This is a genomic window from Terribacillus saccharophilus, assembly GCF_002272745.1.
Lineage (GTDB): Bacteria > Bacillota > Bacilli > Bacillales > Amphibacillaceae > Terribacillus > Terribacillus saccharophilus_B.
This window is the reverse complement of the sequence record NZ_NPBD01000015.1, coordinates 1-55,838: the sequence shown is the minus strand read 5'-3', so window position 1 is coordinate 55,838 and position 55,838 is coordinate 1. Positions and strand designations below refer to the sequence as shown.

Annotated in this window: 58 protein-coding genes, 11 tRNA genes and 1 pseudogene (1 of these 70 running past the window's edge); 53 read left to right on the top strand and 17 right to left on the bottom strand. The window is 43.9% G+C overall.

Features of this window, described 5'->3' with window-relative positions:
* On the bottom strand, nt 1–578 hold the 5' portion of the coding sequence (locus CHH58_RS14475) for a rhodanese-related sulfurtransferase (protein ID WP_095233513.1). It extends 385 nt beyond the left edge of the window; only the first 578 of its 963 coding nucleotides appear in the window; its start codon is at nt 576–578; the stop codon falls past the left edge of the window.
* Nucleotides 579–692: 114 nt separating this feature from the next.
* A complete protein-coding gene (gene corA, locus CHH58_RS14470; RefSeq protein ID WP_095228833.1) occupies nt 693–1,661 on the bottom strand; it encodes a magnesium/cobalt transporter CorA in 969 nt (322 codons plus the stop codon).
* A gap of 462 nt (nt 1,662–2,123) precedes the next feature.
* Here corA and CHH58_RS14465 point away from each other — a divergent pair, with 462 nt between their 5' ends.
* The 4 genes from CHH58_RS14465 (at nt 2,124) to CHH58_RS14450 (ending at nt 4,207) form a co-directional block, all read left to right on the top strand.
* A complete protein-coding gene (locus CHH58_RS14465; protein ID WP_038558067.1) occupies nt 2,124–2,321 on the top strand; it encodes a cold shock domain-containing protein in 198 nt (65 codons plus the stop codon).
* Nucleotides 2,322–2,402: 81 nt separating this feature from the next.
* Entirely contained in the window at nt 2,403–2,708 is a 306-nt protein-coding gene (locus CHH58_RS14460; protein WP_095228835.1) for a hypothetical protein, read from the top strand.
* Nucleotide 2,709: 1 nt separating this feature from the next.
* Nucleotides 2,710–3,285, top strand: a complete 576-nt coding sequence (locus CHH58_RS14455) for a xanthine phosphoribosyltransferase (protein ID WP_095233514.1) — start codon at nt 2,710–2,712, stop codon at nt 3,283–3,285.
* Nucleotides 3,286–3,304: 19 nt separating this feature from the next.
* The gene (locus tag CHH58_RS14450; protein ID WP_095228839.1) at nt 3,305–4,207 is read left to right on the top strand and encodes an AEC family transporter; all 903 of its coding nucleotides are present in this window, start codon (nt 3,305–3,307) and stop codon (nt 4,205–4,207) included.
* A gap of 26 nt (nt 4,208–4,233) precedes the next feature.
* Here CHH58_RS14450 and CHH58_RS14445 read toward each other — a convergent pair whose 3' ends face one another.
* On the bottom strand, nt 4,234–5,112 hold the full coding sequence (locus CHH58_RS14445; protein WP_095261366.1) for an NAD(P)-dependent oxidoreductase: 879 nt from the start codon (nt 5,110–5,112) through the stop codon (nt 4,234–4,236).
* A gap of 481 nt (nt 5,113–5,593) precedes the next feature.
* Here CHH58_RS14445 and CHH58_RS14440 point away from each other — a divergent pair, with 481 nt between their 5' ends.
* Nucleotides 5,594–7,810 (top strand): ribonucleoside-diphosphate reductase subunit alpha, encoded by a 2,217-nt coding sequence (locus CHH58_RS14440; protein WP_095228843.1) that lies wholly within the window; start codon nt 5,594–5,596, stop codon nt 7,808–7,810.
* 19 nt (nt 7,811–7,829) lie between these two features.
* Here the strand turns inward: CHH58_RS14440 and CHH58_RS14435 are convergent, their stop codons facing one another.
* On the bottom strand, nt 7,830–8,495 hold the full coding sequence (locus CHH58_RS14435; RefSeq protein ID WP_095262722.1) for a Type 1 glutamine amidotransferase-like domain-containing protein: 666 nt from the start codon (nt 8,493–8,495) through the stop codon (nt 7,830–7,832).
* Between the two features lie 106 nt (nt 8,496–8,601).
* Between CHH58_RS14435 and CHH58_RS14430 the strand changes: the two genes are divergently transcribed.
* Both CHH58_RS14430 and CHH58_RS14425 read left to right on the top strand, forming a co-directional pair.
* The gene (locus CHH58_RS14430; protein WP_095228847.1) at nt 8,602–9,315 is read left to right on the top strand and encodes a TraR/DksA C4-type zinc finger protein; all 714 of its coding nucleotides are present in this window, start codon (nt 8,602–8,604) and stop codon (nt 9,313–9,315) included.
* A 114-nt stretch (nt 9,316–9,429) separates the two neighbouring features.
* Nucleotides 9,430–10,098: a class I SAM-dependent methyltransferase gene (locus tag CHH58_RS14425; protein ID WP_095228849.1), complete on the top strand. Its 669-nt coding sequence runs from the start codon at nt 9,430–9,432 to the stop codon at nt 10,096–10,098.
* On the opposite strand, the gene CHH58_RS14420 is transcribed toward CHH58_RS14425, so the two are convergent.
* Both CHH58_RS14420 and CHH58_RS14415 read right to left on the bottom strand, forming a co-directional pair.
* Complete coding sequence (locus CHH58_RS14420; RefSeq protein WP_095228851.1) at nt 10,064–11,614, bottom strand: glycosyltransferase; 1,551 nt, start codon at nt 11,612–11,614, stop codon at nt 10,064–10,066. The two genes, CHH58_RS14425 and CHH58_RS14420, sit on opposite strands and share 35 nt — an antisense overlap.
* A 40-nt stretch (nt 11,615–11,654) precedes the next feature.
* A complete protein-coding gene (locus CHH58_RS14415) occupies nt 11,655–12,101 on the bottom strand; it encodes an NUDIX domain-containing protein (RefSeq protein WP_095228853.1) in 447 nt (148 codons plus the stop codon).
* A 149-nt stretch (nt 12,102–12,250) separates the two neighbouring features.
* Between CHH58_RS14415 and CHH58_RS14410 the strand changes: the two genes are divergently transcribed.
* Both CHH58_RS14410 and CHH58_RS14405 read left to right on the top strand, forming a co-directional pair.
* Nucleotides 12,251–12,556 (top strand): hypothetical protein, encoded by a 306-nt coding sequence (locus CHH58_RS14410; RefSeq protein WP_095228855.1) that lies wholly within the window; start codon nt 12,251–12,253, stop codon nt 12,554–12,556.
* Nucleotides 12,557–12,760 carry a helix-turn-helix transcriptional regulator gene (locus CHH58_RS14405; RefSeq protein WP_095228857.1) on the top strand — a complete coding sequence of 68 codons (204 nt, stop codon included), beginning with the start codon at nt 12,557–12,559 and terminating at the stop codon, nt 12,758–12,760. It abuts the gene before it with no gap.
* A gap of 224 nt (nt 12,761–12,984) precedes the next feature.
* Here the strand turns inward: CHH58_RS14405 and CHH58_RS14400 are convergent, their stop codons facing one another.
* Nucleotides 12,985–14,373, bottom strand: coding sequence for a S1C family serine protease (locus CHH58_RS14400; RefSeq protein WP_095234682.1), 1,389 nt, complete (start codon nt 14,371–14,373; stop codon nt 12,985–12,987).
* A gap of 178 nt (nt 14,374–14,551) precedes the next feature.
* Between CHH58_RS14400 and CHH58_RS14395 the strand changes: the two genes are divergently transcribed.
* The 4 genes from CHH58_RS14395 (at nt 14,552) to CHH58_RS14380 (ending at nt 18,895) form a co-directional block, all read left to right on the top strand.
* Nucleotides 14,552–15,244 (top strand): response regulator transcription factor, encoded by a 693-nt coding sequence (locus tag CHH58_RS14395; RefSeq protein WP_095220108.1) that lies wholly within the window; start codon nt 14,552–14,554, stop codon nt 15,242–15,244.
* Complete coding sequence (locus tag CHH58_RS14390; protein ID WP_095261364.1) at nt 15,241–16,557, top strand: sensor histidine kinase; 1,317 nt, start codon at nt 15,241–15,243, stop codon at nt 16,555–16,557. The genes CHH58_RS14395 and CHH58_RS14390 overlap by 4 nt, the downstream gene beginning before the upstream one ends.
* A 100-nt stretch (nt 16,558–16,657) precedes the next feature.
* Nucleotides 16,658–18,484, top strand: coding sequence for a translational GTPase TypA (gene typA, locus CHH58_RS14385; RefSeq protein ID WP_095220110.1), 1,827 nt, complete (start codon nt 16,658–16,660; stop codon nt 18,482–18,484).
* 108 nt (nt 18,485–18,592) lie between these two features.
* Nucleotides 18,593–18,895 carry a YkvA family protein gene (locus tag CHH58_RS14380; RefSeq protein WP_095233522.1) on the top strand — a complete coding sequence of 101 codons (303 nt, stop codon included), beginning with the start codon at nt 18,593–18,595 and terminating at the stop codon, nt 18,893–18,895.
* Nucleotides 18,896–18,970: 75 nt separating this feature from the next.
* On the opposite strand, the gene CHH58_RS14375 is transcribed toward CHH58_RS14380, so the two are convergent.
* From CHH58_RS14375 to CHH58_RS18210, 6 genes and pseudogenes are all read right to left on the bottom strand, one after another.
* A complete protein-coding gene (locus tag CHH58_RS14375) occupies nt 18,971–20,362 on the bottom strand; it encodes a sucrose-specific PTS transporter subunit IIBC (protein WP_095262721.1) in 1,392 nt (463 codons plus the stop codon).
* 26 nt (nt 20,363–20,388) lie between these two features.
* Nucleotides 20,389–21,855, bottom strand: a complete 1,467-nt coding sequence (locus CHH58_RS14370; protein WP_095262772.1) for a glycoside hydrolase family 32 protein — start codon at nt 21,853–21,855, stop codon at nt 20,389–20,391.
* 118 nt (nt 21,856–21,973) lie between these two features.
* Nucleotides 21,974–22,954 (bottom strand): annotated as a pseudogene (locus tag CHH58_RS14365) (LacI family DNA-binding transcriptional regulator); the annotation flags it as partial.
* 72 nt (nt 22,955–23,026) lie between these two features.
* Entirely contained in the window at nt 23,027–24,343 is a 1,317-nt protein-coding gene (locus tag CHH58_RS14360; RefSeq protein WP_095262720.1) for an ABC transporter permease, read from the bottom strand.
* Nucleotides 24,340–25,038: an ABC transporter ATP-binding protein gene (locus tag CHH58_RS14355; RefSeq protein ID WP_095228865.1), complete on the bottom strand. Its 699-nt coding sequence runs from the start codon at nt 25,036–25,038 to the stop codon at nt 24,340–24,342. The genes CHH58_RS14360 and CHH58_RS14355 overlap by 4 nt, the downstream gene beginning before the upstream one ends.
* Nucleotides 25,039–25,141: 103 nt before the next feature.
* A complete protein-coding gene (locus CHH58_RS18210; protein ID WP_141235024.1) occupies nt 25,142–25,279 on the bottom strand; it encodes a YfhE family protein in 138 nt (45 codons plus the stop codon).
* Nucleotides 25,280–25,645: 366 nt separating this feature from the next.
* On the opposite strand from CHH58_RS18210, the gene argS reads away from it, so the two are divergent.
* Entirely contained in the window at nt 25,646–27,328 is a 1,683-nt protein-coding gene (gene argS / locus CHH58_RS14350) for an arginine--tRNA ligase (RefSeq protein ID WP_095262719.1), read from the top strand.
* Here argS and CHH58_RS14345 read toward each other — a convergent pair whose 3' ends face one another.
* The gene (locus CHH58_RS14345; RefSeq protein ID WP_095261361.1) at nt 27,329–27,793 is read right to left on the bottom strand and encodes a cupin domain-containing protein; all 465 of its coding nucleotides are present in this window, start codon (nt 27,791–27,793) and stop codon (nt 27,329–27,331) included.
* A 132-nt stretch (nt 27,794–27,925) separates the two neighbouring features.
* On the opposite strand from CHH58_RS14345, the gene CHH58_RS14340 reads away from it, so the two are divergent.
* From CHH58_RS14340 to abc-f, 6 genes are all read left to right on the top strand, one after another.
* Nucleotides 27,926–29,065, top strand: a complete 1,140-nt coding sequence (locus tag CHH58_RS14340; protein ID WP_095262718.1) for a CapA family protein — start codon at nt 27,926–27,928, stop codon at nt 29,063–29,065.
* Between the two features lie 65 nt (nt 29,066–29,130).
* A complete protein-coding gene (locus CHH58_RS14335) occupies nt 29,131–29,451 on the top strand; it encodes a thioredoxin family protein (RefSeq protein WP_095228873.1) in 321 nt (106 codons plus the stop codon).
* A 129-nt stretch (nt 29,452–29,580) separates the two neighbouring features.
* Nucleotides 29,581–30,921: an Nramp family divalent metal transporter gene (locus tag CHH58_RS14330; RefSeq protein ID WP_095228875.1), complete on the top strand. Its 1,341-nt coding sequence runs from the start codon at nt 29,581–29,583 to the stop codon at nt 30,919–30,921.
* Between the two features lie 82 nt (nt 30,922–31,003).
* Nucleotides 31,004–31,900, top strand: coding sequence for a YegS/Rv2252/BmrU family lipid kinase (locus CHH58_RS14325; RefSeq protein ID WP_249275145.1), 897 nt, complete (start codon nt 31,004–31,006; stop codon nt 31,898–31,900).
* Between the two features lie 63 nt (nt 31,901–31,963).
* A complete protein-coding gene (locus CHH58_RS18935; RefSeq protein WP_430980845.1) occupies nt 31,964–32,071 on the top strand; it encodes an RAxF-45 family protein in 108 nt (35 codons plus the stop codon).
* A gap of 166 nt (nt 32,072–32,237) precedes the next feature.
* Nucleotides 32,238–33,860, top strand: a complete 1,623-nt coding sequence (gene abc-f, locus CHH58_RS14320) for a ribosomal protection-like ABC-F family protein (RefSeq protein ID WP_170937641.1) — start codon at nt 32,238–32,240, stop codon at nt 33,858–33,860.
* A 32-nt stretch (nt 33,861–33,892) separates the two neighbouring features.
* Here the strand turns inward: abc-f and CHH58_RS14315 are convergent, their stop codons facing one another.
* Nucleotides 33,893–34,780 (bottom strand): SDR family oxidoreductase, encoded by an 888-nt coding sequence (locus CHH58_RS14315; RefSeq protein ID WP_095261359.1) that lies wholly within the window; start codon nt 34,778–34,780, stop codon nt 33,893–33,895.
* Between the two features lie 192 nt (nt 34,781–34,972).
* Between CHH58_RS14315 and CHH58_RS14310 the strand changes: the two genes are divergently transcribed.
* From CHH58_RS14310 to CHH58_RS14285, 6 genes are all read left to right on the top strand, one after another.
* Entirely contained in the window at nt 34,973–35,206 is a 234-nt protein-coding gene (locus CHH58_RS14310; protein WP_095233534.1) for a glutaredoxin family protein, read from the top strand.
* Nucleotides 35,207–35,351: 145 nt separating this feature from the next.
* Nucleotides 35,352–35,879 (top strand): YppG family protein, encoded by a 528-nt coding sequence (locus CHH58_RS14305; RefSeq protein ID WP_095228885.1) that lies wholly within the window; start codon nt 35,352–35,354, stop codon nt 35,877–35,879.
* Between the two features lie 26 nt (nt 35,880–35,905).
* Nucleotides 35,906–36,598 (top strand): alpha/beta hydrolase, encoded by a 693-nt coding sequence (locus CHH58_RS14300; protein ID WP_095228887.1) that lies wholly within the window; start codon nt 35,906–35,908, stop codon nt 36,596–36,598.
* Nucleotides 36,599–36,927: 329 nt separating this feature from the next.
* The gene (locus CHH58_RS14295) at nt 36,928–38,433 is read left to right on the top strand and encodes a DEAD/DEAH box helicase (RefSeq protein WP_095228889.1); all 1,506 of its coding nucleotides are present in this window, start codon (nt 36,928–36,930) and stop codon (nt 38,431–38,433) included.
* A 139-nt stretch (nt 38,434–38,572) separates the two neighbouring features.
* Entirely contained in the window at nt 38,573–39,052 is a 480-nt protein-coding gene (locus CHH58_RS14290; protein ID WP_095228891.1) for a PH domain-containing protein, read from the top strand.
* Entirely contained in the window at nt 39,045–40,487 is a 1,443-nt protein-coding gene (locus tag CHH58_RS14285; RefSeq protein WP_095262716.1) for a PH domain-containing protein, read from the top strand. Before CHH58_RS14290 ends, CHH58_RS14285 begins: the two co-directional genes overlap by 8 nt.
* Before the next feature lie 26 nt (nt 40,488–40,513).
* Here the strand turns inward: CHH58_RS14285 and CHH58_RS14280 are convergent, their stop codons facing one another.
* Nucleotides 40,514–41,284, bottom strand: a complete 771-nt coding sequence (locus CHH58_RS14280; protein WP_095262715.1) for a rhomboid family intramembrane serine protease — start codon at nt 41,282–41,284, stop codon at nt 40,514–40,516.
* A gap of 156 nt (nt 41,285–41,440) precedes the next feature.
* Between CHH58_RS14280 and acpS the strand changes: the two genes are divergently transcribed.
* The 15 genes from acpS (at nt 41,441) to CHH58_RS14205 (ending at nt 53,825) form a co-directional block, all read left to right on the top strand.
* Complete coding sequence (gene acpS, locus CHH58_RS14275) at nt 41,441–41,803, top strand: holo-ACP synthase (RefSeq protein ID WP_095233537.1); 363 nt, start codon at nt 41,441–41,443, stop codon at nt 41,801–41,803.
* A gap of 64 nt (nt 41,804–41,867) precedes the next feature.
* Complete coding sequence (locus CHH58_RS14270; RefSeq protein ID WP_095262714.1) at nt 41,868–43,379, top strand: NAD(P)H-hydrate dehydratase; 1,512 nt, start codon at nt 41,868–41,870, stop codon at nt 43,377–43,379.
* Between the two features lie 50 nt (nt 43,380–43,429).
* Nucleotides 43,430–44,446, top strand: coding sequence for a LolA family protein (locus tag CHH58_RS14265; protein WP_095233539.1), 1,017 nt, complete (start codon nt 43,430–43,432; stop codon nt 44,444–44,446).
* Nucleotides 44,447–44,530: 84 nt separating this feature from the next.
* On the top strand, nt 44,531–45,703 hold the full coding sequence (alr, locus tag CHH58_RS14260) for an alanine racemase (protein WP_373554125.1): 1,173 nt from the start codon (nt 44,531–44,533) through the stop codon (nt 45,701–45,703).
* A 156-nt stretch (nt 45,704–45,859) separates the two neighbouring features.
* The gene (locus CHH58_RS14255; RefSeq protein WP_038558136.1) at nt 45,860–46,135 is read left to right on the top strand and encodes a hypothetical protein; all 276 of its coding nucleotides are present in this window, start codon (nt 45,860–45,862) and stop codon (nt 46,133–46,135) included.
* A 4-nt stretch (nt 46,136–46,139) separates the two neighbouring features.
* Nucleotides 46,140–46,490 (top strand): type II toxin-antitoxin system PemK/MazF family toxin, encoded by a 351-nt coding sequence (locus tag CHH58_RS14250; RefSeq protein ID WP_038558138.1) that lies wholly within the window; start codon nt 46,140–46,142, stop codon nt 46,488–46,490.
* Between the two features lie 208 nt (nt 46,491–46,698).
* On the top strand, nt 46,699–47,571 hold the full coding sequence (locus CHH58_RS14245) for an STAS domain-containing protein (protein WP_095233540.1): 873 nt from the start codon (nt 46,699–46,701) through the stop codon (nt 47,569–47,571).
* Nucleotides 47,568–47,924: an STAS domain-containing protein gene (locus CHH58_RS14240; protein ID WP_038558142.1), complete on the top strand. Its 357-nt coding sequence runs from the start codon at nt 47,568–47,570 to the stop codon at nt 47,922–47,924. The genes CHH58_RS14245 and CHH58_RS14240 overlap by 4 nt, the downstream gene beginning before the upstream one ends.
* Nucleotides 47,925–47,926: 2 nt before the next feature.
* The gene (locus CHH58_RS14235; protein ID WP_038558144.1) at nt 47,927–48,328 is read left to right on the top strand and encodes an anti-sigma regulatory factor; all 402 of its coding nucleotides are present in this window, start codon (nt 47,927–47,929) and stop codon (nt 48,326–48,328) included.
* Between the two features lie 16 nt (nt 48,329–48,344).
* On the top strand, nt 48,345–49,355 hold the full coding sequence (locus CHH58_RS14230; RefSeq protein ID WP_095220144.1) for a PP2C family protein-serine/threonine phosphatase: 1,011 nt from the start codon (nt 48,345–48,347) through the stop codon (nt 49,353–49,355).
* Between the two features lie 56 nt (nt 49,356–49,411).
* Nucleotides 49,412–49,741: an anti-sigma factor antagonist gene (locus CHH58_RS14225; protein WP_095228907.1), complete on the top strand. Its 330-nt coding sequence runs from the start codon at nt 49,412–49,414 to the stop codon at nt 49,739–49,741.
* Between the two features lie 2 nt (nt 49,742–49,743).
* A complete protein-coding gene (gene rsbW / locus CHH58_RS14220) occupies nt 49,744–50,220 on the top strand; it encodes an anti-sigma B factor RsbW (protein WP_038558151.1) in 477 nt (158 codons plus the stop codon).
* On the top strand, nt 50,192–50,983 hold the full coding sequence (sigB, locus tag CHH58_RS14215; protein ID WP_095228909.1) for an RNA polymerase sigma factor SigB: 792 nt from the start codon (nt 50,192–50,194) through the stop codon (nt 50,981–50,983). Before rsbW ends, sigB begins: the two co-directional genes overlap by 29 nt.
* Nucleotides 50,976–51,572, top strand: a complete 597-nt coding sequence (locus CHH58_RS14210; RefSeq protein WP_249275144.1) for a SpoIIE family protein phosphatase — start codon at nt 50,976–50,978, stop codon at nt 51,570–51,572. The genes sigB and CHH58_RS14210 overlap by 8 nt, the downstream gene beginning before the upstream one ends.
* A 90-nt stretch (nt 51,573–51,662) precedes the next feature.
* Nucleotides 51,663–53,825 carry a Tex family protein gene (locus CHH58_RS14205; RefSeq protein WP_095262713.1) on the top strand — a complete coding sequence of 721 codons (2,163 nt, stop codon included), beginning with the start codon at nt 51,663–51,665 and terminating at the stop codon, nt 53,823–53,825.
* Between the two features lie 44 nt (nt 53,826–53,869).
* Here CHH58_RS14205 and cmpA read toward each other — a convergent pair whose 3' ends face one another.
* Entirely contained in the window at nt 53,870–53,992 is a 123-nt protein-coding gene (gene cmpA, locus CHH58_RS14200) for a cortex morphogenetic protein CmpA (RefSeq protein WP_093727607.1), read from the bottom strand.
* A gap of 87 nt (nt 53,993–54,079) precedes the next feature.
* Here cmpA and CHH58_RS14195 point away from each other — a divergent pair, with 87 nt between their 5' ends.
* The 12 genes from CHH58_RS14195 (at nt 54,080) to CHH58_RS14140 (ending at nt 55,834) form a co-directional block, all read left to right on the top strand.
* Nucleotides 54,080–54,556, top strand: a complete 477-nt coding sequence (locus CHH58_RS14195) for a SprT family protein (protein ID WP_095262712.1) — start codon at nt 54,080–54,082, stop codon at nt 54,554–54,556.
* A gap of 167 nt (nt 54,557–54,723) precedes the next feature.
* Nucleotides 54,724–54,798, top strand: a tRNA-Asn gene (locus tag CHH58_RS14190).
* Between the two features lie 2 nt (nt 54,799–54,800).
* Nucleotides 54,801–54,891: transfer RNA gene (locus CHH58_RS14185), tRNA-Ser, on the top strand.
* Nucleotides 54,892–54,899: 8 nt separating this feature from the next.
* Nucleotides 54,900–54,971, top strand: a tRNA-Glu gene (locus CHH58_RS14180).
* A gap of 30 nt (nt 54,972–55,001) precedes the next feature.
* Nucleotides 55,002–55,078: transfer RNA gene (locus tag CHH58_RS14175), tRNA-Asp, on the top strand.
* A gap of 5 nt (nt 55,079–55,083) precedes the next feature.
* Nucleotides 55,084–55,154 (top strand) — tRNA-Gln (locus CHH58_RS14170).
* Between the two features lie 16 nt (nt 55,155–55,170).
* A tRNA-Lys gene (locus CHH58_RS14165) sits at nt 55,171–55,243 on the top strand.
* Between the two features lie 77 nt (nt 55,244–55,320).
* Nucleotides 55,321–55,407 (top strand) — tRNA-Leu (locus CHH58_RS14160).
* Nucleotides 55,408–55,465: 58 nt separating this feature from the next.
* Nucleotides 55,466–55,542 (top strand) — tRNA-Arg (locus tag CHH58_RS14155).
* A 9-nt stretch (nt 55,543–55,551) separates the two neighbouring features.
* Nucleotides 55,552–55,628 (top strand) — tRNA-Pro (locus tag CHH58_RS14150).
* Nucleotides 55,629–55,663: 35 nt separating this feature from the next.
* Nucleotides 55,664–55,737: transfer RNA gene (locus CHH58_RS14145), tRNA-Gly, on the top strand.
* 20 nt (nt 55,738–55,757) lie between these two features.
* Nucleotides 55,758–55,834, top strand: a tRNA-Ile gene (locus CHH58_RS14140).
* The last annotated feature ends 4 nt before the right edge of the window (nt 55,835–55,838 follow it).

Below are 55,838 nucleotides of genomic sequence, written 5' to 3'. Positions count from 1 at the left end.
ACTAGCCAGCCGGAGAACTTCTCACAACGGATACCGCCTGTGCAGTATGTCAGAACGCGCTTGCCTTCTAAAATATCTTTGTTTTCGCGGACCCAATCTGGCAGGTCGCGGAAAGTTTCAATGTCAGGGCGGATTGCGCCGCGGAAGTGACCAAGATCAAATTCATAATCATTCCGTGCATCCAGAACTACAGTGTTCTCGTCCTGCATCGCCTCGTAAAATTCCTGCGGGGATAGGTAATTGCCAGTCATCTCGCGAGGGTCTATATCATCTTCAAGACGCAGCGTCACCAATTCAGGACGTGCGCGCACATGCATTTTTTTGAAAGCATGTTCATCCGCTTCGTCGATTTTGAAGACCATTTCTTCAAAACCTGGTTTCGCATGCATCATGTCCATATAAGCTTGTGTTTGTTCAATTGTTCCGGAGCAAGTACCATTAATACCTTCTTTTGCTACAAGGATACGGCCTTTAAGTCCGAGTTCCTTACATGCCTTTAGATGTTCTTGGGCAAAAACTTCCGGATCTTCAATATCTACATAGTTGTAATATAACAATACTCGATAATCACTCATCATCTTTTTCCACCTGTCATTTATATTTGCAAGATACAAAATTAGGCGATATGTCGTTATTTATACTCTTGCAATCAAATATTTTAACACGAAAAGAAGCCCGGTACAAATGGAATTTTAAAACAGCTTGTTCTTGAAATAATGCCACATGCCGAAAGTGATCAAAACAAGAAGGACACTTACACCAGCTGTCGTCCATGGACTATCAGCATACGGTATTGGCAGATTCATCCCGAAGAACCCTGTCACGAACGTAAGCGGAAGCATGACTGTCGAGATAATTGTCAGGACATTCAGCTTCTCCGTTGATTTGGCACTGATAATGGAATAATACGTATCCAGTGCACTGTTTACCAAATCACGGAATGTTTCGGTAGAGTCAACAATGCGTTCCAAGTGATCAATCAGATCCGTATAGAAAGGCACATTCTCCTCTTTAATATCGAATTTCCATTTGTTGTTTACATTCAGGAAAATCCGCCGCTGCGGCAGAATCACCCTTCTGATCAGAATAATCGTCCGTTTTAAGGCAAGGAATTCCTCCGTTACCTCTTTAACACCTTCACTGTACATTTCATCTTCCAGTTCTTCGATCCGGATTCCGATACGATCCAAGACAGGAAAGTATTCATCCGTAATGCCATCTGCGAGTGCATACAGAAGGAAGTCAGCTCCTTGATTCATGTATCGGGAAGAACGTGAGCAAATGGCATCCATCTGGCCGAGCCAGCGAAGCTTATGCTTATGGATAGTCACTACATAATTCGGGCCCAGGAAAACATTCAGTTCCAGTGTGGTGATTTCGTTGTCACTTTCCTCGTTGTAACGCAGGGCATGGAAGACGAAGAATTTGTATGCATCATAATCATCTACTTTAGCGCGGGGGCTGTCATGCAGACAGTCTTCGATAGCCAGCGGGTGGAAGTCAAATATCCCAGCTATTTCATGCAATTCATGAGACTGTACATCATAGGCATCAATCCACAGGAGATTGTCAGGATCCTCCAAATGACGATTGCTGTTTTTTAAAGAGATATTTGTATGCATCGTGTCAGTCTGATGATCATAGAGATACGTCTTAATCATAGTGCCACCCCTTCCGTTACGTTTATTATTTCACAATGTTCGTAAGCTATAGTCACTATAAAAAAATGGGGTAAGAACTGTCAACAGGAATATTTCTTCTTAAAAGCGGGTATGAAAAAGAAATACAGTGGTTAAACTGGAAGTGAATAAGCATGTTTGTCGAATTTCGGAGCAAAAACCGTGACTATAGTCACAGGTATATATGCGTCTCTGTGTAAGCGTATTCTGCGAGTGATAGCGTTAAAGAAAGCGTTTTTATAGGGCGTGCGACTCATTATGAACTATTTTTGGAAAAATAGTTGTAATTGACTTGCATTCTTATTCAAAAAAAGGTACTCTTAAGTAGCAAAAGGAAACGGTACGGTTGAATAATCTTTACGATCTCTTTCACAATAAGTGGTGTAAAGGTATAACGATTCAATACCTGTACTTTTGTACTTCTATTGTAAGGAGGTCATTTAAATGACTGGAAAAGTAAAATGGTTTAACGCAGACAAAGGTTTTGGTTTCATCGAAAGAGAGGACGGAGACGACGTATTCGTACACTTCTCTGCTATCCAATCTGAAGGTTTCAAAACTCTTGACGAAGGTCAAGAAGTTGAATTCGAAATCGTTGAAGGCAACCGCGGCCCACAAGCTGCTAACGTAACTCGTCTGTAATTTCATACAATGACGACAGAGGCGCATTCTGGAATTTTCCAGGATGCGTCTTTTATCATTTTTAAGGAGAGATGAGCGCTGATGAGTCAAGACGAGCTTTCAAGGAAGATCATTGAAAAATACCAAGAAGATGAACGGATGATGATCCGGATCTTTGCCCAATGGTGTACGAATCATAATCTTGATGCTGTTTCCTTATATGAACAAGCTTATCCGAACCAAGGAAAAAATGAAGCGCTTAAAGAAGCGTTGGAAGAAATCCTTCCTAAAGAAGAAGCCTCTGATATCTCAGACGAGATGGTAGTGGAGGTGCTGCAGTTCTTTGGTAATGATGATTTGGCATTCGTTGCAGCATCTGTGGCAGAGGAACGAAAGGGGAAGCGATAAGATGGAACTGCTCCAAAAAGCAATTCAAGAAAGAGGAACGATTATTGGAGATACAATCGTCAAAGTAGATAGCTTTTTGAATCATGAAATGGACACGGCCCTTTTATATGAGATAGGCCAGGAGTTCCGTCGTCGATTCCAGCACAAGCCTGTAACGAAAATCGTAACAATTGAGGCAGGTGGAATTGCACCTGCGCTTATGGCTGGTCTTGCTTTCAACGTCCCGGTTGTTTATGCGAAAAAACAAAAGTCACTAACAATGAAGGGTGATGTTTATATCGAGTCTGTCTATTCGTTCACAAAACAGGTACATTCAGATGTGACGATTTCAAAAGATAGATTATCGCCGGAAGATCACGTGCTGATTATCGATGATTTCCTTGCGAACGGGGAAGCGGCTGCTGGTTTAATTAGTATTCTTAATCAGGCGGGTGCTACTGTTGCTGGTATCGGAATTGTCATCGAGAAAAGCTTTCAAAGAGGAAGGTCGCGTCTGGAAGAACTAGGTATTGAAGTGGTATCCCTTGCTCGTATTGCGCGTATTGGTGAAGGGAAAATAGAATTCTTGAATTCATAACTTGATAGGATGATAGTTTGTGGCTTACATATTAACCTTATTGCCAATCTTCGGAATTTTTCTTCTTGGTTTTGTTGGACAGAAGCTCTTGAAATTCGACATCCGTAGCATTTCAAAAATGTCGGTTTATCTGCTGTCACCCGTATTGGCTTTCCAAACGTTCTATGAAAATCGGCTAAGTGTAGATTATATTTATTTGGCCATTTTTGTTGTCGGTATTTGTCTGGCATTGGTATTGATCTGTTATGTGATCAGTCTTCTGCGCGGCTATGATCGACAGGATACATATAGCTTAATGCTTGGCGCTTCGTTTATGAACAACGGCAATTACGGAACTCCGCTCGTTCTATTCGTATTCGGAGCAGCGGGCTTCGATTATGCGGTTATTCTGCTTGTATTGCAGCAGCTCGTAATGGTGACGATCGGTGTCTTTATAGCAGCTAAGGGTGGAGGGGCTGTGCTGTCGCCTCGTGCTACTTTCCTTTCTGTCTTAAAAATACCGATTATCTATGGAGCGATACTTGGTATTTTGTTCCAAGTCTTGTCCATTCCGCTTAGCGGGCCGATTACCGAGGCTGTCCATCTTGTTGCAGATGCAGCAATCCCTACAGTGATGATCGTGCTTGGTATGCAGCTTGCTAATATCTCGTTAAAATCCTTTGAATATGAGCGTCTTACTTATGCGCTCGTTTTGAAGTTGCTTATCTCACCGGTCATCGCTTATTTATTTACGCTGATTCTGCCGGTGGATGACATGGTCAAACAGATCATGATTCTGGTTGCTGCGATGCCTACAGCGGCGAATACAACTTTATACGCACTCGAATTTGGCGCTAAACCTGCTTATGTGTCGAGTGCAACGTTAATCAGTACGGTGCTTAGTCTTATTACCTTACCTGTCTTATTGTATATACTAATATAAAGAGGCCAGTTTCCTGACCTCTTTTTTTATGCTTTCTTAGTAAATAATTTAATCAGTGCTTGTGTCCCGAGATCTTCATCACCATTTTCGGCAAGGCGTTCATATAAGGAGAGACTCAGTTCCAGTCCTGGTGTAGTCATTCCCATTTCATTGGCTGCTTCCAAAGCAAGTTTCATGTCCTTGATGAAATGTTTCACATAGAAACCAGGATCATAATCTCCTTTGATCATCCTGGGAGCAAGGTTGCTCAGGCTGAAGCTTCCGGCAGCACCTGTCGTTATCGACTGGAGCACCTTTGATGGGTCCATGCCTGCATGCTCTGCATAAGCAATCGCTTCGCAAACACCAACCATGTTACTTGCAATGGTTACCTGATTAATCAGCTTCGTATGCTGTCCGAAACCTGCAGGTCCTTGAAGGATAATGTTTTCACCCATTGCTTCGAACACTGGAAGGACAGCTTGAAATGCATCTGCGTCACCGCCGACCATGATGGCAAGTTTTCCGTTCTGCGCACCAATATCCCCACCTGAAACAGGGGCATCTAATGCATAAATACCTTTATCTTTCGCTTCAGAATGGATTTCCTCGGCAAGCGCGGGCTTCGAGGTCGTCATATCAATTACATAGGTGCCCGGGCGTGCGTGATGAATAATACCGTTTTCACCAAAGTAGACTTCCTGAACATCGCTTGGGTAGCCGACCATCGTAATTACTGCATCCACACTGGCAGCGAGGCTCGCAGGTGTATCGTGCCAAACTGCTCCAGCATCAATCAATTCTTCTGCTTTCGCTTTCGTTCGTGTATAGACTGCCAGTTCAAAGCCTGCCTGCATTAAATTGCGGCTCATGCTTTTTCCCATAACGCCTGTACCGATGAATCCTACTTTCTTGATAGTTCCCATATAATCCCTCCTTAGCATGCACTTTTATCGTACCTTTAAGCTTCAGGAATGTCGAGTGCTGGAGATAGAATCGCCAAAAATCACAAACAATTTTTCGACAGCAAAAAACCTCGAAAGATGGCAGTTTCTTTTTTGCGATAGATTGTGAAATGCGGCCGACGAAAAAAGTAGAGATTGAAAGAGTTATGGATATATGGTAAAGTCATTTATACAACATCTTGTTAGTGAAGACATAATTTAATACTATATATAGTTTCGAAGGCGAGCAAGCCGGGTATCGACAGGTAGAAGAAGAAATCGCTTCATTTGCCTGATAGACAGTGTTCTCAGACACTTTTTATTTGTCGATTCTGATCTATGTTACTACTGTATCTAGTAGGACCGACAGAATAGACAGTTTCCTGGTAGTTGCTCACTTTGTGCGTTTAGGGGAAAGAAGTACTTACAATTACACCTGTATTTTGGAGGAGGAAGTTTCAACATGTTAGATACGACACAAACAGTCAATTGGAAAGAGCATGTGGCAGCCGTGCTCGAATCACGCTTTGCAGAAGCTGATGCAAAACATCTGATTCAATATGGTGAGCGCCTGATGGAGCAGAAGGCCTGGTCATCCGATAAAGAGTGGTTGAACCAACTTATATTGGAAGGATTGTCTCAGCTGGATGAAGAAGAGCCGCAATGGACATATATCGCTGCCAGCTTGTATCTTGAACAGCTTTATTTCCAAGCTTCACAAAACCGAGGTTACAATTTCGAAGAGAAATACGGATCATTCTACAGCTTGATTCAGCAATTGACTGAGATCGGTATCTATAATAAATTCCTTCTCGACATTTATAGTGAAGATGAAATCAATCATTTCCATAGCTTGATCGATTATAAGAAAGACGGACTGTTCACATATATTGGTCTGCGCACGCTGGCAGATCGTTATCTGGCTACTGACCATAAAGGTGGAACATATGAGCTTCCGCAGGAGAGATTCATGATCATCGCAATGACAGTCATGAGCAAGGAGCCTGAGGAAACGCGCAAAGAGCTTGTAACAGAAGCTTACTGGGCATTGAGCAATCTTTACATGACAGTCGCTACACCGACTTTGTCCAACTCCGGAAAGAGCTATGGTCAGCTTTCCAGCTGCTTTATTGATACTGTTGATGACAGTCTGCAAGGAATCTTCGACAGCAATACAGACATCGCCAACCTGTCTAAAAACGGCGGCGGTATCGGTGTGTATCTAGGTAAGATCCGCAGCCGAGGCAGTGCGATAAAAGGTTTCGAAGGTGCATCTTCTGGTGTGCTTCCTTGGATGAAACAGCTTAACAATACAGCAGTAAGTGTTGACCAGCTTGGCCAACGTAAAGGTGCAATTGCAACTTATCTTGATATTTGGCATAAAGATATTTTCCCATTCCTTGATGCGAAGCTGAATAACGGAGATGAACGTCAGCGTACACATGATTTGTTTACGGGTGTTTGCCTGCCTGATATCTTCATGGAACAAGTACAATCACGCGGCAATTGGTATCTATTCGATCCGCATGAAGTTCGTCGCGTAATGGGCTTTTCTTTGGAAGATTTCTACGATGAGACAAGAGGCGACGGTTCTTTCCGTGAGAAGTACTGGGCATGTGTAGAGAATCCAGACTTGCACAAGGAAGAGATTCCAGCTATCAATGTGATGAAGCGTATCCTGCGCAGCCAGCTTGAAACAGGCGGCCCGTTCATGTTCTACCGGGATGAAGTCAACCGTCAGAATGCCAACAAGCATGCTGGTATGATCTACTCCAGTAACCTTTGTACGGAAATCATGCAGAACCAAAGCCCGACTATCATGACAGAACAAGTCACACAAGACGGCAAAATCATTATTACAAAAGAACCAGGAGACTTCGTTGTATGTAACCTTTCCTCCATCTCTTTGGCTAAGGCAGTTACAGAAGACGTTTTGGAACGCTTGATTCCTATCCAGGTTCGTATGTTGGATAATGTTATCGATTTGAACACAATTCCTGTTTTGCAAGCTCAGATTACAAACCAGAAATACCGTGCCATTGGGCTCGGAACGTTTGGATGGCATCACTTGCTTGCATTGAAACAGATTGATTGGGAAAGTGATGAAGCTGTTGCGTATGCAGATGAACTGTATGAGAAAATCGCTTACCTGACAATTCAATCCAGCATGAAAATCGCGAAGGAAAAAGGTGTTTACCCTATTTTCGAAGGTTCTGATTGGGCAGATGGAAGCTATTTTGATAATAAAGGCTATACAACTGGCGATTCTGAGCTTGACTGGAAAGGTCTGCAAGAGCAAGTGAAAGAAAACGGTATGCGTAACGCGTACTTGATGGCGGTAGCGCCGAACTCTTCTACTGCGTTGATTGCAGGAAGTACGGCTACAACAGACCCGATCTTCAGTAAGTTCTATTCTGAAGAGAAGAAGGATTACAAGATTCCGGTCACTGCACCTGATTTGAATGAAGAAACAGATCGCTTCTATAAATCTGCTTACGAAATTGATCAGCAGTGGAGCGTGAAACAAAATGCAGCACGCCAAAAGCATATTGACCAGGCGATCTCTTTCAATATGTATGTTCCAAATTCCATCAAAGCAAAAGAATTGCTGGATCTGCATATTGCTGTTTGGGATTCCGGTATCAAGACATCTTACTATTTGCGTTCTACATCCAACTAATACAAAAGGGACCCTGTTTTTACAGGGTCCCTTTTTCTATGCGTTTGACTTGTTCGTTTCCAAAAACGGCTGTTGGCTTCTCGTTCTCTAGATATAAACAAGCATCCTCGTCTATGCCATATCCGAATGGAATATTGTGATGATGCAAGCCGGAAATGAGGTTCGGTTCATCCTGCCATTGGGAGAAATGGACACTAATCAGCTGGTTTTGGAGGATACCGAGCCCAGATCCGCTCCAAGCTTGCTGATTGTCCGTATCCTGTGGGGATAGCAGGACGGTTTCTGGCATAAGCAATGCTCCAGCGCTATTGCCTGCCAGCGGTGTACCGGCAGCATATTTTTCTCTTAATAGCTGCTTAAATGGCTCTTTGGCATATAAGCTATAGTATGTCTCCGAATGACCGCCTCCGATGAAAATTCCTGTAGCATTTGAAACAATTTCAGTTCCTTCTGCTGTATTTAATTCACCCTTTTCATTCGGTACGATGACGGTTATATTGTTCTCATGAACTCCTTGGGCGATCCAGTGACTTGTATAACGAGGCAGGAATGCTTCCCAGCCTTCCCGATATACAATCAATAAAGCGATATGGGCGTTTTGTCCGCCTGCTGCTGTGGCAAAGTGTATATTCGCTTCTTCCTGTGAGGTATTCCCTCCGAGCAGATACAGTTTTCTTGATTGCATAAAGCGTCGCCTCCATTTTCCTGATTATACAATATGCACCCTCTTAATAGAGATGCGTTTTCTGTCACATACTACTGACAGCAGGAAATGAACAGGAGGAAAGTGCATGGTTAGACAAGAGACATTGAATGCCTGTAAGGAAATGCTGGAGAATCGTTTGCAGGAATTGAAACAGGCGCTAAAAGACCATTTTGGTGTCGAGATGTCCTACACGAAGGATGCTATGGGCGAATTGAGCAACTATGATAACCATCCTGGGGATACAGCGACCGAGTTATTTGAACGGGAAAAGGATATTGCGCTGAATGATCATCTGGAGCAGGAGATGAAGGACGTTCAAGCAGCTTTAAAACGAATAGAAGATGGATCTTTCGGGATTTGTAAAAAGTCAGGAAAACCGATTCCGGAAGAGCGTCTGCTGGCAATGCCGACAGCAGAAACGCTTGTAGAGTACAAGCCGCAGCGAATGACTCTGCATGACCGCCCAGCTGAGGAAGCTGTCATCCATCCTCGACTTGAGGATTTGGAAGGGAAAGATGATGAAGAGGACACGGAGCATAATTTTTATGACGGAGAAGACACCTTGCAGGAGCTGCAAGCGTACGGGTCATCCGAAACTCCTTCCGATTTCGTCAACACAGAAAAGGATTATGATTATATGGCGGTAAATTCCGATGAAGAGACAGGCGGAGCACAAGATATTGAAAATTTCCTGCTTGCTGATATTAACGGAAAGTTTGATGGTGTAAACGAGGATCATGAAAAGTATGAGGATTATCTGGAGGATGCAGACGTTAAATCAATTCTCTACGATGAGTAAAAGAGCCGGGCATCATTGCCCGGCTCTTTTGCTGTACAGAGAAACTTGCATACATGCTTATCCTGCGGAATACGTTGTACTACACGCTACGTAATCTAAAAAAGGGGTTGAAGCATGTTGACAGAAGCATGGACTTCGAGATTTTTCAAGCATGATGATCGTAAGGAGCGCGATTTTGTGCTGAAATTACCGGATGCTTGGTGGAGCCGCAGCTATGAATATGGATGGGCGTCTTCTTTTGTGGAAGCAGATGATATTGTATTGGATGCTGCATCAGGAATCAGCCATCCGTTTAAGTTCCATTTGGCGACTTCAGCTAAAACAGTCTATGCATGTGATATAGATAGCAGGATTACAGATAATCAGGCGATTATGGAGGATGTGACCAAGGATTTTGGTCCGGAGGAAGCGGAACGTCTACCTGAAGATTTACTCCGGAATATTCATCGTGCTGAAGCGAATTTAACATCTCTGCCATATGAAGATGCTTTTTTTGATAAAGTCTTTTGTATCTCGGTGATGGAGCACTTGGATGTTAGCGTGCAAAAACGCGCTTGGGAGCAATTCAGCCGTATCTTAAAACCAGACGGTTATGTCATCATGACATTCGACTACCCAACAGTGGATATTAGCATTCTTGAAACATTGGCAGAACTGGGAGGCTTTGAATATGCCGGACCAGTTGAAACGGAAATGCCTGCAGATGCGCTATTCAATGATCAGTGGGGAAGACTATATTGTTACCGAGCTATCTTTCGAAAGAAGAAACCTCCATCCACTTGATTAAATTTGGATCAGGATCCAAGATGCTTTCATATTGTTCCTTCTGGCCGTAGATTGCTTCTGGATCCTGCTGACGATAGCGTTCGTATTTTCGGAGACGGTCCTCCGCTCTGGCCCAGCCGAAATGCTTGATACGAATGGTGCTTATACCATTCGGCAGCTGAAAGATATTTTCGGGGAAGCGGCCGCAATGAACCGGCGTTTCCCGCCATTCATACGGGAAAGCTGGCTGATAGCGCAGCAAGAACGGGCGGTAAAATGAATGTGCTTGCCAGTACTGATCTTCCCGGTAATGTTCTTCATCCCAGAAATCGAATAAGCGGAACGAATATAAATCGAGGCCAGCTTGGTTCAACAGCTGGTCTTTTTCTATGAGAAAAACGCTATCCAGTACTTCATCCGCGTCGAGATTTAGAATCCAATCAGGTTGTGTTGCTATTGTTTCCTGCCACTGCTGTTTCCGCAGTTCAACTTCGTTGCTGAATTCAGAACGAGGGTTTTCAATCAATTTCAGCGGAACATTGTATTCCTTACACAGGTTCTGGCAAATGGCTACAGTATTATCTGTACTATGATCATCAATGATGACGGCTTGATCAACGGCGGGTAGAGCGGATCTTAGCGAACGCTCCAGAAAGCGTTCGGATTCATTTTTAACAATCATAGATAGTGTGAGGGTATTCCTGGTTTCCTTCGTGCTGCGAAGGTTAACTCCTGGCCATTTATGCTCCCATCTGAATGCGGGGAGCTTTGCTAGATCAGTCTTGCGGTAAAGATGGAAGGCGGGGTAATGTGTATCAACATAAAGGGATATTCCGAGTGCTGCTGCGCGGATACAAAAGTGGCGATCTTCTCCCCAAAAGGAGAGGTTAGGTATCTCTCCGAAATGGACGCCTTTATATAAAGCTTCACTGCTGATAAGCGTACAGGCACCTAAACCACCTACTTCATATATTCCGGGTTTCTGCATCTGTTCAAGAAATTCCTGATGCCGCTCTGCGCGTTCAGCATTTGATAACGATTCGCCGCGATGATGGTTGAATTGTTCATATTCATCCCTTAACCAGACTTGAGGCAGAGCTTGCGTACCGGGCTGCCATTGGGTCCAGAAAACACAGGAGATGATATCTTTTTGACTGGCAAGCAATTGTTCCAATGTAGCAGGGTGGAGCACAATGTCGGAATCGACGAAAAAGATATAATCCATTTTCTGCTCGATTGCATAAGAGATAATTTTATTTTTCAGAGCTGCTACTTTCCAAATAAGAGCTTCCGTCCAGTAGTGGGTATGTTCATCTTTCTGGTAGGTATCGGCAGCTTCCGATGGCTGGATGACAGCATCATGTTCAGTGACAAAAGCGGATAGTAAAGAACTGGATTTAGGGTCATCATTATCATCAATGAAACAGTAGGAAATTAGATTGTCCTTTGCTTGCAGACGTTTGAGGGAATCCAAATAGGCTTCTAATATGTCAGGGTCTTGTTTCACAGTTGTGCCAATCAATACCTTATACATGCACCATGCTCCTTTATGTAGTCTGTTAATAATGTATTTCTTAAGAGCGTGGATGTGCCTGTATTATTTTCCTGACCAAATGCAGAAACTGGTCTTGTGAAGCGGCCAGTGGCGGAATAGAAGTGAAATCGTACCATGTATAACGAAAAACCAATCCGTTGTCTACTCCTTTTCCAAAGACATGATGATCCCATGTACCGGGGAGCTGCTGCTTTGTTTGAATCAAATAGAAATGCCGCAGCTGGAGCTCTTGTTTTTCTGGGTGAAGGAATGGTGCACTGGCAACCAATTCACTGGCAGACAAATCATGCAATCCAGACTCTTCAAAGACTTCCCGCTGTAATGCCACTACCAAGTCTTCCCCTGGATCGACCGTGCCCCCAGGAACCTGTAACCCTGCTTCGGGCATATCTTTGTGTTCATGGACAAGCATTTGATAGGTATTGTTACGGATAGATATGATGTAAGCTAGAACTTTTTCGACCAAATTATCCCACCTCCATTTATTATTATATAATGCTGTTTTCTAAGAGATCGAATTGCGTGATGTAAAAAGTATTTGACATTTTTAAAGCTGATGCTACAATAATTAATGTCAAATACTTTTTACATTTTTAATGAGGAGGAAACTTAAAAATGGATTGGGTTAAAATTGTGTATTCACTCATATTGTTAGTTTGCGGAATTTGGATTATTATTACAATGTTTTCTGATAAAGGAGATGAAAGAAAGAAGTTTATCAAGATGAAAGCTCAATCATATGCGTTTACCATAGTGATAGGTACGCTACTTTTACATGTTGTAGAAACGATTTATATAACTGTTCAGGGGAATACGTCTTATAATAATGGTAATGGGATTTCGCCGTTAGTTTCTCTGACATTGGCTATAATTACATATCTGGTAACGCTGCTAATTTACAGAAAAAAGTATGGTGATTAAATGAAAAATAACATTAAGGAATTACGAAAATCAGCGAAATTATCCCAGGAAGAACTGGCTAAACTCTGTAAGGTTTCCAGACAAACAATAAATGCAATTGAAAATGATAAATACGACCCCACATTACAATTAGCGTTTGAAATAGCTTCTGTATTGGACACCAGAGTAGATGAGCTTTTCATCAGTGGTTCTATTAGAAAGTGATAAATTGACCTTATAGAGAGGTCCTATTTTTTGCAAACTTAACATTTACAACAATCTATATGTAAACAGCCTTATATAAAAAAGCGATCACCCATGCAGTTGGGAAATCGCTTTTTCTTGATAAGCTCTGGGGGGAGCGTAGTGGGCCGCTAAAAATGACATTTTGGGGATATCATGTTTTTGTTAAGGGTGCGGCCACCATCTATCTGATCAATAAGCAACGCTTATTGTTGTTGTTGCTGTGTAGATTGATCGGACTGTGTTGTTTGTTCCTTCGCTAGGGTTAGCTTTGTTGTTTCCTTCTTCCCATCACGGTAATACGTAACCGTTACCTCGTCGCCGATATTTTTATCGGAATACAGGTAAGAGCGCAAGTCGACCATGCTGGTAATATCTTGATCATCAATTTTCGTTACAACATCGTATTCCTGCAGTCCAGCATCTGCTGCTGGAGAGCTTTCTACTACTTGAGCGAGTACAACACCTTGTGTCACGTCTTCAGGAAGGTTCAATGTTTCCTGCGCATTTACTTGCGGTACTTGATCCAAGCTGACTGCACCGATCCCAATGTAAGGACGTTCTACTTTGCCAGTTGACTCAAGTTGATTGATGATCGGTTTAGCTGCATCAATCGGAATGGCAAACCCAATACCCTCAACTTCTTCTTGGGCAATCTTCATAGAATTGATGCCGACGATTTCGCCGTTTGCGTTTATCAAGGCACCGCCGCTGTTACCAGGGTTGATTGCTGCATCTGTTTGCAATACTTCTGTTACCCAATCCTCTGTACCATCATTATTGGAATCAACAGCTACAGAACGATCCAGTCCACTGATGATACCTTGTGTCACAGAACCAGCGAATTCAGCTCCTAGTGGGTTACCGATAGCGATTGCTTGCTGTCCGACAGTCAGGTCATCTGAAGTACCGAATGTTGCTACTTGATCTACATTTGTTCCGTCGATTTCCAATACGGCTAAGTCGCTGATTTCATCCGATCCTAGTAAAGTTGCTTTTTCCTTTTGTCCGTTAGAAAGAGTAACTTCCAAGCTGGTTGCACCATCAACAACGTGATGGTTAGTAACAACGTACGCTTTGCCACCTTCTTTTTTATAGATGACACCTGATCCAGATCCTGCTTCTTCCGATTCAGAGAATAAGTCCGTCTGCTGCAAATTTTCCACTCCTACTACTGCTGCAGATGCGTCTTGTATAGCGGTGGTCAGGTTTTCTGTACTTGTTTGTGTTGCTAATGCCTGGTTACTTGATTTTGTCGTTGATGTATTATTAGTTCCCATGGTTGCTGGGCTTGCAGCATTAGAGCCGAAGGATAAAACATTCGTAAATACCAACACTGCAACGATTGCGAGTACCAATATCCCTCCTGCAATCCCGCTGACGAAGCTCGTCCATACCTTGCCTTTTTGTTTTGGCTGCTGCGGCTGATTGATTGGTTCGTCTACTTGAATAGCTTGGCTGTATTTCGACCGTTCTTCTTCGTTTTCGGAAATTTTATTCGTTTCATCCGGGTAGGAGTTTTCTTGTTCATAGGAAGAAGAGCGTTGCTGATCATCTGGATACTCATTGTATGGGTTGTCATTGTCTCTGTTCATGTAAGACACCTCTTTTATGTTGTGTGTTCGTTGTTCTATACTACTCATTCTACTGTCTGGATTTGGCATCTTTTCGGAGCAATTATGTAAAATATGTGGAATGGACAAATAGCAGGAAAGTCTTTTCTTTTTACGATTTTGTGGGAAAATAACCGTAGAGAGAAAGGAGTACGATCAAATGTCACATCATATAATCGTTGTCGAAGACGATCATAATATAAGAAATATAGTAGAAGCTTATCTGAAAAAAGAGGGCTACCAGATCAGCGTGGCGGAAACAGCAGAGCTTGCGCTTGAGATTGCGGATAAAGAAACACCAGACATGTGGATCATGGATATCATGCTACCGGGCATGGATGGATACGCACTTTGTAATAAGATCCGTCAAACGAGTGAGGTGCCGATCATCATCATCTCAGCTAAAGATGAAGAAATCGACAGAATTCTAGGCTTGGAGCTTGGCGGAGATGATTATTTGACCAAACCTTTCAGTCCGAGGGAATTGGTAGCACGTGTAAAGCGTCTGTTTAAAAGATGGAATCCGCAGACAAATCAAGAAACACAGCAAGTGAAACAAATGGATCTCCAAGCAGGTAACCTGCAGCTGCAATTAGGCGAACGACGGATTTACTGGCATGAAGCAGAAGTAGAAGTAACAGCGAAGGAATTCGAAATGCTCGTAATACTTGTGCAGAATCCAAACCGTGCCTTTTCACGTGATGAATTGCTGACACAAGTATGGGGAGAGGATTATTTCGGCAGCGATCGAGCTGTTGATGATTTAGTAAAACGACTTCGCAAGAAAATGGACGGCATTCCAATTGAAACAGTCTGGGGCTTTGGTTATCGGTTCAGGATGAACGAAGAATGAGACTGAAGACACAACTTAATATTGCATTTACAACTTTGCTTATTATTGTGATGGGGTTCACAGCAATTACCTTGTACTCGCAACTTAAAGGACTGCTTGTTACGAATGAGACAAGGCAGCTGGAGGAAAGTGGACAGATTCTGCTTACAGCAATCAGTGGTGTAGATACCATTCGTGCTGATTCATTGGATACTATGCTTAATAAACTTGATCTCAAAATGTTCCTTTATGATGAAGAAGCAGAGGAAGTAACCTATACCAACCTTGTTCGATTAGATGCAGAAAGATTCGCAAAAAAATATGATACTTCTCCAACTCAAAAAAATACAATTTGGCAGGAGAATCGAAATAGTTATGTAGTCAAATCAATTGAAACTAGCGCCAATCAAAATATGGTCATTCTCCGGCCGATTAGGGAACTAGAAGAGGTACAGGAAAGTTTCTTCCAACGCATCTTCCTTGTCTTTTTAATTGGCGTCATGATAGCTATTTTAATCAGCACTTACCTAACACAGCGCCTTGTAAAACCACTGACAGAATTGAAATATCAGTTAAAGAAAATCCAACGGCGTGAATTCGATAATATTAAGTCCGTAAAAGCAAGCGGTGAAATCAAAGAGGTTGAGCAAAGTGCGATTGAGATGGCTAAAGAATTGAATCGATATATTACGTCTCAGCGTCAATTCTTCCAAAATGCCAGCCATGAATTGAAAACACCCCTCATGACGATCCAAGGATATGCGGAAGGAATCAAGGATGGTGTCTTCACAGGCAAGGATCAGGAGCATGGGCTTGAAGTTGTTGTATCAGAAATTAATCGTCTGAAACAGCTGATTAATGAGATGATTCTGCTTGCTAAGCTGGATAGTGAAGAGGGTATCTATAAAGAAGAATCAATCGAGATCAAGGAGCTTGTCGACTTGACCATAGATCGTGCCTTGCCATTGGCGAGCGATAAAAATGTAAAACTAACCTACAATAAACCTGCAGCAATTATGATTAATGGGGATAAAGAGAAACTGCTTCGGGCAATGATGAATATAACGTCCAATGCAGTCCGCCATGCTGGAAGTCAGGTGCATATCTCTGTTCAGCCAAGCAGTAGCCGGCAAGTCGAGATAACCATTTCTGATGATGGTCCGGGCATTTCAGAGGACTTGTTGCCGAATATGTTCCAGCGCTTTGTGAAAGGTGAAGGCGGGGAAACTGGACTCGGCCTCGCGATTTCCCGTGCGATCGTTGAACGGCATAATGGTATCATTCGAGCAGGGAAGTCTGACTTAGGCGGAGCAAGCTTTACGATAATATTATAATGTTAATGTTTGCCTATCCTATTGTGCCGCACATGAACTGTGGTATAATTAACAGGTTGTAGTCGGATAGGATTACATGAAGAAGAGGAGACATGTATACATGCAATTAAGAGAAGATATTCGCAATATCGCGATTATTGCCCACGTTGACCACGGGAAAACGACTTTGGTTGACCAGTTGCTAAAATATTCTGGTACTTTCCGTGATAATGAGCACGTGGATGAGCGCGCAATGGATTCCAATGACTTGGAAAAAGAGCGCGGTATTACAATTCTTGCGAAAAACACTGCGATTAATTATAACGATACTCGTATTAACATATTGGATACTCCAGGACACGCCGATTTCGGTGGTGAGGTAGAACGCGTACTGAAAATGGTAGACGGCGTTTTACTTGTTGTGGATGCTTATGAAGGCGCAATGCCTCAGACTCGTTTCGTATTGAAAAAAGCTTTGGAACAGAAACTTACTCCAGTTGTTGTCGTGAACAAAATCGACAAACCGAGTGCACGTCCTGAGCATGTTATCGATGAAGTACTTGATCTATTCATCGAACTTGGTGCGGATGATGACCAGCTTGAATTCCCAGTTGTCTATGCGTCAGCATTGAACGGTACTTCCGGTGAAGAGCCTGAAGGACAAGTGGAATCCATGGATGCCATCTTCAAAACAATCATGGACAATATCCCTGCTCCAATCGATAACTCTGATGAAGGCTTGCAATTCCAGGTTACTATCTTGGATTACAACGACTTCCTTGGCCGTATTGGTGTTGGTCGTATCTTCCGTGGTGCCGTTAAAGTCGGCGATCAGGTTGCCCTGATGAAGAAAGACGGTTCTGTGAAGAATTTCCGTATTACAAAACTATTCGGTTTCATCGGTTTGAAACGAATTGAAATCACTGAAGCAAAAGCTGGTGACATCGTTGCCGTTGCTGGTCTTGAGGACATCAACGTTGGAGAGACTGTCTGCTCAGTAAATGCTCAGGAAGCATTGCCGGTTCCACGTATTGATGAACCAACATTGCAGATGACATTCCTAGTAAACAACAGTCCGTTTGCGGGTAAAGAAGGTAAATATATCACTTCCCGTAAAATCGAAGAACGTTTGCTTAACCAGCTGGAGACAGATGTAAGTCTTCGTGTAGATCCAACTGATTCTCCTGATGCTTGGACAGTATCTGGACGTGGAGAGCTTCACCTTTCCATCCTGATTGAGAACATGCGCCGCGAAGGCTATGAGCTTCAATTGTCCAAACCACAGGTAATCCTTAAGGAAATCGACGGCAAAATGTGTGAACCGGTAGAACGCGTACAAGCAGACGTACCGGAAGATTACACAGGTGCTGTAATGGAGTCCTTAGGTTCCCGTAAAGGGGAAATGGTTGACATGATCAACCAAGGTAACGGTCAAGTCCGTCTTGAGTTCCGTGTGCCTTCCCGTGGATTGATCGGTTATTCTACTGAGTTCATGTCTCAGACACGCGGATTCGGTATCTTGAACCACACATTTGATGGGTATGAGCCTGTCATTGCTGGTCAGGTTGGCGGAAGAGCGAAAGGTGTACTTGTTGCCCTTGAACAAGGTAAAGCATCCACTTACGGTATCATGAAACTTGAGGATCGCGGTATTATCTTCGTAGCTCCTGGTACAGATGTGTATGCGGGAATGATCGTTGGTGAGCACAGCCGTGATAATGACCTTACAGTTAACATTACTGTGGAAAAACACCTAACTAACGTACGTTCAGCAAACAAGGACCAAACGTCCACAATTCGTAAAACACGCGACTTGTCTCTTGAAGAGGCAATCGAGTACTTGAACGATGATGAATATTGCGAAGTAACACCGGAATCTATCCGTCTTCGTAAGAAAATCCTTAACAAGAACGAACGTGAAAAAGCTACGAAAAAGAAAAAAGCATAAAAAAGAAGCCCAGCATAAATTGCTGGGCTTTTTGCTTTTAAGTTGTGAAAAAGTCCTTTATCCCTTAAAATGGGAATAGCTCTATTTGGGGCAGAAAGGAAGGATGATATGACCAGACTATGGAGCAGGCTCCGTTTTCTGTTCAATTTCCGCAAGTCGATTCCATTTTTGAAAGCTTTCTTCACAGCCAAAGAGGTGGCAGCAGCCAAGAAAGTAACAGCAGTTGCATTGATTGTCCTGTACTTTGTCTTCCCATTCGATTTGATACCTGACTTCCTTATCGGAATCGGTATCGTGGATGACCTTGCAGTAGCAACATTTATTCTGCAGCTCATCATAAAGATGGCTCCGGCACATTTGAAAGACAAGTTTGATGTTGATCGAAACGACAATAAAATTATAAATATATAATAAGGCGCCCAGTTGGGCGCTTTTTAATTTGTCTCATCCAGGACTGCTCAATTTATAGAAAAAGGATGAACTGCTTTACAATCTCCTTGGATCTTTATAACCGAACATCCAAGTTAGCGTGAATGCTACTGCCATAGCAACCAAGTTTATCAGGATATAAAACGGAAGCTGACTATTCAGATAGAGCAGTGTGCCTGGTATGACAGTCACACTCATTCCTGTTCCGGCTAAATCGAATAGGGAAGCAAGGAAACCTCCGACACCTCCGCCAATCAGTCCCATGATAAAAGGCTTAATGAATCTTAAGTTGACGCCAAAGATAGCGGGTTCCGATATACCAAGAAATGCAGAGAAAGATGATGGTAACGCTAGCGCCTTCAATTTAGCGTCCTTTGTCTTTAGACCAACAGCTAAACAAGCAGCGCCTTGAGCAGCCATACCGCATGTAATGATTGCATTGAAAGGATTTAGTCCGCGATTCTCCAATAGCTGTATTTCAAGGAAGTTGAAGATATGATGCACACCTGTGACCACAACTAGCTGATTGAGAGAACCGATCAATAATCCAGCAATCCCGAATGGTAAGTCCAATACAGCTAATGTGCCAGTTAAGACAAGGTCCTCAAGGGAATGGAAGATTGGACCAATTGCAAACAGTCCCAAAGTGATCATAAGAGTCAATGTAAGGAAGGGGGTAAGAATCAAATCAAGAGCTTCTGTTATACGATGGCGTAATGCTCTTTCTAATTTCGCACCAATCAGTCCAATGAAGAAAGCAGGCAGTACAGATCCTTGGTAACCTACTACAGGTATAAAACCAAATAGGGTAATGGCTTCTGCTGATCCATTTGCTACTTCATATGCATTGGGCAAAGCAGGATTGACTAGCATTAAACCTAATACAATACCTAAAACAGGACTTCCACCGAATACTTTAAAAGATGACCAAGCGACGAGTGCAGGGAGAAAGGCAAATGCAGTATCAGTTAGAACTTCCGTAAATAAGAGGAAGTTCGCGGGAATATCTGCTGGAACCAAGCCGAATAGATTGAGAATTTGGTCCTGTGTCAGCAGACCACGTAGTCCCATAAATAAACCGGTCGCGACAAGGACGGGGATGATCGGTACGAAGACATCCCCGAAAGTCCGGATTGCCCGTTGGAAAGCAGACCCTTCCTTTTTAGCAGCTTGTTTAACTTCCTGTACAGATGCACCACCGATACCGATTTCCTGCAGCTCATCATAGATTTTATTTACAGTACCGGTTCCAAAAATGATTTGGTATTGTCCAGAGTTAAAAAATGCACCTTTAACCTTATCGATATTTTCGACTTTCTCCTTATCAATCTTCTCCTTATCATGTACGACGATCCGTAGGCGAGTTGCACAATGAGCTAAAGAGGAAACGTTCTCTTTTCCTCCGATTGCTTCGATGACTTCCTCAGCAATTTTCCTGTTATCAGTCATTATATATCACCCTTTCAGGATTAAATCTATTGATACAGCCACTGCACTGCGTCAAATTTTGCATTTCCTCCTTCAGTAAAGAAGGCAACACCGTTACTATCATTTTCTGGAAATATCCTTGCGGTCATAACGGCCTCCCCGTCATTGATGAAAATCTCGACAGATGACTGATCGACAAACAATCTGAGTGTTATTTTTCTTGCATCTAAGGCATAACGTCGAATGCTTCCATTATCATTTTTCATCGCTGCACCTGACCGTGTTCGGTCTAAGACAACGTACTTAGAAACTGCGTCATAATAAAGCAGCGTTTCTTCCGTATCTCCAGTTCGAAAAGAAATTCCGGCTTTTGCAGCACCATCCATACACAATTCACAAAACAATTCATAAGAAGATCCATTTATTTCTGCGAGCTGAATCTTAGTATTGTGTACTGTATGAGAAGCAGTATATTTCTCTTTTCGAAGCAGTTCTACTTCCTTCACAGGTCGCTGCAGCAGTATGCCATCTTTGATGCTAAGTTCTCTCGGAAGAGTAAGGCAATGCGCCCAGCCATGCATATCTGTTGGATAATTAGTATCGGGAAGTCCCATCCATCCAATGAGGATGCGCTTACCATCAGGTGAAAGGGTGGTTTGCGCAGCATAGAAATCGAAACCTCTATCTAGTTCCATGAAGTTGCCATGCTGAAAGTGCGGATTTTCAGGGTTAATTGGCTCACCCATCAAATAGCCAGCTTGATGAATATTTTCAAAACGATCTTTTTCTGCTAATAATCCTTGCGGGCAAAAGAGAAGGACACCTTTTTCTCCTAACTCGAAATAATCAGGACATTCCCACATATATCCGAAATCAGCAAAGGAGGTTTTCAGCTCCCCCATGAATGACCAAATATGCATATCATCTGATTTATAAATCAGCACACATCCTGTTTTATTCAGACGCTGTGCACCTAAAACTGCATAGAATCGGTCAGCTGCTTTCCATACTTTAGGATCACGGAAATGGGCGGTGTAGCCTGGAGGGGGGGCATCAATGATTGGAGTTTCTTGTTTTGTGATATTTCCGTCTTGATCCATCACTGCAAGACATTGATAAGGATGCCTCATCCAGTCTTTATCCCTAGTATTACCGGTGTAAAAGAGGTAGAGCTTTCCATCCTCAGCCAAGGCACTGCCTGAGTAAGCGCCATGTGAGTCATATTCGTCTCCGGGTTCTATCCCAATCCCCATGTCTTCCCAATGAACCAAATCAGTCGATGTTACATGATACCAATACTTCATTCCATGGACGGGACCAAATGGGTGCCACTGGTAAAAGAGATGGTACTGGCCATTGAAATAGCCAAATCCATTTGGATCGTTCAATAATCCGATAGGGGGTTGAACATGGTAATGCTGTCTCCAAGGAGAGGCATTGACCCGCTTTGACAAATTTTCCAACTCATCAGGGGCAGCATCCGATAATAGGCGGTATTTATCTGCATTTGTCATCTTATCACCACTTTCCAAACATTTTCCGGAACCGGTTCCAAATTGAATTAAAAAAAACCAAAGATTCAAGTCCATAAGTGATGGAACCGGTTTCTTTGGTAATAGCATATACTGTGTCTTATATTATGTCAACGCTTTCACGCCTTTTTAATTGCACAGGGTAGGTGGTGAGGTTCTCGCAGTATTCATCCTCGACAAGCTGTACAATTTTTTCACCTGCTCTTTTCCCGGCGTCTAAGTAATCGTATTTAACCGTAGTCAAAGCTGGTGTGACTATCTCTGCTGTATCATAACCACCAAATCCGGCAATTGATATATCGACAGGAATTCGAAGGTTAAGTTGATGTGCTGCTTTGATTATACCTAAGGCGATGTTATCGGTTGCACCGACAATCACTGTAGCTTCTGTTTTGGAAAGGAAGTTTTGTGCCAACACCATCGCATCTTGCATCCGAAAGCTTGTTTCCAGATAATCAGCATAGCGGTTATGACGTTCAAGTGCCTCGCGGAAACCGCGCTTCCGTTCGATGCCCACTGCAATATCACGTTCCGTAACGCCTAGGTAAATTATTTGATGATGCCCTTGCTCTACAACAAATTCACCCATCATCTTGCCTGCCTCATAATCGTCATGTATCAAGCTGGGAAGTAAAGGGTGCTGCTGGCCCACTAATAGTATTGGTATACTTGCTTCTTTTATAGCTTGCAAGTGCTCCGTTGTAATTTGTGTAGACATGAGGATGATGCCTGCGACCTTCTGTCTTGCAAAGTTATGAATAGCTTCAATCTCCCGACTGACCTCCTGATTAGCACTTGCAATCAGTAATTGATAGCCCTGCCTGCGTAAGGATTCATCAATCCCCATCATCGTATGAGAGGCAGCAAAGGAATCCAGACGTGGAACGATAATTCCGATCATAGCAGTTTTCTTAGCCTTCAGACTTTGGGCAAAAGTATTTGGTACATATTTTTGTTCGTTTATAATACGCTCCAGCCTTTTCTTTGTGGCTGTACTGACAGAACCGCCATTCAAATAGCGAGATACCGTACTTTTTGAAACTCCAGCCAGATCTGCAATATCTGCTATAGTCTTCATCTTTTCTTTCCTTTCCTTTCAAAAAGCATTGGTTTTCCTCAGTATACTATGAGAATGACGGACTTGTCATAGAGACTAGATTTCCCGCCGCAAGGCCCGCAGTACATCCACATTTGTTGCCTGTTTCGCTGGTCTTGATCCAGAGAGGATTGTAACTACCAGACAAATAGTGATGCTAATGGCAGCCAAAAGAAACGGAATAGAAGAAAGCTGCAAAGTGGCAGGGATTTCCTCTTCAAATATCTGCTCTAATATCATTGGAACTCCGGCATTCACAAGGAAGCTGATTAAATAAGCGACAGCTGTACCAATTAGAGCGCCAGCCAGTCCGATAAAAGTACTCTCCATAAGGAAAATTTGTTTGATTGTTTTAGGATTTGCTCCGATTGCTTTCATGATGCCGATATCAGGTGCTCGCTCGGTTACTGCCATCGTCATTGTATTATAAATTCCGATAGAGGCGATTAAGACCGCAATCGTACCTACGATTATAAGTCCGGCTTTCGCAACATTAAATAAAATGTTGATGTTTTTCAGCTCCTCTAAATTCGAATAAGCTAAATAGCCTTTCTCATCCAAGGATTTCAAGATGGTTTCTACTGATTCCGCATTGGAAGCATAAACTTCTACTTGGTCGAACAGCGGATCTCCCTGCTCTGTATAACTGTCTGTTACATGTAATGCTTCATCAAGCGTTCTTTTCAATTCAAGAGTCGTCTTCACGGAATTAGTGTAGATGTATTCATTTGCTGGTGCTGCTTCAATCCCGACAATCTGGACTTTTTCCGTTGCTGTGCGAGGCTCGCTCCCATCCTCCGGAAAAGTAGATACCTCAAGCTCGATTTCTTTGTTGAGGACCTCTTCTTTGTATAGATGTTCAGACTTTATCGTACCATCCTCTGCAAACTTGTCCTTTTCTTCGACGCCATCTTTCCCTAAGAATTTAGCAAAATCACTGCTGACGACGATCTCATTTTTTTTCTCAGGCAATCTCCCGCTGCCAAGTTCAATCCCTGCCTGTTTTTCGTTTTCAAAATCAACAGCAATAGCAGAAGGCATCTCGTTCGTATACCCGTCTAGATGAAAGTTAGTTTCATCCAGACTTTGAATCTGTCGCACTGCATCGACATTTTCAATCTGCTTTAATTCAGAAATGTTTTTTGTCGTAAAACCTAGCTGATCCTCATCACTTGTACCGTAGATATCAATCTTTGTTACAGCTCTGCTTTCCAGCTCGTCTTTGATTAACGAGTCATGCAAACCAAAACCGACAGACGCCAGGACGATCAGAAAACAACTTCCCATGGCAGCTGCGAGTATCGTCATGAACACACGAACCTTATTCTTCTTCATATTCTGCTGGACAAAACGCCACTTATCTTTGAATGTCATACCGGCATCACACCTTTCACTTTTAGCATTTGGCCATCTCTGATTTCCAGCTGTCTGTCTGCAATTGCTGCAACTTCTTGATCATGTGTGATGATAAGGAATGTGATGCCAGCTTGTTTATTCAATTTGCGAATGAGAGAAAGTAGGTCTGCTTCTGTATCGCTATCCAAGCTTCCAGTTGGCTCATCTGCTAAAATAAGTGGCGGATCAAGTATAAGTGCTCTGGCAATCGCAACGCGCTGCTGTTGTCCGCCTGATAATTCGGAAGGGTAATGCTCTGGAAATGCTTCCAGCTCAACTTGGCGTAATATGTCCTCAACTTTTTGCTTACGCTTTTGTTTCGGTGTTCCGTTCAAAATGAGCGGTAGTTCGATATTTTGAGCCGCGGTCATGCTCGGTATCAGCTGGAAGTTTTGAAAAATATAGCCGATATGCTCCAGACGGAAATCAGCTAATCTTCCCTCATCCCAGCCGGTTATCATTGTTCCATTAATTGCTACTTCACCGCTGGTTGGCTGAATAAACCCGCCGATAATATGCAATAAAGTTGACTTGCCGGAACCACTCTTACCGATGAGGCTGACAATTTCTCCTTTTCCTACGTGTAAATCAATTCCGTGCAATACGGGAACTATCGTTTCTTTTGCTTTCTTTCCCATCGTGTAGTGATGAGATACTTGTTTGATCGTTATCATTTTTTCTCCCCCTGTTTTGCCTGCTATTAATAACGACGCTAGCAAGAAGAAAAAGTATACAAAAAAATCCTGCTGTCTTTTCAGACGGCAGGATTCATCATGCTTATTTGTTTTTCTTCTGGCGGAAACCGCCGGCGATATCCGCGCGTTTGAACTCTTTGCCAAATGTCACTTCGCGGGCATCGGATAAACTAACGCCATTCATACGTACAGGCTGATAGTTGCCATATTGCTTAGCCATGCGATCATCCTCCTTTTTACAGGTTATCAAAAGTGTGCCCCTGGACCTTATAATCTAAACAGGGGTTGCATCTTCTAAAAGAACAGCTATAATAAAGAACAATATATGTGTGCCGATAAGAAAGAGAGTACTGCAGCTGGAAACAAAAGCGAGTCCCGGATGGTGGAAGCGGGATGTGGAAAGCAGCAGGAACCGGACTTTCTTGGCTGCAGCCCTGAACGAACGCTAAGTAGGGGCTGCCGGGAAACATCATTTCCGTTATCTAATTGAGCAGGTCCGATTAGGACAATTAGAGTGGCACCGCGGATTAAACCGTCTCTTCCAAGTGGAAGAGGCGGTTTTTTTATTTGAAGGAGGAAATAAGAAATGTACAAATTAAGTGCAGCGGAATTATTAGCAAATGCATTGAACAAGCCAGCAGAGGAAACGATGAAACAAATCGAGAGACCGAAACAGCTCCACCATGGAGACTATGCTTTTCCATGCTTTGCTTTGGCGAAGGAAAAGAGGCAGTCGCCGCAGAGCATTGCAGCTGAACTAGCAGCAGAATTATCACATGAAGAATTTTCTGCTATTACGGCAGTGGGCGGGTATGTAAATTTCACACTAGATAAAAAGCTTGCTGGCAGCAGCGTGGTAAAAGATATTCATCAGCAGCGTGTAGCATATGGAAGTACAGCTATCGGTCAAGGTCAGACAGTGACAATCGATCTTTCTTCTCCTAATATTGCAAAGCCCTTCTCGATGGGGCATCTGCGCTCTACAGTCATCGGAAACAGCATCAGTCTTTTGCTTGAAAAGCAAGGCTATGAGGTTGTAAGAATCAATCATGTTGGTGACTGGGGCACGCAATTTGGCAAGCTTATCTGTGCCTATGAAAAATGGGGCGAGGAAGCGAAGGTACGTGCCAATACGATTCCGGAGCTGCTGAAGCTGTATGTCCGTTTCCATAAAGAAGCAGCTCAGGATGAGCAGCTGGAACAGGAAGGCAGAGACTGGTTCCGAAAATTAGAGCAAGGAGATGCGTATGCAAATAAGCTTTGGCGCTGGTTCCGTGACGTATCAATGGAGGAGTTCGGGCGTGTTTACGAGATAATGGGCGTACACTTTGATTCAGATGCAGGAGAAGCCTTCTACAATGACAAAATGGAACGTGTAGTAAAGGAATTGGAGCAGAAAAAACTGCTCAGTATGTCGGAAGGTGCCCAGGTAGTGCGTTTGGATGAATTTGATCTACCGCCTAGTTTGATCAAGAAAAAAGATGGCGCTACACTATATGCAACACGTGATCTTGCTGCGGCAATTTACCGTAAGGAAACATACCAGTTTTCTAAAAGTCTGTATGTCGTCGGACATGAACAGAGCCTGCATTTCCAGCAGCTGAAACTTGTTTTGGATAAAATGGGCTATGAGTGGGCTGAGGGAATCAACCATATTCCATTTGGTATGGTACTGCAGGATGGAAAGAAAATGTCGACCAGAAAAGGAAAGTTAGTACTGCTTGATAAAGTGCTGGAGCAGGCAATCCAGTTGGCAGCCACTAACATTGCAGAAAAAAATCCGAACTTGCCAGATAAAGAAGAAGTGGCGAGACAGGTTGGAGTCGGTGCTGTACTTTTCCATGACTTAAAGCATGAACGTATCCATGATATCGATTTTTCGTTAGAAGATATGCTCCGTGTGGAAGGAGAGACAGGACCATATGTGCAATATACGCATGCTCGAGCTTGTACGTTGCTGGCTAAGGGAGGGGAAATTCAGGGCGTATTGGAAGTCGATGAAGAGACAGCTGCTGCTGCTTGGCCGATTCTCTCCCTGCTGCTGCAGTTCCCGGGTGCAGTTGGCAATGCAGCAATCAACTATGATCCTTCCAGAATCGCAAAGTATGTGATTGATCTTGCCCAAGCATTCAACAGCTATTATGGAAAAGTACGTATCCTGGAAGAAGATGAGAAACTCGGTGCCCGCTTGGCAGTTGTCGAGGCTGTTGCATCAGTTTTGGAAGAAGGTCTCCGTCTCTTGGGGATACATGCACCGAGACAAATGTAATTAGCTCCAGATCGAATTTCCAGTAACAGGGTCCTGCTTCGGTATCGGGACATTCGGGATTTGCTGTAGTGCTTGGTCGTATTCGTCTGGCTTGTCCGTTTTCGTATCAAAGGACATGCCGTCCGGATAAGCGCCAAGTACTTGGAAATCAATAGATTCCTGAATCCGTTTGTGGGCCGTTCCTGCAGGCAGCACAATCACATCTCCGCGAGATATATTCAGCTGTTCACCATCTGGTCCGCCCAGCTGAACAGTTGCATGACCACTCAAAACACCGAGTACCTCATGGGCGGTGCTGTGATAGTGATGATAAGGGAAGATGCCATTTACCCAGCTATTACGCCATTGATTTGAATTGAATAATTCCCGCATTGTATCAGTATGGTTGATAGCATTCCGGTAATAAAGAACAGGGAGTTTATTATTTGGATAGGTGCCATCGTCTTGGAAATGGAATTTTTGCATGGTATACCTCCTTTTTCTTTGTCATTTACCCGACTATTCGATAATTATATTCCTTTTTATGCAAATCATACTATTTTTCATGTGAGACTGCGTTTATAATACGGATAAATACTCAGAGACAGGCGGTTACGCATGAAAATAAAAGCATTTTTTGTCGCATTGGCGGGTCTTGTCATTCTTACGTCATGCAGTGGAGGAGTTCCGAAACAACAAACAGAAGCGGTACAGGCAGTGCAGCAAAATATAGTTGAACTGGAACCGAAAGAGATGCCTGCTAGTCAGTCGATTTCCGTTACAGCCATTGGCGATGTGCTCCTGCATAGCTCGATTTATACGAACGCGAAGACAAAGACAGGCTATGACTTTGATCCGATTTTTCAAGATGTTAAGCCCTACTTAGATAGTACGACACTCACTGTTGGCAACCAGGAATCCATTATGGGTGGGGAAGCGCTAGGTGTATCCACTTATCCGACCTTCAATAGTCCCGATGAAATTGGCAACACCTTGAAGGATGTGGGAGTCGATGTAGTCACGATGGCTAATAACCATACATTGGATCAAGGAGAAGCTGGAGTGAAGCATGCCGCTGCTCAGTACGAGAAGATCAAAATGGCATATACTGGTGCGTATGCGAACAAGGAAGATAGAGAAAAGCTAACGATAGAAAAAACAGCAGAAGGTATCTCGGTCGCTTTTCTTAGCTATACGTATGGAACAAACGGAATTGCTGTCCCCAAGGGCAAGGACTATCTAGTCAATCTGATCGATAAGCAGAAGATAAAAGATGACATCAGCCGAGCTAAACAGCAAGCAGATGCTATTATTGTTAGTTTACATTTCGGTGTTGAATATGAAGATGATCCTAACGAGGAGCAAAAGGACCTTGCTCAGTTCGTTGCTGACCAGGGTGCGACAGCAGTTTTAGGCTGCCACCCCCATGTGTTGCAGCCTGTTGAATGGCTGACAGGAAAAGAGGGGAATAAAACTCTCGTCATCTATTCTCTCGGGAATTTCCTCGCTGCTCAGGAAGAAACGGATCGTCGCATAGGTGCTGCTTTTCAATTTGATATTGAGAAAGAAGGAAAGACGGTAACTGCGAAGGCCCCAAGAATGCTTCTCACGTACTTATCTTTTACTGATTGGAAGCATTACCGTATTCAGCCGATGTATCAAGTGCCGGAAATGAAAAGTGATTATGAAGCAAAGAAGAAGCATATGGCAAAGCTTGCGCCAGATCTTTCCTTCATTGAAACGAATGCATCGAGCTAACTGCTTGATTTCCGCCTTGTGTGTACCGTATCTTTAGAAGGAAAAGCAGAAGGGGGAAACAAACAATGGAACAAATCAATACTAAAGAAAAGTTCAAAGAAGTTATCTTGAGTGAAGAGCCGGTCATCGTTAAATTCTTCGCAGACTGGTGTCCGGACTGCACGCGTATGAATATGTTTATCGATCAGGTGCTAGCGGAATATGGCAATTATAAGTGGTATGAGTTGAATAATGATGAGGTACCTGATGTTGCCGCTGAGCAGGATGTAATGGGAATTCCAAGTATTCTCCTATTCCAAAACGGTGAAAAGCTGGCGCACTTGCATAGTGCAAATGCGAAATCCCCTGAAGAGGTTATCGCGTTCCTCCAACAGCAGCTTGGATAATTAATTTGTAAACCGAAAAGCTTTCCTGAATCAACAGGAAAGCTTTTTTAATAGCAGCATCTTTTCTTTGACTAAAAATGTTTCCTTTGGTAAACTTGCGCTAATAATAACAAGAAAGAAGCGATTTTTATGGGAAAAGAAAGAGATAAGGGGTGGCTTAGCAGAGCGGGTGATGCGAGTCTGGAAGAGTCGAACCATAGTGTTGCTATTCCGGAAAACGGAAACTTCTTCAAGAAGCTATTCGCTTTTATGGGACCGGGTGTTCTTGTGGCAGTCGGTTTCATCGATCCGGGTAACTGGGAGACTTCCATTTCAGCAGGTTCTTCCTTTGGCTATATGCTGCTTTCCGTCGTCCTGCTTTCTAACTTAATCGCCATGCTCATGCAGGGGCTGGCTGCCAAGCTCGGAATCGCAACTGGACGTGATTTAGCGCAGGCGACAAGGGATGCGTTTCATCCTAAAGTGGTCGTGGTACTATGGCTGCTGACAGAGCTTGCCATTATAGCAACGGATTTGGCCGAGGTATTAGGTTCTGCCATAGCACTTAATTTGCTATTTCACATACCGATTATGGTAGGCATAGTCATTACAGCGTTGGATGTTCTTCTGTTGCTTTTATTACAGAAAAAAGGATTCCGCTGGATGGAAGCGATCATTACTGTACTGATGATAACTATCGCAGGGTGCTTTCTTTTCGAGATGATTTTCTCACATCCTGCACTTTCGGAAGCAATAAAAGGTTATATCCCTTCACCGGAAATAGTGACTGACCCATCGATCTTGTTCCTGGCACTTGGTATTCTCGGTGCAACTGTGATGCCGCATAACTTGTATCTGCATTCCTCCATTGTGCAAACAAGGAATTACCAGGATACAGAAAAGGGTAAGAAGGAAGCAGTAAAATTTGCGTATATAGACTCGACCTTCTCGCTCGGTGTTGCTTTCTTCGTCAATTCAGCGATTTTAATCCTTGGTGCAGCTGCTTTCCATACAATCGGACAGCATGTGGAAGGTATTGAAGATGCATACAAGCTGTTAAGTCCTGCTATTGGTGCTGGAGCTGCTAGCTTCCTGTTCGGGTTTGCGCTGCTTTTATCTGGTCAGTCTTCGACTATTACAGGAACATTGACTGGACAGATAGTAATGGAAGGATTCATTCAATTCCGCATAAAACCTTGGGTCAGACGACTTGTTACAAGGATTATCGCCATCATTCCGGCGCTTATTGTTGTCGGAATTTACGGCCCTTCAAGCACAGGTGATTTACTCGTTTGGAGTCAGGTAATCCTTAGCCTGCAGTTGTCCTTTGCCGTTATTCCGCTTGTGTTGTTTACAAGCAGTAAGAAGAAGATGGGCTCATTTGTGAATAAGCCTCATATCAAAGTGCTTGCGTGGACAGCAACAGGATTGATTGTGTCACTGAATGCGTTCATGCTCGGATATATGATCGTGACAGGACATGCATTATAAAGCCGGTTTCCGCCGGCTTTTTTATTTGCCATAGTTTAGCTGGTCTAAGGTGCAGGGAACGATAATAGGGAAGGAGAGGAGAATGATGCAAACATTCGAACGTGCTGTATATTTAGTGAATGGAAACATGGATGATGACCTCATGGAACGTGAACTGGGACAAACACTGCCAAAGCTAGCGGCGTCGATTAAACAGCTAGAGGTCATGCAAACGAAGGATCTGGAGGAATTGGTGAGCTATAGCCGGGAGGTTGCAGAGCGTATTGATTTATTGATTATACACGGTGGTGACGGTACCATCCATCAAGTCATCAATGCTATTGCACCTTTACCGAAGCGGCCAACAGTTGCAATCATTCCCGGAGGTACTTGCAATGACTTCAGCCGCATGTTAGGTCTGCCGCAAAATCTAGGGAAAGCAGCAGAGGCAATCGCTGGCGGGAAAACTGCATCAATAGACATTGGCCAGTATGAGGATTCGTACTTCTTAAATTTCTGGGGAGTGGGGCTTATTGCGGATGCATCGAATAATATCGATGAAGATCAGAAAGCCCGCTTGGGCGTGCTATCTTATTTTATTAGCACCTTAAGAACGGTTAATCAGGCAGAACCATTTTCATATGAAATGGAAATTGACGGTGAAAAATTAGCTGGAGAAGCAGTTATGATTTTGGTGATGAACGGTCGATTTATCGGTACAAGAGAGTTCGCAGGGCCAAATATCAGGCCGGATGATGGTAAGCTGCATGTTATATTTGTAAAAAACTCTAATCTAACCAGTTTTAAAGAACTCCTCCAGATGAAACAAGATAAAACGGTTCTGTCAGATCTGACTGAGATAGGTATTCAGGAAGCTGAGAAAATTCGTTTTTTATCACCTGCTGGCAAACCGATTGATATGGATGGAGAGGTCTATCATGAGACGTCGGGTGAAGTGAAAATCCTGCCTGGACACCTTGAAATGATAATTGGAGAATAGTTTGACAATTCAATTCATACCCTCTATACTGGAAATACTTACAAGGAAAAGGAGGGGAATCAGATGTTGCACACACTTTCGCGTGAAGCCGATAAGAATCTATTGCATCGCCGCGCGATTATTCATGGTTTTGTTGGTAACGGGATACGTATGCCCTTTTTTACCAACTGAATAATGGATAATGTGCAGGATCTATCTCTCTACGACACGATTAAAAAGAAAAGGCGTTTCGGAGAACCACACCTGCGTGTGGTTTTTTTGTACCCTTATTTCTCATTTGTCAGAGTCAGACAGTCTCCCTGTCTGGCTTTTTTTTATAGAAAAAGGAGCGGATAACATGTTAATAACATTGAAGGACGTCAAGAAAATCATGGGCGGTAATATATTGTTTGAAAAGCTGAACCTGGAGCTGAAACCAGGAGAAAAGCTAGGTCTAGTAGGTCGAAATGGCAGTGGTAAATCAACAATCTTTAAATTGATCACCGGTACGGAGATTTGTGACGATGGGCAAGTATTTATACGCAAGCAAGCAAAAATAGGTTATTTGGAGCAGCTTCCTGTTGGGCATGCAGGCACTGTTAAGCAGTACTTGATGGGTGCATTCGAGGATCTTGCTGCTTTGCAGGAAAGAATGTGGAAATTAGAGGAGCAAATGTTGGATCCAGAAAAAATGGAGAAAGCATTGGCTTCTTATGGAGAGGTGCAAACCGCATTTGCAGAAGCAGGCGGCTATGAAATGGATGCACAAATTGCGCGGACAGCGAACGGCTTGCATATCGCGCAGCTGTTGGAGAAACCTTTCGCCAAACTGAGCGGAGGGGAGAAAACAAAGGTCGGCTTGGCGTATGTTCTCCTGCAGCAGCCAGATCTGCTGCTGTTGGATGAGCCGACAAATCATCTTGATTTATCAGCCATTGAATGGCTGGAAAACTTTCTGGCGAATTATGGGGGAGCAATATGTATCATCTCGCATGATCAATATTTCCTGGATGCAACTGTATCGCGTATTGCTGATTTGGAGGATGGGGAGGTGACGGTCTATACCGGAGATTTCACCTCTTATCTGAAGCAAAAGGAAGCGAAGCTCTTACAGGAATTCGAAGCGTACAAAGAACAGCAGAAAAAAATCAAAAAAATGAAAGAGACCATCAAACGATTGAGATTATGGGCAAATCAGGCGAACCCGCCGAATGAAGGATTGCATAAGCGTGCGCGTAATATGGAACGGGCATTGGAGCGAATGGAGAAACTATCCAGACCGAATATTGATCCAGCTAAAATGAAGCTAAAGCTTTCTGCAGATGAACGCAGCGGCGAAGATGTCATTCGCTTGGAATCAATCAGTAAGTGTTTTGGTGACAAGGAAGTACTGCGGGATATTATGCTGCATGTACGCTATAAAGAAAGAGTAGCAATTGTAGGCGATAACGGCAGCGGCAAGTCGACACTGATCAAGATAGTCCTTGGCAGTTTAAGTGCTGACAGCGGAATTGTCAAAGTCGGGAGTGCAGTGCAGGTGGGCTACCTGCCGCAGCATGCATTAGAGGATGCAGATCCAGCTATGCGAATGATTGATTATTTTCGAACAGTGATCTCTGTGACTGAAGCAGAAGCAAGGCATTTGCTGGCAGCATTCATGTTCTATGGCTACGCTGTCTTCCAGCCGATCGGTCGCCTAAGCGGGGGAGAAAGAATGAGACTGAAACTAGCCATTTTCATGCATCAAGGTATCAATTTGCTTATCTTGGATGAACCGACGAACCATCTCGATTTGGAATCAAGGGAAGTACTGGAGGAAGCTCTTGGGCGTTTCAATGGAACAGTGCTTGGTATCAGCCATGATCGACATTTGCTGAATTCCTGTTTTGATCAGACTGCTTACTTAGAGAACGGGGTGCTGCATCGTTATCTGGGTAATTATGAAGAGACAAAGAACCATTGGAAGGTAGGTAAACAATAGAAAAGCTGCGAGCATGTGCTCGCAGCTTTTCTTTATGCTGTCGGAATTCCGCCAGTGATGCTGTATACTTGCGCGCTAACATAGCTGGATTCCTCAGATGCAAGGAACACATACACGCTGGAAAGCTCAACTGGCTGACCTGCGCGTCCTGCAGGAGTTGGCGGTGTGTTGGAGCCAAATTCAGGAATGTTTTCCTGAGGCTGTCCGCCGGAAATTTGCAATGGTGTCCAAATTGGACCTGGTGCAACAGAGTTCACGCGGATACCTTTATCGGCAATCTGCTTCGCAAGCCCCTTTGTGAACCCGATGATTGTGCTTTTCGTAGCTGCGTAATCCAATAGCATCGGAGAAGGGTTAAATCCTTCTACAGATGTTGTAGTAATGATGGAGGATCCTGCTGGCAGATGTGGTAGAGCGGCTTTTGTCAGCCAATAAAGCGGATATACATTCGTTTCGAATGTCGCTTTCAGCTGTTCGGTTGTCAAGTCTGCAATGTCCTCAACAGCTTGCTGCTTACCAGCGACAAGTGCAAGGATATCGAGACCTCCTAATTGCTCAACTGCTTCCTCTACAAGCTTATAGTTGAATCTTTCATTTCGAAGGTCACCAGGAATAAGTACGGCTTTTCTACCCTCCGCCTCAATTAGTTCCTTCACTTCTTCTGCATCAGGCTGTTCATCTGGTAGATAGTTAATAGCTACATCGGCGCCTTCTCTTGCATAAGCAATAGCAGCTGCACGGCCGATACCGGAGTCTCCTCCTGTAATAAGTGCCTTTCTGCCAGTTAGTTTTCCGGAACCTTTATAGCTTTCTTCCCCGCAGTCAGGCTTTGGGTCCATTTCCTTTTGCAATCCGGGCGGATCCTGATATTGTTTCGGATACGTTTCATGGTAATATTGTGTTCTTGGATCTTTTGGCATGTTAAGACAGCTCCTTTTCTTTTCGTGTATATGCTATTGATACCACGTATGGAAGAACTCAAACTGCATTTTTGTAATGTAATGGGTTGCATAAAAAGAAACGTAAATTTTATTAAAAATAGGTTTTAAGTACTAGATTTAGGGGTAATTTTTGGTAGAACAACATGGATAAGAGACAAAAGGAGAATACAGATGAGACATCGCAATGTGGAAATATACATCAGTGATAACTGCAAGCAATGCGAGCAAGTGATAGATCAGCTTGATAAGTGGGACATTTCGTACAGTGTCAAAAATATCACAAATGCTCCTGCTGTATTGAAGGAAATGCAAGCACATTCCGTATACAGCACTCCGCTCGTCCTGATCGATGGAGAAAAGATGCACGGATTCCAGAAAAACAAGCTTCAGCAGATGCTTGGGTAAATTAACAGAATGAATACCTCACGGAAACATTTCAGCTATTGAGCAAAAATCTCTGCGGTGGTTTTTGCTTTCTTTTTATGGTTAAGAATAACGCCCTTCCTTCGCCTAACATACGATAAAGTAGAAATAGGAAAGGTGTGTGGAGATGTATTATTATAATACGACAGAGCCACGCTCCCATGTGCAGCAACAACAGATGAGCGATGGCCGACAGCGTTATTATTATGAGCCTGTTTTTCAAACTGAGCCTACAGAGCAATATAATGATAAAATGTATGATCATACATGGATGCAAGCAAATGAAAATGTTGGTGATACTAACAGACAGACTGAGCCTTATACCTATAATCCATATCCTCCCGAGTACTTCAGTCAGTGGGGAGGGTGGCAGCAAGCACAGCAAGCGCAGCCGCCGCAGCAGGTGACGCCGTATGAGTATTTCAAAAAACCGCCTCTAGCACCGTATTGGCATTCGTATGCCCAACCGACAAATATCCAGCAGCCAAAGCAGCAAGCGCAGCTGACAAAAGGGCTGGCAACTTATTTTCAGGATAAGAATGGCCAAATGGATATCAATAAGATGATGTCGACTGTTGGGCAGATGGCATCGACGGTTCAGCAGGTTTCTCCCATCGTAAAATCACTCGGTTCTTTTTTGAAGATACTGAGATAAACATTAAAGAAAGCGAAGATGATCGAATGACTGGAATATTGTGTATCCACGGCTTCACCGGTGGTACGTACGAGGTGGAGCCCTTAACTGAGCATTTAATGAACCATACTGAATGGAAAGTGGAAATGGTCGCTTTGCCTGGTCATGGAAAGGCAGATGAGCTGTCTCTTCGCGGAGTCGGGCACAGGGAATGGATTAAGGCCTGTGAGGAAGCATATGAGCGGCTTGCAAAAGAAAGCTCCCAGGTCTATGTAATAGGGTTTTCAATGGGCGGAATGATCGCCTCTCATCTAGCGGCAAAATACGGTGCTGACAAGCTTGTGCTGTTATCAGCATCGGGTAAATATTTGAACTGGAAACTGCTGACGATTGAGGCTTGGCAAAACATGAAAAAGCAATTGAGCGGCGATATTTTGGATGATTTGAGCAAACTGCGGGAAGATAAAAAAGGAAGAATTCCGTTCCGCGCCTTTTGGGAATTTAAAAAATGTATTGACTATACGAAAAAAGCATTGCCTGCTGTCTCTTGTCCGGTATTCATCGTGCAGGGGATCCAAGACAGCATGGTGCCGCACCGTACGGTCAACTATTTGCATAAACATCTTGGCTCGCAGAAACAGAAGATGGTTCTTTTTGATGAATCGAGGCATCTTTTATGCCTTGGACCGGATAAAGATCAAATTTGTACGCAAGTTGAGGAATTTTTAATGGAGGCTTAATTTTTTCCGACGAGGGTTTAAGATCCACTCTGAGGGAGAAAATAGAACCAAAGCTGTGAAAGCCGGTATGATTGCTGCTTGAAAACAATATAACGATTTCCAAAAGATACTGTTAGACATTTGGAAGGGCTTTAATGATAAATAAAGCACGTATATGTACGTGTAATCATAGATATAGGTAGAATTCGGACAAATAGTGTGTTACTATTATTAAATCCAATGAATGCTTGCTTAAGGCCTCTTCCCAAGCGTGGAGGAAGGCTTTTTTATTGTGTATAACTGCCGTGCTTCATCAGTGAGACTTTTTTATATAAAGGAGTAATTAGAAATTGACAACATTTAGTTCATTAGGTATTTCGGAACCAATTTTGAAAGCATTAGATAAGATGGGATTTGAAGAGGCGACACCAATCCAGGCTGAGACGATTCCTTTCGCACTAGAAGGAAAAGACGTACTAGGTCAAGCCCAGACTGGTACTGGTAAGACGGCTGCATTCGGTATCCCGATGATCAGCAAGATCGACCGCTCTAAACGTCAGATTCAGGGTTTGGTTATTGCGCCGACTCGTGAGCTTGCTATCCAGGTAGGAGAAGAGCTGCACCGTCTTGGTCAATTCAAAGGAATCCGTACACTTCCAGTTTACGGCGGTCAGCATATGGACCGTCAGATCCGTTCTTTAAAAGAAGGCCCGCATATCGTCGTAGCGACTCCTGGTCGACTGCTTGACCATATCCGCCGTAAAACGATTAATATTAGCAATGTGCATACTGCTGTATTGGATGAAGCAGATGAAATGCTTAACATGGGCTTTATTGATGATATCCGTGAAATTCTTAAATCTATCCCTGAAGAGCGCCAGACGTTGCTATTCAGTGCGACAATGCCGAAAGAAATCCGTGATATCGGTACAAGATTGATGAAAGACCCAACAGAAGTTAAAGTGAAATCTAAAGAAATGACTGTAACGAATATCGATCAGACTTACATCGAAGTTCAAGAAAGACAGAAATTCGATACACTTTCTAACTTGCTTGATATCGATGAGCCAACATTGGCAATTATATTCGGCAGAACGAAAAAACGTGTTGATGAAGTGACAGAAGGCTTGCAGGCTCGCGGTTTCCGCGCAGAAGGTATTCATGGCGATCTTACACAAGGCAAGCGTATGTCCGTGTTGAACAAATTTAAAAATGGCCGTGTAGAAATTTTGGTGGCGACTGACGTTGCTGCACGTGGTCTTGATATCTCTAACGTAACGCATGTATATAACTTCGATATCCCGCAGGATCCGGAAAGCTATGTACACCGTATCGGTCGTACAGGACGTGCTGGTAAAGCAGGACAAGCTGTCTCCTTTATCACGCCAAGAGAGGTTTCTCACCTGCATTTGATCGAAAAAACAACGAAGAGCAAGATTGCACGTAAAGATGCTCCGACAAATGACGAAGCAGCACAAGGACAGCAGCAGATTGCTATCGATAAAATGCTTCGTACGATTGAAAACAAAGATCTAAATGCATACAACGAAAAAGCAAACGAACTTATCAACCAGTTCGGTGCTGAAACAGTTGTTGCAGCTGCTTTGAAAATGCTGACAAAAGAGCGTCGTAATACACCGGTTCGTATTACGTCCATTGCTCCAATCAGCGTAAAAGGCAACTTCAAGGACAAAAAGAAATATCGTGGCGGCGGTTCCCGTGGCGGTGGCGGCGAACGACGCGGCGGCAGCTATGGCCGTAACAGCAACTCGCGTGGCCGTAACTACCAAGGACAAGGCAAACGTAATGGCAGCGGTGGCGGCGGCTACCGTGGCAAACGCAACAACGATAACTAATAAAAAAAAAGACACCTGAAAGGGTGTCTTTTTTTTATGGCAAGAGTCTTGGAGGAGTATTTCCAAGACTCTTTTTTCATTCAAAAACGAAACAAATTTCTAGTCGAAACGTATGGTAAAACTGAAGAGGGGGAAGAACATGAAGTCAAAGCCACGTAACAGAATTGCAGTCAATGCAAAGAAAGTCTGGCGCATCAATGCAAGCCTGTATCTGCTGCTGCCGATTATTGCAGCAGGGGTTCTTACGTATTTTTGGAATACCTGGTCTATTCCGGATTTTATCATTTATATTGCTTGGGCTATTATCATCGCTAGCTTAATCTTCTTTATCTGGCTACTTCCAGCGCTGCGATGGAGAAGGTGGCGTTATGAAGTGTTTGAGCAGGAAATATACATACAAAGCGGTATTTTCATTGTCACGCAGACGATTGTACCGATGATCCGGGTGCAGCATGTCGATACCGAGCAAGGGCCGGTTCTGAAGAAATTTGGTTTGGCCACGGTCTCTGTATCAACAGCTGCAACCACGCATAATATACCAGCTCTGGCTTTGGAGGAAGCGTTGGAGCTGCGTGACCGAATTGGAATACTTGCTCGTGTGGAGGAAGAAGATGTCTGAACCGAAAAGGATGCATCCAATCAGTATTGTCCTCCGGACGCTGAAGCTCATCAAAGACGCCATCGTTCCGCTTGCTATTGCTTTTATAGCATTACTAAGGGATATGACTAAGTTATTTTGGTGGAGTCCGTTTGCACTTGTTGGAGTTATATTGCTATTGAGCGGTCTGTTTGGATTTTTATATTGGTACCGGTTTACATATCGGATGGAAGAAGATGAACTTCGAATCGAATCCGGTATTTTTGTTCGGAAAAAGCGTTATATATCCAGACATCGTATCCATTCTGTGAATACAAGCGCAAATATCCTTCACAGACTTTTTGGCCTGGTCAAACTGGAAGTGCAGACAGCAGGCGGCGGAAAAGAGGCTGAAGGAATGATTCCGGCTCTTTCCAAGCTGGACGCTGCGGATATACAGCAGTTCGTAAAAAGGAAAGAGAATATTGGTTTACAGGAAGATACGGAGAATGAGCAGATTCGAGAGGAATGGGCCAGCTACCGACTAAGTTTCCGCCGTTTACTAGTTGCAGCTGCTACCTCAGGTGGCACGGGGGTCATTTTTGGATTTCTTTTTGCAATTACCCAGCAAGCGGATGAGGTAGTCAACATTAATATCTATTCTTTTGCTTATGATTGGCTATCGGAGCAAAGCTTACTTCTATCTATCCTTTTTGTCATTGGCAGTTTAGCATTGACGTGGATGGTAGCGATGGTCGGAACAATTTTAAAATATTGCTTCTTTGAAATAACCAAACAAGGAAACGAGCTCTTCATACGAAGGGGACTGCTTGAAAAAAGGGAAATGACCATACCGCTGCACCGAATCCAAGCACTGAAAATAGAAGAAAATATTTTTCGCCAGCCGTTTGGCTTACTTGCAGTAAGCGCAGAAATTGCAGGTGGGGCAACTGATGCTGACAAACATAGCTTTTCGACTGTTCTTTTCCCGCTGATGAAAAAATCTGAGCTCAGCGCCTTCCTGGTAGAGCTGTTACCTGAATTTGTAGTGGAGCCGAGCTTTAGGAAGCCGCCGAAGCGGGCGTTGCTTCGATATCTATTTCTGCCATCCATTATTACGGTCCTAATTACCGGAGTACTTATTTACTCATTTGGCGGGTACGGACTATTTGCTATTCCGTTCATTTTACTGACTATTATATTCAGTATCTTAAGTCATCGAGATGCTGGCGTATCTTGGACGACAGATATACTTATGATGCGTTACCGGGAGCTGACACGTGTTACTGTCCATGTGAATCGTAAAAAGGTGCAGGCTTTCTATGGATCGCAGCATTACTTTCAATCGAAGAAACAGCTCGGTACATTGAAGATTGCTGTTGCATCGGGCGGGGCTAAGGGAAGCAGATTCAAGGTGAAACATCTGGAGGAACATGATGCAGAGGATGCCTCTGACTGGTATTCCTTCCGAAGTTAAAAAGAACCGCACAATATTTGTGCGGTTCAATTCATATAATCGTAGATACCGATTAGCACTAAAGCTGCAATAATAATCCATAAGATTACCTTCTTGTTGGTTCGTCTTCCATATGGCCGTTTTTTCCATCGGTCTGCATCAAAGCCTACATCATCATCACGCTGGCGAGGTCGTTTGTTCCGATAGATGGAAAAAGGTTTTGCTTTGATAAGAAAGAACGGAGCTAGTACAAACCCAGCTACAACTCCTGCCAAATGCGCTGTAAGGTTTATATTTGCGGTGAACAAGGACATGATGATACCAACAATGAAGATGATGACGATCAATTGCGCATTTCCGGGATCTATCAAGTGCTTACGGAAATAGACCATAAACAGATAGATTCCGAACAATCCATAAATAGCGCCGGATGCACCTATATGACTGACAAAGCTATAAGGATCCATTACATATGTGACAGCATTTCCAATAATTCCGGTAAGCAAGTAAAACAAGGTGAACTTCAGTTTGCCCAACATTTGCTCGAGAGCCGGTCCGAATATTACCAGGGAGAAACAATTGAAAAGAACATGTGAAATGCTTCCAGGTGCGTGCAGAAAAATAGGTGTGACGAGTCGCCAGTATTCTCCGCCCGAGATGAATAGATTCACACCTGCTCCTAATTGATAAAGGCTGTTTCCGAATTCAGTTGGGAAAAGTCCTGTTATGATCCAAAGCAGCAGATTAACTGCTACTATTAAGCTGATGACAGGATAGGCAGATAAGTATTCTTTAAAGCTTTCATTTCTGCGGAACAATCCAATCCCTCCTTCATTACCTTCTATTAGCTATCAGCATAGCGTAAACTAATGCAAATTGCTTGTCATAACATCTTATAACTTTCCCCCCTGCTTTTATACATATAGGGTACAATACTCGGTAGAGAATTCAGAAGGAAGTTGGGTTGTATTATTATGATTAAGGGTATCGGTTTAGATATTACAGAATTGGCACGTATCGAAAAAGCGATTGTGCAAAGTGAGAGGATTCTGAGCAGGATCCTGACCAAATCAGAACAAACGCACTATTATTCACTGGTATCCGGTAAACGGAAAGTCGAATTTGCTGCTGGGCGTTTTGCGGCAAAGGAAGCCTACGCAAAAGCAAGAGGAACCGGTTTAGGTAAATTGGGTCTTCATGATATCGAGATAATGCCGAATGAAGCAGGTGCACCAGTACTTACAGCTAGCGACCAAGCTGAGGGGGAGCGGGTTTTCCTATCGATCACCCATTCGGATGCTTACGCTGCTGCGCAAGTGATCATTACGCAGGATTAATAGACTTGTTTGCATATTATTAGAGCCTGTCTCATAAATTGTAGTGCGGGTAGGAGGGAACAGCGTGTATATTGTCACCGCAAAGGAAATGTACGAAGTGGATCGTTATGCAATGGAGGAAATAGGAATCAGCGGCAGTATTTTAATGGAATCTGCCGGCCGAGCCATTGCAGAACGGATGAAACCGCTGATCGGAACCACGGACCGAATACTAGTCCTCTGTGGCTCCGGCAATAATGGCGGCGATGGATATGTAGTAGCCAGGACGCTGCTGAACGAAGGATATAACGTGACTGCAGTCCAAGTAGGGCGTAACTTGACAGCTGATGCAGCAATGCATCAGCAGGTATACGATCGGCTTGGCGGTGAAGTGATGGATGTAGAAGCAGACGCTTTCCAGATGGCATTGGTGAAAGCTGAAATCATTGTAGATGCGATGCTGGGCTTAGGAGTTCGCGGCAAATTACGCAGCCCCTATACGGAAACCGTACAGGCTGTCAACGACAGTGACGCACTTGTCTTTGCCATTGATTTGCCTTCCGGTGTGCCGGCGGATGATGCTGTAGAATTTGAGGAAGCAATCCAAGCTGACTATACCTTCATCATCGAGGCACCGAAACCAAGCGCCTTCATTCAGAAAACAGCGCCATACTACGGGGAATGGAAAACTGTATCCATCGGTCTGCCGGCTGCCTATTTAGGCAGACAAGCCGGTGCCAGAACATGGACTGAACAGGACGTGAAGCGGTCATTCCCGATCCGGCAGCCTTTCTCTCATAAAGGGACAAATGGCAAAGGATTCCTCATCGGGGGAGGAATAGAAATGCCAGGATCAGTTACGATGTCCAGCATGGCTGCTCTTAGGGCAGGAGCAGGTCTTCTGACTGTCGGAACCTTGCGCCAGGTCATTCCATCTGTATTGTCTCACTTGGCAGAAGCGACATTCACTTCTTTGAATGAGGAGAATGGCGTGATAGTCGATACGGAAGACTTGGATGTAAGTGCTTATGATGCGATTGTCGTCGGCATGGGAATGGGAAGAGGCGAATCGACAGCAGCCTTGACGAAACGGGTACTGGAAGAAGCTGAAGTTCCTGTCCTTTTAGATGCTGACGGTCTCTATCATATTAAATCCGACCTGGAGATCCTTCGGAATAGACAAGCTCCGACAGTTTTGACACCGCATCCTGGAGAAATGGCCATGTTATTGGACATGAAAGTGCCAGAACTGCTGGAACGACCATTCGAGCTGGCTCGGAAATTTGCGATAGTGCACCAGGTGCACCTCGTGCTGAAAGGGGCATACACCATCATCACCTCTCCTGATGGCAGTCAAGTTGTCAATACGACTGGCAACCCGGGCTTAGGTAAAGGCGGGAGCGGAGATGTACTTTCTGGTATTCTTCTAGCAATGCTCATGCAGCACGAAGATCCGATGGAGGCAATTGCAAACGGAGTTTACGTCCACGGGAAAGCAGCCGATGTATTGGTCGAAGATACGCATTCTCAGCAGGATCTGCTGGCAACTGATCTTATGAAAGGGCTGGCCAAGGTTTTTCGTAACATTTCCGATTGACGGGGACATGTTCTCTTTGTTCGCTTTATAGCTGACAAAGGAGTGTGACCATGAAAAAAATTGCTGGTTTGATTGTCTTTGCTGCCTTTTTATTCTTATTAACTGGCTGCAGTGAGGCCTCTCAGGAAGATGTAGTAAAGAAGCTGGAAGAGACATCAGCTGAGCTGCAAGGCTACAAGGCCGAAGCCACTATGAAGCTGAACACAGGAGAAGAACAGCAAGCCTATGGAATTGATGTATGGTATCAGAAAGACAACCATTACCGGGTTTTATTGAAAAATGATACAGATGAGCAGGGCAGTCAGGTGATTCTGCGCAATAAAGATGGCGTGTTTGTGCTCACCCCTGCACTGAGAAAAAGCTTTAAATTCCAGAGCGAATGGCCTTATAACAGCAGTCAGCCTTATTTGTACCAATCGCTCGTGCAGGATGTGTTGAAGGACAATAATGCAACCTTCGAATCAACAGAAGAGCATTACGTGTTCAAGACGAAGACCACATATCAGAACAATACAACACTGCCTTATCAGGAAATCTATTTCAATAAAAAAACATATACACCTGAGCTGGTAAAAGTGTTAGATAAAGATAAAAAACCAATGGTCGAAGTAGCTTTTTCCGCATTCAAGCTTGATCCGAAATTTGGAGAAAAAGACTTTGAACTAGAGAACAATATGACAGGGTCCCTGTCTGGTGTGCCGGCTTCGGCAGTGCCGAATGAACAGCAAGGATTGACAGTGTTATATCCAACAGAGACAGCAGGAGCAACGCTTGCTGAGGAGAAAGAAGTCAGTGCTGACGGGAAGGAACGGGTAATCCTGACATATGAAGGCGAGAAGAGCTTTACATTGGTTCAGGAGCAGGCGGATGTATCGGAGACTGCAGCAGCAGCTGCGATACCGGCTAGCGGGGAACCTATCAGTCTTGGGTTCACCGTAGGAGCTATTACCTCTTCCAGTCTGACATGGACAAACAACGGTGTAGATTATATGCTTGCCAGTGAGGAATTGACACGGGAAGAAATCCAGGAAGTGGCTGCATCCATCAATGGCCAGGCAATGAAATAATGTGCAGAAGCAGACGAACCGAGTCTGCTTTTTTGTTTTCCTGCTATAATAGACGAAGGTGAAAATTCTAGGAGATGAATACATATGAGGATCGACAATTTTTATCGGGATTCTTGGGTGGAAATAAATCTCGATCATGTTGAATATAATATAAAGCAACTGGCAGCACATATCGGAGAAGACAAAGGGATTTATGCGGTTGTCAAAGCGAATGCATATGGACACGGATATGCCCAAGTCGCGCAGGCAGCTTTGGACGCTGGAGCATCAGCACTGGCAGTCGCTTTTTTGGATGAGGCGCTTCATTTGCGTAAAGCCGGTATACAGGCAGCTATACTCGTGCTTGGAGCAACTCGTGCTGAAGATGCAGCAATCGCTGCAGACCATGACATATCGCTTACTTTCTATCGAAAGGATTGGCTGGAGGCAGTGCGAGCCGAACAATTCCGTAAGCCGCTTCAGCTGCATATGAAGCTGGATACGGGAATGGGAAGATTAGGATTCCGGACAGGGGGCGACATTCGTTCTGTATTGCCTTTACTTGATACCCCATCTCTAATACTGGAAGGTGTCTATACACATTTCGCAACAGCAGACGAAGCAGATTTGTCATATTTCGAAGGACAGCGAAGCAAATTCGATGAGCTATTCAAGGTGCTGCGGGAGGAATGGCCGGATCCAGTTATCGTCCATACGGACAATAGTGCAGCCAGCATGCGTTTTGCTGCGGATGAGTCGGATTTTGTCCGTTTCGGCATCGGCATGTATGGACTTTATCCGTCAAGGACCGTCAAAGAAGAGCATCCGATAGCTCTTCGTCAAGCGTTTTCCCTACACAGCAGACTTGTGCACGTCAAACAGCTTGAGGCGCATGAAGCGGTGAGTTACGGTGCAACCTATGAAACAGATAAACCGGAGTGGATCGGTACACTGCCAATCGGATATGCAGATGGATGGATTCGCAAGATGCAAGGGTTTGAGGTACTTGTAGACGGCAAGAGAATGCCGATTGTAGGCAGGGTCTGCATGGATCAATGCATGGTGAAGCTGGATAAAGCTTATCCAGTCGGTACGGAAGTTGTTCTCATCGGTTCGCAGCTGGATGCTTTTATCAGTATGGATGAAGTGGCAGACTGGGTAGACACCATCAATTATGAGATCCCTTGCCTTATCGGCGCACGAATGCCGCGCGTCTATAAACGCTCTGGTCAGATTGTCGAAACAGCCAATGCGCTTAATCCTGGCGAAAGCTTGTAATATTCGGCAGAAAGTCAGCCTTTCTCCCATGCTTTTTGTTTGAAAAAGGCTTTTTTTATCAAAAAGTTCCGGAGGGTCCTTTGCAAACATAAGGCTCGGGTGGTATGATGAAAGTGGATTTTTACAGAAACGACCCGAGCGAATTGGTGGAGGTGTATGGTTGTGTCCGAAGGCTTACAAGAAATCGTTGTAAAGCTGCCTAAGAAACTCCTGAATGAGGTGGATGGTTTGATGCAGAACAATAACAATAGTCTCGATCATTTCTTCTATCAAGCGGCAAAGTCATACGTGCAGGAAAGAAAGAATATCCGTGAGACCATGCAGAAAGGGTACATGGAAATGGCACGTATTAATCTAAATATCGCTTCAGAAGCTTTCCAAGCTGAAGAGGAGGCAGAAGTAACGTTAGAGCGCCTTGTAAGCGGGGTGTAGGCTCTTGATCGTAAAAAGAGGCGAAGTCTATTTCGCCGACCTGTCCCCGGTAGTGGGATCAGAACAGGGGGGCGTGCGCCCGGTATTGGTCCTGCAAAATGATATCGGAAACCGATTTAGTCCGACCGTCATCATAGCAGCGATAACGGCACAGATCCAAAAAGCCAAGCTGCCGACCCACGTGGAGATCGATGCCAAGAAGTATGGCTTTGAACGAGATTCCGTCATTCTTCTGGAACAGATCCGAACAATCGATAAGCAGCGGCTGACAGATAAAATCACACAGCTTGACCCTCCTATGATGGAGAACATTAATCGAGCACTTGAAATAAGCCTAGGCCTTACAGAGTTCTAGGTATAGACGGCCCTTGCGTTTAAACGTAAGGGCTTTTTATTTTGATTTCAGTCCTGCTGGAATTTGGTATATACTAAGAAGAAGTCGCCATATTGGAAAGGCGGGCGTATTGGTGTTAGATTAATACTAGATAAAAGTGACCTTGAACATATGACTGCAGCAAATTCAGCCTTTGACAAGGTGAACGTTACAATACGGGGGTTTCATGATGGCAAAAAATCTGAAGGAGATTCTGGTCGACAATAGTAACGGTTTGGTTCATATGTGGCTTGAGGAAGTCGCAGAGAAGCAGAAGGAAGTAACAAATTCCGCTATTTCACAGGATCTATTCGAAAACACCAATCGAGAATTCGTCAATATCATTTTCGGCAGTGTCGAAAAGGAGAGTTTGACTTCTGATCTGGACAGCTTTACAGAACGCGTAATTAACCTAGGGTGGCCGCTCAGCTATCTAACAGATGGTCTACAGCTTTTTAAGCGTGTCGCAATTGAGTTTCTGATTGAACATGAAGAACTGGATGTACCTGTACCGAAAGTGCTGCGGCATGTGGACGAGCTTGTAAATCCGATAATCAACCAGCTTGTGAATGAGTATTCCGGCAGCTGGGAAAATACAGTTTCACTCCAGCGTGTTGCTTTGCAGGAGCTTTCTGCACCGTTGATTCCTGTTATGGACAATATAACGGTGATGCCGCTGATAGGAACCATTGATACCGAGCGTGCTAAATTTATCATGGAGAACTTACTCGATGGAGTAATCAAACACCATGCAGAGGTTGTGCTAATCGATATCACAGGAGTGCCAGTCGTGGACACGATGGTTGCACACCATATTATTCAGGCAGCAGAAGCAGTGAGGCTGATCGGTTCTACTTGTATCCTTGTTGGTATCAGACCAGAGATAGCCCAGACAATCGTGAATCTTGGGATAGATCTTAGTAAGTTCCCGACCAAAAGCTCTCTACGCAAAGGATTTACAACTGCTCTTGAAATGACGAATCAAATGATCGTACAAACAAACAGCGAAGAACAGACCATTGAAGAGCTGATCGATTCGCTTGATAGGAGTAAACAATCGTGAGAATTCCAATATTGAAGCTGCATAACTACTTGCTGATCAGCATCCAGATTGATCTTGATGATCAGACTGCGATTCAATTTCAGGAAGACCTACTCAATAAAATTCATCAAAGCGGAGCAACAGGTGTAGTCATCGACTTAACTTCTGTTGACATTATCGACTCCTTCATCGCTAAGGTACTAGGTGATGTGGTGACGATGTCTGATTTGATGGGTGCAAAAGTCGTCCTGACTGGCATACAGCCAGCCGTAGCAGTAACGCTTATTGATCTGGGCATTCATTTGAATGAGGTAACCACGGCACTAGACCTAGAACAAGGATTGATCAAATTACGCCAGGAACTGGAGGAGTGAAAATGGACTTCAGAACCTGTGTAAATATACAGAAAGAATGGGACATTGTCGGTGCCAGACAATTCGGCCGCGACTTTTCGAAGAAGCTTGGCTTCGGGATTGTTGACCAAGCCCGTATAGCTACTGCTATCTCGGAACTTGCACGCAATATCTACCTATATGCAGGAAGCGGTAAAATCTGCTTCGATGAGGTAGAAAACGTCGGTTCGCGCGGAATTTGCATTGTTGCCATCGATACAGGTCCCGGTATAAAAGATATTAGTCAGGTAATGGAGGATGGTTTCTCCACATCTGGAGGACTTGGCGCTGGTCTTCCTGGTGTAAAACGCTTGATGGATGAATTCGATATTACGTCAAAGACAGGCGAAGGAACAGAAATCCGCGTCGTTAAATGGGTTCGTTAGAGGAGGATGATGCCAGGTGGATGCGCTTAAGCTAGATCTGTCACACTATCGGGAACTGCTCAAACAATACATTAATACACAAGACGAGTCTGCCTTATACGAGGCAGAGCAGATAAGTAAACGCTCCATCCAGCATAATATCTCGCTGGAGGAGATCATCAACACGCATATCAATGCGCTGGAAGATATATATCCTGAGCTTCCGGAGAACATTCAGCACTCGATGAGCTTCCTATTGGAAGTAATGATTTCCTACGGTCTGGCATTGCAGGAATTCCAGGATCTTCGTGAAACACAGCTGGAGATAAAATCGGAAATTTCCGTAGCGGCCAGAATGCAGAATACATTGCTGTCAACAGTGAAGCCTGATGTAGAAGGTTTCGATATCGGAGTCGTCAGTGTACCTGCTAATCAGATGAATGGTGACTATCACCATTTCATCCACCATGAAGATGGTACTGTAGGTATAACGGTGGCAGACGTGATCGGCAAAGGTATCCCGGCAGCATTATGCATGTCAATGATCAAATACGCAATGGAAAGCTTTCCGTCTGAGCATAAAAACCCGAGTGAAATATTGGAAAGCCTTAATCGGGTAGTAGAACGGAATGTCGATCCAAGTATGTTTATTACGATGTTTTATGCTCTTTTCAATCCTGCAGCCAGCACAATTTCCTATTCATCAGCAGGACATGAGCCAGGTTTCTATTATCACGCTGCTGACGATACCTTCGAAGAGATTCGAGCAAAAGGAGTCGTTCTTGGTGTGACAGATATGGCACAGTACCGCCAGTATGAAAGGGAGATTCATGCAGGCGATATGATTATCCTGCTTACCGACGGTGTAACAGAGTGCCGTCAAGGCGACCGCTTCATTGAGAGTGAAGAAGTGCTTGAGGTCATCAAGAGCTTCTCCCATCTCTCAGCACAGGAGCTGGTGGAAAACGTGTATAAGCACTTTGAGAAACTTCAGGACTTTCACCTGCGAGATGATTTTACATTAATAATAATCAAAAAAGATGTTTAAAAAATGAACAAACGGGTATTACATAGGAATGGTAACTAGCCCTTAGGAGGTACATGATGAACTTAACTGTTGACGTACAAGAAAATGAAGGAAAATCAGTAGTTTTATTAGCTGGTGAAATAGATGCGTATACAGCTCCTAAACTGAAAGAAGCACTTTTATCCCTTACCGAAAAAGAGGGCAATAAAGTGGAGGTTAATCTGGAGCAAGTTAATTATATGGACAGTACCGGATTAGGCGTGTTCGTTAGCGGGTTGAAATCGACTAAAGAAAACAATAGTGAATTGAAGCTCGTACAGCTGCAGGACCGTGTATACCGTTTGTTTGAGATTACAGGTTTAATCGATGTGATCGATGTTGACAAAACAGTACAAGGTGGCTATTAATTATGGAATCTTTCGATTTTATCGAGATTAAAGTACCGGCTAAACCAGAATACGTTGGTGTAATTCGACTGACTAGCTCAGGTGTTGCAAACCGGATGGGCTTTTCCTACGAGGATATTGAGGATTTGAAGGTTGCAATCTCCGAGGCTGTAACAAACACTGTGAACCATGCATATGAAAAAGATGAAGATGGCGAAGTCACAATCGGTTTCGGTGTTTATGAGAATCGGCTCGAAGTGATGGTCGCGGATCATGGCGGCAGTTTCAACTTGGATCAAGTAAAACGGAATATTGGACCGTATGAGGCTGCAGAACCCATCGAACAGCTGAGGGAGGGCGGTTTCGGTTTATTCCTGATCGACGCATTGATGGACAAAGTGGAAATCAATAGCGATTCTGGAGTGATCGTCCTCATGACGAAATACCTTCATGAAAATGGGGTGGGACTAGATGACGACCAAATCTCAACCACACAATAACCGTGAGGATGAGGTTTATAAATGGATAGATCATCTGCAAAAGTATCCCACAGATGAAGAAATCCAAGAAAAAATCGTACTCACATACAAAGATCTTGTCACATCTATAGCGAGGAAATATTCTAAGAACAGCTCCATTCATGAAGATTTGGTTCAAGTAGGAATGCTTGGATTGCTTGCAGCAATTCGTCGGTATAATCCGGAATTTGGTAAGTCCTTCGAATCATTTGCAATTCCGACCATTATCGGAGAGATCAAACGCTTTATTCGCGATAAGACATGGAGTGTCCATGTGCCGCGGCGGATTAAAGAGCTTGGTCCAAAAATCCGTAAAGCAATCGATGAACTAACTACTGACAATCAGAAGTCCCCGACAGTGGCGGAAATCGCTGCTTTTCTAGAAGTGTCCGAAGAGGATATTTTAGAGACAATGGAAATGGGCAAAAGCTATAAGGCATTGTCAGTTGACAGGAAGATTGAAGCTGACTCTGATGGTAGTACTGTAGCAATTCTCGATTTGGTAGGTTCCACAGATAATGGCTACGAAGATATTGACCGCAGAATGTTGCTGGAAAAGGTCCTGCCAATTCTTAGTGAGAGGGAGCAGGAAATCCTTCGCTGCACATATTTCGAGAATTTGAGCCAAAAAGATACAGGAGAAAGACTCGGCATTTCCCAGATGCACGTATCGCGCCTTCAGCGCAGAGCTTTGCGCAAACTACGGGAAGCTTTACAAGCCGAAGGTGCTGACAGCTTTGACTGATTCCTATCTCCATATGGATGTGTCGGCGTTTCAGGAGCCAAAGAAAGGCAACTATTATTGCGGAGATAGTTATTTCTACCACGAATCGGAGCATGAATTTATCTGTGTCCTGGCAGATGGACTCGGAAGCGGAGAATTTGCAAAAGAGTCATCACAGGTAGTGGTAGATGTTATTCGAGACTATGTACACAGCGGAATCGATGAATTGATCAGGAGATCAAATGAAGTGCTAGTTGGGAAACGCGGAGTCGTCCTTGGTATCCTAAAGGTGGATTATCGGACAGGCAGCTATTCCTTCACGAGCATTGGGAATATCGGGATCATGACGATTACGAGTGGAAAAAGGGAACGCTGTATACCAAGCCAAGGTTTTCTTGCTGGGTATCCTCGGAAATACAAGATATCTCGGGGTATCTTACAGGATGACATGATATTCGTCATGTTTTCTGATGGAGTTTCTGATAATGAGCTTACGCTGGACCTTTTCAAAGAGAAGGATGTGCGTAAGATACGGGACATGTTTGCACTTTCCAAACAGAAGCCGCATCAAGACGATATTACATTGATTGCTATGAAATACACGGAATAGGATCGGTGCCTTAAATAGGTACTGATCCTTTTTTTTATCTGTCCAGCAATTCTGCTACAATATATATAGAAGCAGTCAGGAGGAGCAAAATTGGAAGCAACTATTCAAGACAGACTCATCCAATGGGTCGAAAAGGAAACATCAATCAAGCAATCATCGATTAAACAGGTCATTAATCTGCTGGAAGAAGGCAATACTGTACCGTTTATTGCACGTTACCGGAAAGAGCAGACTGGCGCCCTTGATGAAGTTGAAATCAAAGCGATTCAAGATAAATGGGATTATGCACAGCAGCTCCATCAGCGGAAGACAGAAGTAATCCGTTTGATAGAGGAGCAAGGCAAACTGACAGAGGAACTAAAGCGTGATATTCTCGCAGCTATGCAGCTGCAGCGTATAGAGGATCTGTATCGTCCATATAAGCAAAAACGGCGCACAAAAGCTACGATTGCAAAAGAAAAAGGGTTGGAACCTCTTGCAAAGGGACTGTACGAACAGACAATCCAGCACCTTGAAAATGAAGCCAGAGCTTATCTGGACCCTGAAAAGGAACTCCAAACAGTTGAAGAAGTGCTGCAAGGAGCAAGTGACATAGTGGCCGAATGGATTAGTGAGCAAGCAGCTTTCCGAGATTACATTCGAGAAAAGACAGAGAAGCAAGGAGTTCTGTTAACGAAAGTGAAGAAATCAGAAGACGATGAAAAAGGCGTCTACGAAATGTACTATGAATATCAGGAACCGATACGGCAGATGGCGTCCCATCGGACATTAGCTGTCAACCGCGGTGAGAAGGAAGGCATACTGCGGGTAACTGTTGAGCCTCCTGCAGATGTTATCTTAACTTATCTTAAGCGGAAAGTTATCAAGCAAAGAACTGCTGCTGATGTTGCATCCGCTTTGCAAGCAGTTATCGAGGACAGCTATAAGCGGCTCATCCAGCCATCAGTCGAACGGGAAATTCGCTCCATGCTGTCAGAAAAAGCAGAAGAGCAGGCAATTAAAATTTTCTCAGAGAACTTGAAAAACCTTCTTCTTCAGCCGCCATTGAAGGGCCGGGTTGTATTAGGAGTGGATCCAGCTTTCCGCACAGGCTGTAAGCTGGCAGTAATAGATGAGACCGGAAAATTACTCGAAAAAAACGTCATCTATCCTACTGCTCCGCGACATGATGTCAAAGGAGCTAGTAAAGTCGTAGAGACATTATTAAATAAATACGATGTTGAACTGATTGCAATTGGTAATGGAACTGCATCACGGGAAACAGAACAGTTCATTGCAAACGTTATTCAGCAGATGGAAAGCAACGTCGCTTATATAATCGTAAATGAAGCGGGTGCAAGTGTGTATTCAGCATCAGAATTAGCGAGAAAAGAATTTCCTGAGCTGCAAGTAGAGGAACGCAGCGCTATCTCCATCGGCCGCCGCATCCAGGATCCATTAGCAGAATTAGTTAAAATCGATCCAAAATCAATTGGTGTAGGGCAGTACCAGCATGATGTAGGCCAAAAAAAATTGAACGATTCACTAGGATTTGTCGTGGAGACTGCGGTAAACCAAGTAGGCGTCAATGTGAATACAGCTTCTGAATCTTTGCTGCAATATGTATCTGGATTTAGTAAGACTGTGGCAGCGAATGTTGTGAAGCAGCGGAATGAGATTGGTAAGTTCTCCTCGCGTAAGCAGCTCAAGTCTATTCCTAGACTTGGCAGTAAAACATATGAACAGAGTATCGGTTTTCTGCGCGTCCCAGACGGTGAGGAACCACTTGATAGAACACCGATCCATCCAGAGAGTTATACTGCTACAAAACAGCTCCTGAAGCGTCTTGGTGCTGATGTAGTGGATATAGGGACTGATAACCTGCAAGAGAAGCTTGCGGAAATTGATATAACCGAGATTGCTGCAGAATTGGGTATTGGTGATCTTACGCTTCGGGATATTGTACAAGCCCTTAATCAACCAGGAAGGGACCCGCGCGATGACTTTGATCAGCCATTATTGAAGCAAGATGTGCTGGCAATGGAAGATCTTAAAGAAGGAATGGAACTGCAAGGGACTGTGCGAAATGTCGTTGATTTCGGTGTTTTCGTCGACATAGGTGTTAAACAAGATGGACTTGTCCATATTTCCAAGATGTCTAATAAGTTCGTGAAACACCCGATGGATATCGCATCGGTAGGAGATGTAGTCACTGTCTGGGTAGATAAAGTGGATATTGACAAACAGCGAATTGCACTTACAATGGTGAAGTAACAACAGCAGCGAAAAAGCCCCTGTCCCCTCGCGGGACAGGGGCTTTAGCCGCCATTAGAATGCTGTTTCTGCTTATAGAAGAACCAGCATTGATTCAACACCTTCAATTGGTTTACGTTTTTTGTGAGGAAAGCTTGAGATAGTTGATTTTTCAACCAATTAGGCATTCTTTTACCTCCTGCAGCCCATGGATGTCGGGAAAAATGAATGTCTGCTGCATCATATGCATGATAGAAACTGGAGGTGCCTGCGTGATGAAAGAAATAACAATGTATAATTTGCAGCAAATCGTCGAAGAGATTTCCATCGAATGGTTCAATCGACCATTTGTTGATACAGCAAGGTATAACAATCGACTGCGAACAACTGGAGGCAGGTACTTGCCGGGTAAACGAATCATTGAGATCAATCCGAAGTATCTGCAAGAGCTGGGGCAGGAAGAGACAATCGGAATCATTAAACACGAACTATGTCATTATCACCTTCATATAGAAGGAAAGGGATATGGCCATCGGGATTCGGAATTCAGGGAGCTTCTTCAGCAAACGGACTCACCGCGCTTTTGCAATATGCTTCCGTCAGTAAAGGAAAAGACGCTGCTATATTATAAATGTACGAAATGCGGGCACGTGTATAAGCGGAAAAAGATAGTCAATACGCGTAAATATGGATGCGGTAAATGTGGGGGGAAGCTGAAAAAGCAAGAGAATACAGGGTTGCTTGAGAAATAAAACGAGAAAAAACAAAAACTTTCAAGAAAAGTGTTGACGTGTTCTACGATCCATGATAAATTTATTAAGCCGTCGACGAACGGCACGAAAAAAATCACGAAAGTGGTTGACACACAGCGAAAGATGTTGTAAGATACATAAGGTCGCTAACATGTGACAAACAATATTCCACAGTAGCTCAGTGGTAGAGCTATCGGCTGTTAACCGATCGGTCGCAGGTTCGAATCCTGCCTGTGGAGCCAATGGAGAAGTACTCAAGTGGCTGAAGAGGCGCCCCTGCTAAGGGTGTAGGTCGTGTAAGCGGCGCGAGGGTTCAAATCCCTCCTTCTCCGCCATCTCAAATGGCCCGTTGGTCAAGCGGTTAAGACACCGCCCTTTCACGGCGGTATCACGGGTTCGAATCCCGTACGGGTCATCGTTTTTCATAACGAGTCTTTATAGGCTCGGTCCGGTAGTTCAGTTGGTTAGAATGCCTGCCTGTCACGCAGGAGGTCGCGGGTTCGAGTCCCGTCCGGACCGCCATTTATTGGGCTATAGCCAAGCGGTAAGGCAACGGGTTTTGGTCCCGTGATCGTTGGTTCGAATCCAGCTAGCCCAGCTTACTTTTTTGTTGTGAGCCATTAGCTCAGTTGGTAGAGCATCTGACTTTTAATCAGAGGGTCGAAGGTTCGAGTCCTTCATGGCTCATCTGTTTAAAGCAAAGGATGATCATATAGATCTGCCGATGCTGTGAAACACAGGCAGCATTTTTCTTTTGACTTTAAGCGGTCGTGGCGGAATGGCAGACGCGCTAGGTTGAGGGCCTAGTGGGTGAATAACCCGTGGAGGTTCAAGTCCTCTCGGCCGCACCAAAAAAAGTGTTGACAAGTTATGAGTTAAATGATATGATATAAAAGTTGTACTTAATAAGCGCCCGTAGCTCAATTGGATAGAGCGTTTGACTACGAATCAAGAGGTTAGAGGTTCAAGTCCTCTCGGGCGCACCATTATTTCTTCGGGAAGTAGCTCAGCTTGGTAGAGCACTTGGTTTGGGTCCAAGGGGCCGCAGGTTCAAATCCTGTCTTCCCGACCAGTAGTTCCAACCAACCGAATGAAACATTATAATATGCGGGTGTAGTTTAGTGGTAAAACCTCAGCCTTCCAAGCTGATGTCGAGGGTTCGATTCCCTTCACCCGCTCCAATATTACAAATAAGTGATATGGGCCTATAGCTCAGCTGGTTAGAGCGCACGCCTGATAAGCGTGAGGTCGGTGGTTCGAGTCCACTTAGGCCCACCATATT

What these genes read in the sequence shown, in the direction of transcription:
- CHH58_RS18210 (WP_141235024.1), bottom strand. Translation starts at nt 25,279, where the DNA reads ATGGCTAAGCAATATGGCAACTATCAGCCTGTACGTATGAATGGCGTT.
- alr (WP_373554125.1), top strand. Translation starts at nt 44,531, where the DNA reads ATGAGGATCGACAATTTTTATCGGGATTCTTGGGTGGAAATAAATCTC.
- CHH58_RS14245 (WP_095233540.1), top strand. Translation starts at nt 46,699, where the DNA reads ATGGCAAAAAATCTGAAGGAGATTCTGGTCGACAATAGTAACGGTTTG.
- CHH58_RS14420 (WP_095228851.1), bottom strand. Translation starts at nt 11,614, where the DNA reads ATGTATAAGGTATTGATTGGCACAACTGTGAAACAAGACCCTGACATA.
- CHH58_RS14400 (WP_095234682.1), bottom strand. Translation starts at nt 14,373, where the DNA reads ATGAACAGAGACAATGACAACCCATACAATGAGTATCCAGATGATCAG.
- CHH58_RS14425 (WP_095228849.1), top strand. Translation starts at nt 9,430, where the DNA reads ATGTTGACAGAAGCATGGACTTCGAGATTTTTCAAGCATGATGATCGT.
- CHH58_RS14305 (WP_095228885.1), top strand. Translation starts at nt 35,352, where the DNA reads ATGTATTATTATAATACGACAGAGCCACGCTCCCATGTGCAGCAACAA.
- typA (WP_095220110.1), top strand. Translation starts at nt 16,658, where the DNA reads ATGCAATTAAGAGAAGATATTCGCAATATCGCGATTATTGCCCACGTT.
- CHH58_RS14395 (WP_095220108.1), top strand. Translation starts at nt 14,552, where the DNA reads ATGTCACATCATATAATCGTTGTCGAAGACGATCATAATATAAGAAAT.
- CHH58_RS14440 (WP_095228843.1), top strand. Translation starts at nt 5,594, where the DNA reads ATGTTAGATACGACACAAACAGTCAATTGGAAAGAGCATGTGGCAGCC.
- CHH58_RS14330 (WP_095228875.1), top strand. Translation starts at nt 29,581, where the DNA reads ATGGGAAAAGAAAGAGATAAGGGGTGGCTTAGCAGAGCGGGTGATGCG.
- CHH58_RS14370 (WP_095262772.1), bottom strand. Translation starts at nt 21,855, where the DNA reads ATGACAAATGCAGATAAATACCGCCTATTATCGGATGCTGCCCCTGAT.
- CHH58_RS18935 (WP_430980845.1), top strand. Translation starts at nt 31,964, where the DNA reads ATGTTGCACACACTTTCGCGTGAAGCCGATAAGAATCTATTGCATCGC.
- argS (WP_095262719.1), top strand. Translation starts at nt 25,646, where the DNA reads ATGTACAAATTAAGTGCAGCGGAATTATTAGCAAATGCATTGAACAAG.
- CHH58_RS14380 (WP_095233522.1), top strand. Translation starts at nt 18,593, where the DNA reads ATGACCAGACTATGGAGCAGGCTCCGTTTTCTGTTCAATTTCCGCAAG.
- CHH58_RS14465 (WP_038558067.1), top strand. Translation starts at nt 2,124, where the DNA reads ATGACTGGAAAAGTAAAATGGTTTAACGCAGACAAAGGTTTTGGTTTC.
- CHH58_RS14405 (WP_095228857.1), top strand. Translation starts at nt 12,557, where the DNA reads ATGAAAAATAACATTAAGGAATTACGAAAATCAGCGAAATTATCCCAG.
- CHH58_RS14430 (WP_095228847.1), top strand. Translation starts at nt 8,602, where the DNA reads ATGGTTAGACAAGAGACATTGAATGCCTGTAAGGAAATGCTGGAGAAT.
- CHH58_RS14265 (WP_095233539.1), top strand. Translation starts at nt 43,430, where the DNA reads ATGAAAAAAATTGCTGGTTTGATTGTCTTTGCTGCCTTTTTATTCTTA.
- CHH58_RS14410 (WP_095228855.1), top strand. Translation starts at nt 12,251, where the DNA reads ATGGATTGGGTTAAAATTGTGTATTCACTCATATTGTTAGTTTGCGGA.
- cmpA (WP_093727607.1), bottom strand. Translation starts at nt 53,992, where the DNA reads ATGCCTAATTGGTTGAAAAATCAACTATCTCAAGCTTTCCTCACAAAA.
- CHH58_RS14255 (WP_038558136.1), top strand. Translation starts at nt 45,860, where the DNA reads ATGGTTGTGTCCGAAGGCTTACAAGAAATCGTTGTAAAGCTGCCTAAG.
- CHH58_RS14435 (WP_095262722.1), bottom strand. Translation starts at nt 8,495, where the DNA reads ATGCAATCAAGAAAACTGTATCTGCTCGGAGGGAATACCTCACAGGAA.
- rsbW (WP_038558151.1), top strand. Translation starts at nt 49,744, where the DNA reads ATGGAATCTTTCGATTTTATCGAGATTAAAGTACCGGCTAAACCAGAA.
- CHH58_RS14225 (WP_095228907.1), top strand. Translation starts at nt 49,412, where the DNA reads ATGAACTTAACTGTTGACGTACAAGAAAATGAAGGAAAATCAGTAGTT.
- CHH58_RS14360 (WP_095262720.1), bottom strand. Translation starts at nt 24,343, where the DNA reads ATGACATTCAAAGATAAGTGGCGTTTTGTCCAGCAGAATATGAAGAAG.
- CHH58_RS14390 (WP_095261364.1), top strand. Translation starts at nt 15,241, where the DNA reads ATGAGACTGAAGACACAACTTAATATTGCATTTACAACTTTGCTTATT.
- CHH58_RS14290 (WP_095228891.1), top strand. Translation starts at nt 38,573, where the DNA reads ATGAAGTCAAAGCCACGTAACAGAATTGCAGTCAATGCAAAGAAAGTC.
- CHH58_RS14285 (WP_095262716.1), top strand. Translation starts at nt 39,045, where the DNA reads ATGTCTGAACCGAAAAGGATGCATCCAATCAGTATTGTCCTCCGGACG.
- CHH58_RS14375 (WP_095262721.1), bottom strand. Translation starts at nt 20,362, where the DNA reads ATGACTGATAACAGGAAAATTGCTGAGGAAGTCATCGAAGCAATCGGA.
- acpS (WP_095233537.1), top strand. Translation starts at nt 41,441, where the DNA reads ATGATTAAGGGTATCGGTTTAGATATTACAGAATTGGCACGTATCGAA.
- CHH58_RS14455 (WP_095233514.1), top strand. Translation starts at nt 2,710, where the DNA reads ATGGAACTGCTCCAAAAAGCAATTCAAGAAAGAGGAACGATTATTGGA.
- CHH58_RS14345 (WP_095261361.1), bottom strand. Translation starts at nt 27,793, where the DNA reads ATGCAAAAATTCCATTTCCAAGACGATGGCACCTATCCAAATAATAAA.
- CHH58_RS14460 (WP_095228835.1), top strand. Translation starts at nt 2,403, where the DNA reads ATGAGTCAAGACGAGCTTTCAAGGAAGATCATTGAAAAATACCAAGAA.
- CHH58_RS14335 (WP_095228873.1), top strand. Translation starts at nt 29,131, where the DNA reads ATGGAACAAATCAATACTAAAGAAAAGTTCAAAGAAGTTATCTTGAGT.
- CHH58_RS14300 (WP_095228887.1), top strand. Translation starts at nt 35,906, where the DNA reads ATGACTGGAATATTGTGTATCCACGGCTTCACCGGTGGTACGTACGAG.
- abc-f (WP_170937641.1), top strand. Translation starts at nt 32,238, where the DNA reads ATGTTAATAACATTGAAGGACGTCAAGAAAATCATGGGCGGTAATATA.
- CHH58_RS14235 (WP_038558144.1), top strand. Translation starts at nt 47,927, where the DNA reads ATGGACTTCAGAACCTGTGTAAATATACAGAAAGAATGGGACATTGTC.
- CHH58_RS14355 (WP_095228865.1), bottom strand. Translation starts at nt 25,038, where the DNA reads ATGATAACGATCAAACAAGTATCTCATCACTACACGATGGGAAAGAAA.
- corA (WP_095228833.1), bottom strand. Translation starts at nt 1,661, where the DNA reads ATGATTAAGACGTATCTCTATGATCATCAGACTGACACGATGCATACA.
- sigB (WP_095228909.1), top strand. Translation starts at nt 50,192, where the DNA reads ATGACGACCAAATCTCAACCACACAATAACCGTGAGGATGAGGTTTAT.
- CHH58_RS14445 (WP_095261366.1), bottom strand. Translation starts at nt 5,112, where the DNA reads ATGGGAACTATCAAGAAAGTAGGATTCATCGGTACAGGCGTTATGGGA.
- CHH58_RS14325 (WP_249275145.1), top strand. Translation starts at nt 31,004, where the DNA reads ATGATGCAAACATTCGAACGTGCTGTATATTTAGTGAATGGAAACATG.
- CHH58_RS14315 (WP_095261359.1), bottom strand. Translation starts at nt 34,780, where the DNA reads ATGCCAAAAGATCCAAGAACACAATATTACCATGAAACGTATCCGAAA.
- CHH58_RS14310 (WP_095233534.1), top strand. Translation starts at nt 34,973, where the DNA reads ATGAGACATCGCAATGTGGAAATATACATCAGTGATAACTGCAAGCAA.
- CHH58_RS14195 (WP_095262712.1), top strand. Translation starts at nt 54,080, where the DNA reads ATGAAAGAAATAACAATGTATAATTTGCAGCAAATCGTCGAAGAGATT.
- CHH58_RS14340 (WP_095262718.1), top strand. Translation starts at nt 27,926, where the DNA reads ATGAAAATAAAAGCATTTTTTGTCGCATTGGCGGGTCTTGTCATTCTT.